The following is a 55458-nucleotide window of genomic DNA, read 5'->3' as shown; positions in this document are numbered from 1 at the left end:
GGCCTCCTGGCCGAGCAGTGACGCCCAGATGCCGAGCTCGCCCTGCCGCTGCAGAGCGACCGCTTCCAGATCGACGCGCCGGACGAGCACGAGGTCGCGGTAGAGGGACCGGACCTCTTCAGGTTTGAGATCGATGTCATAGTCGGGGTGCTCGACCCGCTCACCCTCGGGGGTGAGGAGCTGGACGAGCTCCGGGGGTGCTTGTGCACCACGAGAGGCGTCGAGTGTCACGTGCCACTCCTGTGCGGTCAGGGCCGGAGTCGATGGGGTTGCCACCTTAGGCCAGCCTTTCGAGCGTCGGACCATGTGGTGGTGGTTCGTACGCGTTTGGGGACATGGTGGCAGACGTCACAGCCCTCAGCGCAAGCCCCATCCCCTCCCCGTTCCCGTTGTGTTGCCTGCCACACGCGCCGGTAGGCTGGCTTTCCCAACTCCCGCCGCACCCAGGAGGAACGCAGTGGCGCGCGTCATCGTAGACGTCATGCTGAAGCCCGAGATTCTCGACCCACAGGGCCAGGCCATCGCCCGCGCGCTGCCCAGGCTGGGCTTCTCCGGCGTCGCGGCCGTCCGGCAGGGCAAGCGCTTCGAGGTCGAACTGGACGGTCCGGCCGACGAGGCGGCACTTGCGGACGTCCGAAAGATGGCCGAGACGCTGCTGGCCAACACCGTCATCGAGGACTACGTCGTGCGGGTTGAAGAGTAGAACAGCACATTTGACGCATCGAAATACCCGCGAGCGGCTAAAGTCGGGTTCCGGCATGCCACAATGCCACGGGCTTGCCAACAGTAAATAACAACAACGTGATTTTGCGGTTAGCCCCGATTTCACGGGGAAACCTACTCCAGGTGACATTCCGGAGCCCGGAGGAGTCCGGTGGATATTGAGTTCTCGTTGGCGCTGCCTCGGGATGCGATCGGCATACCGATGGTCAGACGAGTGCTAGGGGATGCGATGCGTTCGCTCAACGTGAGCGAGGCGTGCATCTCCGACATGCTGCTCGCGGTCTCCGAGGCGTGCTCTAACGCGGTACGCCATGGCGGCCCGGCCAACCGCTATGAGGTCACGGCCTCGATCGGCTACGGCCGCTGCGACGTACGCGTCGTCGACAACGGGGTCGGCCTGCCCTCGATGCCCCTGCACTTTCCGCCCCCCGACACCGAGAACGGCCGTGGCCTGCTGATCATGCGCTCGGTCGTGGACGAGATCTCCTTCGGCATCACCCCCGGCCGCGGCACCACGGTCCACCTCCGCAAGACCCTCGCCTGGGAGGAGACGGCGAACCGCCGCTCCCGCGAGCTGGCCGCCGTCTAGCCGACCGCTCCATCTGACCCCTTCGCGGGCCGTTATGGCGGCCCGCCTTCTGGCATGCCGTACCGCTGTTGGGAGGCATCGTCGAGCACCAGATAACCTTGGCGGTGCACACCACGAACGCTGGAGGAACGCAAGACATGAGCGCCCGCGTGGGGGTAGTCACCTTTCCAGGAACTCTCGACGATCAGGACGCCGCCAGAGCGATCAGACTGTCCGGCGCGGAAGCGGTTCCGCTGTGGCACGCCGACCACGACCTCAAGGGTGTGGACGCCGTCTTCCTGCCCGGCGGCTTCTCCTACGGCGACTACCTGCGGTGCGGCGCCATCTCGCGGTTCGCGCCGCTGATGCGGGAGCTCGTCCCGGCCGCCCGTGAGGGGCTGCCGGTGCTCGGCACCTGCAACGGGTTCCAGATCCTGTGCGAGGCGCACCTGCTGCCGGGCGCGCTGACGCGCAACGCCTCGCTGCACTACGTCTGCCGTGACCAGCGGCTCCGGGTCGAGGCGACCGGCACGCCCTGGACGAACTCCTTCGCGGCCGGCCAGGAGATCGTGCTGCCGATCAAGCACGGCGAGGGCCGCTACGTCGCCGACCCCGAGACGATCGCCGCGCTCGAGGCCGACGGCCGCGTGGTCGTGCGCTACCTCGGCAACCCCAACGGCTCCGTCAACGACATCGCCGGCATCCGCAACGAGGCCGGCAACGTGGTCGGAATCATGCCGCACCCCGAACACGCCGTCGAAAACCTCGTCGGCGCGCCGAGCACGGACGGGCTCGGCTTCTTCACCTCCATCCTCAAGAAGCTGGTGAACGCGTGAGCACCGACAGCGTCAAGCGGGCCGTCGAAACGCCTGCCGAGCCGATGCCGTTCGCCGAGCTGGGGATGAAGCAGGAGGAGTACGACCGGGTCAAGGAGATCCTCGGCCGTCGTCCCACGGGCTCCGAGCTGGCCATCTACAGCGTCATGTGGTCCGAGCACTGCTCGTACAAGTCGTCCAAGGTGCATCTGCGGCAGTTCGCCACGAAGGCCCCCAAGTCCGACGCACTGCTCGTCGGCATGGGCGAGAACGCCGGCGTCGTCGACATCGGCGACGGCTGGGCCGCCACCTTCAAGATCGAGTCGCACAACCACCCCTCCTACGTCGAGCCGCACCAGGGCGCCGCCACCGGCGTGGGCGGGATCGTCCGCGACATCATGTCGATGGGCGCCCGCCCGATCGCGGTCATGGACGCGCTGCGCTTCGGCGGCGCCGACCAGAACGACACCCGGCGCGTGCTGCCCGGCGTGGTCGAGGGCATCAGCAGCTACGGCAACTGCCTGGGCCTGCCCAACATCGGCGGCGAGGTCGTCTTCGACCCCTGCTACATCGGCAACCCGCTGGTCAACGCGCTCTGCGTGGGCCTGCTGCGCAAGGACCAGATCAAGCTGGCCACCGCGCCGGGGCCGGGCAACAAGGTGGTGCTGTTCGGCGCCTCGACCGGGCCCGACGGCATCGGCGGCGCGTCGGTGCTCGCCTCGGCGACCTTCGAGGACGAGTCGCACGCCAAGCGGCCCGCCGTACAGGTCGGCGACCCGTTCATGGAGAAGCTGCTCATCGAGTGCTGCCTGGAGCTCTACGCGGCCGACGTGGTCGTGGGCATCCAGGACCTCGGCGCGGCCGGCGTCTCCTGCGCGACCACCGAACTGGCCGCCAAGGGCACCGGCGGCATGCACGTCGACCTCAACCTGGTCCCGCTCCGCGACCCCTCGCTCAGGCCCGAGGAGATCCTGATGAGCGAGTCGCAGGAGCGGATGATGGCCGTCGTCCGGCCGTCGGACATCGCGGCGTTCATGGCGATCTGCGAGAAGTGGGATGTCCCGGCCACCGTGATCGGCGAGGTCACCGACACCGGCCGGCTGGTGATGACCTGGGACGGCGAGACGATCGTCGACATCCCGCCCGGCACCGCGGCCGACGACGGCCCGGTCTACGAGCGGCCCTTCCACGAGCCCGCCGGGCAGGTCGCGCTCAACGCCGACACCCCCGACCGCCTCGACCGGCCCGCCGACCTGCGCGCCACCCTGCTGGAGCTGCTCGGCTCGCCGAACCTGGCGTCGAAGGAGTGGGTGACCTCTCAGTACGACCGCTACGTCCGCTCCAACACCGTGCTCGCCCAGCCCGCCGACGCCGGGATGCTGCGCATCTCCGAGGTCATGGCCGGCGCCGAGCCGACGACCCGGGGCATCGCCCTGGCCACCGACGGCAACGGCCGCTACGCGCGGCTCGACCCCTACGCGGGCGCCCAGCTCGCGCTGGCCGAGGCCTACCGCAACGTCGCCGTCACCGGTGCCCGGCCGCTGGCCGTCACCAACTGCCTCAACTTCGGCTCGCCGGAGGACCCCGAGGTCATGTGGCAGTTCGCCGAGGCCGTACGCGGGCTCGCCGACGCCTGCCGGACCCTCGGCGTGCCGGTGACCGGCGGCAACGTCTCCTTCTACAACCAGACCGGCTCGACCCCGATCCACCCGACACCGGTCGTGGGCGTGCTCGGCGTGATCGACGACGTGGCCAAGCGGGTCGCCACCGGGTTCGTCGCCGAGGGCCTGCGCATCGCGCTGCTCGGTGAGACGAAGGAGGAGTTCGGCGGGTCGGAGTGGGCGCACGTCGCCCACGGCCACCTCGGCGGCCTGCCGCCGGCGGCCGACCTGGCGGCCGAGCAGGCCATGGCCACCGTGCTGGTGGAAGCCGCCGCTCAAGGACTCCTTGAGGGCTCCCACGACCTGTCCGACGGCGGCCTGGCCATCGCGCTGGCCGAGTCCTGCCTGGCGCGGGGCATCGGGGCGACGGTGGCGCTGAGCGGCGAGGCGTTCACCGACCTGTTCAGCGAGTCGTCGGCCCGTGCGCTGGTGATGGTCCGGCCGGAGGCGTTCGACCGGTTCGCCGCGCTCTGCGCCGACCACGAGGTGCCCTGCTACGGCCTCGGCACCACCGGCGGCACGTCGCTGGTGGTGGAGGGGGTGCTGGAGGTGCCGGTCGCGGAGCTGCGCGAGACGCACTCCGGCACGCTGCCGGCGCTGTTCGGCTGAGGTTTCAGCGCGAAGGCCGGTACGGGGTGCTGTCGTACCGGCCTTCGCTTGTCAGAGAGTCTGGTGAGTCAGGACCTCTTGAGGGTCAGGACTTCTTGAGACAGACCACGTAGACGGTGCCGCTCACGCCGCCGTGGTTGCCGCCGGTCAGGTTGTTGTTGGTGTCGTTCTTGGCCGCGGTGACCGACCAGCCAGACCCGCCGCTGGGGGCGCTGCTGGTGACGTTGCCGTTGCCGCTGATGGTGAAGCCGCCGCCGGTCGCCACGTCGCCGCTGTTGCAGGAGACGGAGCCGCTGCCCGAGCTGAAGGCGTTCGAGCGGGTGTAGGTCGTGTAGGTGATGCCCTTGCCGTCTACACCGTCCTTGCCATCCTTACCGTCCTTGCCCGGCAGGCCGTTCTTACCGTCAGCGCCGTCCTTGCCGTCGGCGCCGTCCTTGCCCGGGAGACCGTTCTTGCCGTCGGCGCCGGCCTTGCCCGGAAGGCCGTCCTTGCCGTCCTTGCCATCGACCCCGTCGGTGCCGTTCTTGCCCGGGAGCCCGTCCTTGCCGTCGGTCCCGTTCTTGCCGGGCAGACCGTCCTTGCCGTCCTTGCCGGGCAGACCGTCCTTGCCGTCCTTGCCGTTCTTGCCGGGGAAGCCCTGACGGCCCTGGAGGCCCGTGTCACCCTTCGGGCCCTGCGGGCCGGTGTCGCCCTTGGTGCCCTCCGTGATCGTGGTCGTCGACTGACCGCCGCCGCCGATCACCATCCGGACCTCCGTCTTCCGGCAGGGGGTGGTGGCGTTGACGATGCGGGCGTACCGGGTCTTCTTGTGCACGCACGCGTACACCTCTGAAGCCGACGACGCGGTGGCGACTCCGCCAACGGCGAGGAGCGAGGCGGCGAGCGCTCCAACAGTGGCGAGGGTGAGCGTGCGCACACCGCGAATCTTGATAGCCACGGCTTTCCTTCCGAGGAACCTGTGTTGCTCAGGTTGAGCATGAGGTTCACGTTTCAACCGTTCCAACGGATGACAGGAATCGCATAACAGGTTCATTACAGGACAAATCGGACAGAAAGCGGTGACGCTACTTGACCAGTCATGAAAGTCGGCTGTGGGTAAAAGGACGCATCGGCCGGGCCTGTCTACGATGGATAATCGGGACCGTTCGGGGGCGCACGCATTCCACGGAGGATGACCTTGTCGACCGCCAGTCCCTACCTCCCTCCTGCCACGCAGCCGGTGCGAGGGGTCGTCTGGGCCATCCATCTGGTCCTGCCGCTGCTCGGCCTGTGGCTGCTGCTGGCCCAGAGCCACCTCAACATCATGTGGGAGCACCACTCCAGCCACTTCTGGATGATCATCTCGGTGGCCGGCCTCAACGTGGCGCTCGGCGCGCTGATCAGCGAGGCGTCGCGGAAGCGGCAGGACGCCCGGCTCTTCCTGGTCTCGATGGTGTTCCTGGCCAGCGCCGGCTTCTTCTTCCTGCACGGCCTGGCCACTCCGCAGATCATCCTGCCCACCGGATCCATAGGGTTCGACCTCGGGCAGCAGGTCGGGCTGACGATCGCCTCGGGGTTCGCGTTCGCCTCGGCGTTCCCGCTGGGCGAGCGGGCGGCACTGACCGTCATGAGATCCCAGCACCTCATCCGGGGCGTGCTCCTCGGATTCATGATCCTCTGGGGGCTCGCCTCGCTGATCCCGGGGCTGACGCCGCTCAGCCAGCCACCGCTCAAGGAGCCGGTCAACTGGCTCGTGTGGCTGTCGCTGCCGGGCCTCGGCCTGTACGGCGCGGCCAGCGTGATGATGTTCCAGCCGCACCGGCAGCGGCCGTCGGCCATGCTGGTCAGCCTGATCACCGCCTACGCGCTGCTCGCCGAGGCCATGATCGCCGGGATGTCGCAGCTCAACTGGCACCTGTCCTGGTGGGAGTGGCACATCCTGCTGACGCTGGCCTTCGTCTTCGTCGCCTACAGCGCCTACATCCAGTTCAGGCGCGAGGGGTCCAGCGGCGGCCTGTTCGACTCGGTGGCGCTGTCGGCGACCGTGGCCCGCATCCAGCTGCACTACGACGAGGCCCTGGAAGAGCTGGTCGAGCACGTACGGCGCGGAGAATCGCTGGCGGCCACCCGGTTATCGGACAAGTTCCGGCTCAACGAGGGGCAGGCCGCGGTCCTCGACCGGGCCGGCGAGGCACTGGCCCGCGAGCGTGACCTCTCTGAGCGACTGAGCGCCCTGGTGGCGGTGAGCGCCCAGACCCGCGTACGCCAGTCCGAGAGCGACCTCCTGGCCACCACGCTCGAACGCGTCCGTCAGGCGTACGGCGACGTGCGGATCGGCCTCGTCGCCGACGGCAAGACGCAGATCGGCTCCCGCGCGTACGAGTTCGCCGGAGACGGCCCCATCAGACGCGACAACCTGTTCGCCTTCCCGCTGACGGTCAAGGGCAACCTGGCGGGCGTGCTCGAGGTGCCGGTCGGCCGCACGGCGCAGGACGAGGCGCTGGCCGCCACCCTGGCCGGGCAGATCTCGATCTCGCTGGAGAACGCCCGCCTCTACCAGGAGCTCGACACGCTCTTCCGGCAGTACATGTCGCCTGACGTGGCCAACGCCCTGCTCGCCGACCCCGGCCAGGCGGCGCTCGGCGGCCAGATGAAGGAGCTGACCGCGCTCTTCGCCGACCTCAAGGGCTTCACCACGTTCTCGGAGCGGGTCACGCCCGGCGAGATCGTCGAGATGCTCAACCGCTATCACACGGCCGCGGTGCCCTGCATCCTGACCAACGGCGGCACGATCGTGCAGTTCGTCGGCGACGCGCTGCTGGCCCTGTTCAACGCCCCGGCCACGCAGAACGGCCACGCCAGGGCGGCCTGCCGGGCCGCGCTGGCCATGCAGGAGGCCGCCTCCGAGGTGGCCGAGGAGATCGCCTGGAAGCGGGAGGACGCGGAAGCCTGGCCGACGTTCCGGGTCGGCGTCAACACCGGTCCCGCCCTGGTCGGCAACATCGGCAGCCCGGAGCTGCGCGGCTTCAACGCGATGGGCGACTGCGTGAACGTGGCCGCCAGGCTGCAGTCCCTCGCCGAGCCGGGCACGGTGGTGATCGGCGAGACGACGCGCAGGCAACTGGGAGCCGGCGTCACGGTGAACCCCCTCGGAAAGCTGAGCCTCAAGGGCAAGGAAGAACTCGTGGGTGCCTACGTTCTGACCGCAATGACCTAGAAGGGCGCTGACCGTACCGACATAATCGGCGCATGAACCCAGATCCCGGCGAGTTCCTCTCCATGCTCACAGCCGACGAGGTCGAGGAAATGCGCGCCGCGGGACGCCCGCGCAGGTGGGAGCGTGGGACGACCGTGATGAGCGAGGGCGACACCTCCGACTGGGTGCTCGTCCTGACCGAGGGCCGGGTGAAGGTCTCGTCGCACACGAGCAGCGGCACCGAGGTGGTGCTGGCCGTACGCGGGCCGGGCGGGCTGCTCGGGGAGATGTCGGCCATCGACGGCTCACCGCGGTCGGCCACGGTCACCGCGCTGGAGCCGATCGCGGGCATCGTGGTCCGCGACTTTCCCGCGTTCCTGCAGGCCCATGGGCGCATCGCCGTACTGCTCATGCAGCTGGTGACGGGACGGCTGCGCGACGCGGACCGGAAGCGGATCGAGTACGGGGCGTTCGACACGACGGGCCGGGTGGCGACCAGGCTGATCGAGCTGGCCGAGCGCTACGGCGAGAAGACCAACAGCGGCGTACGCGTCGCGCTGCCGCTCTCCCAGGACGAGCTGGCCGGGTGGACCGGGGCCTCGCGCGAGGCCGTCAGCAAGGCGCTGCGGCTGCTACGGGACCGCGGGCTGATCGAGACCGGGCGGCGGCGCGTGGTGATCCACGATCTTGACGGGTTGCGCAAGCGGGCCAGATAACCCCCCTCCCCCACGACAAATCGGACGTACGTCGTACGTCATAGTGGACCGCATGCCCCTCGCGTACGACGACCGCCTCCGTTACGCCTGGCGCGTGTGCTCGGTCACCAGCCTCGGTCTCGTCCTCATCGGCATCGCGGGCAGCACCCTGAACGTCGCGCTACCCGCCGTGGTCCGGCACTTCCACGCGAGCCCGTTCGAGTCCGGCTGGATCCTGCTGGCGTTCCTGCTGGTCAACACCGCGAGCCTGGTGTTCTTCGGCCGGGTGGCCGACCTGCTGGGGCGGCGGGAGATCTACCTGGCCGGGTTCGCGCTGTTCACCGTCGCCTCGCTGCTGGCCGGGCTGTCGCCGGGCGTGTGGTTCCTGGTCGCGATGCGCGTGCTGCAGGCGGTCGGCTCGGCGATGATCCTGGCCAACGGCACGGTCATCATCACCGACGCGTTCCCGCCCGACCGGCTCAGCCAGGGCATGGGCGTCTACATCGGCACCCTCTCCGTGGCGCAGCTCGCCGGGCCGACGCTGGGCGGGCTCATCGCGGACACGGCCGGCTGGCAGTGGATCTTCTGGGTGAACGTACCGGCCGGCCTGATCGCCTTCGGCTGGGGCGCGGTGATCCTGCGCAAGATGCCCCGGGGCCCCCGCGAACCGGTGGACGCGCTGGGCAACGCCCTGGTGTTCGCCGCGCTCTCGGCCATCCTCATCGCCCTGTCCGAGGCGGGCTCCGCCGGGCTGTCGAGCCCCGCCGTGCTGACCGGGGTGGCGGTGTTCGCGGTGTTGGTGCCGGTGATCGCGCTGGTGGAGCGGCGGGCCGCGCATCCGGTGCTCGACCTGCGGCTGTTCGGGGAGCGGCTGCTGGCCTTCGCCAACCTGGCCTCGTTCTGCAACGCGCTGGCCCGCTCGGCGCTGATCCTGGTCGTGGCGCTGTACTTCCAGGCGGCCAGGGGCGTGGACGCCTTCACGGCCGGGCTGAGCGTGCTACCGGTGCCGGTCGGCATGGCGCTGGCCTCACCGCTGGCGGGCTCGCTGAAGATCTCCCCGTATGCCGTGTCGATCGGCGGCGCGCTGATGAGCGCCGTGGGGCTCGGCACGCTGATGCTGACCGCGGACCCCGCCACGCCGTACTGGATCATCGGGGTCGGCCTCTTCGTGGCCGGGTGCGGGAGCGGCACGTTCCTGACCGGCAACACCACGCAGGTCATGCGGGCGCTGCCGCGCGGCAGCCTGGGGGTGGTCAACGGGTTCCGGGTGATGATCATGAACATGGGGATCGTGATCAGCGTGGGCGTGTCACTGAGCGTCCTGGCCGGCTCGGTGGGGCCCGCCGAACGGGCCCAGGTGTACGCGGGGACGCTGGCCAAGCTGTCGCCGGTGGCGGTGGGGCAGGTGATGCACGGGTTCGAGCGGACGTACGCGATGCTGTTCGCCGTCGCCCTGACGGGCGCCTTATTCGCCGCACTGGCCCGGCCAAAGCAACCGTGACGTATTACAAAACGTGTTACACATGAGCACATGGGAACCCTCAACGTCCGCACCGATGAGGCGATGGAAACCGCACTGCGCGCGCTGGCTGGTGACAGGCGGAGCCGATCGGAAGCTGTCCGTTACGCCATCCTTCACACCTACAAGGAAATGCTGCTGGAGCAGGCGGCAGCTGACGCCGAACGGCTACGTGACGATCCCGATGATCAGGCCGAGATGCTGGCGATCCAGCGTTTCATGGGCGTCGCCGAGTGATATTTCGTGGCGCGCTCTACGAGATCAAGGCCATTCCAGGCGCTCGGGAGCACGAGCAGCAGGGTCGCCGATACGGGGTGATCATTCAGTCGGGCCGCTTCGCGACAAGCGTCATCACGATCGCCCTCACCTCGTCGAGCGCGGGGCCGGCGATCTACCGGCCCGAGATCGAGTTCAACGGCACGAAGTCGCGCGTCCTGGCGGACCAGATCTACTCCGTGCCGCCGTCCAGGTTGGGCGACTTCATGGGCACACTGGACGCGCACGAGGCCGCCGAGGTGGACCGCGCCCTGATGCTGAAACTCGGCCTCATCTGAAAGCCGCGGCCAGCCTAGATTCCACGTCGCGGTAGCGGCTGACCGGGATCAGGTGGACGCCGTCGAAGGCGCCCGAGTCGCGGATGGCCAGGACCTGCTCGCAGGCCGCGTCCACGCCCGCCATGCGGTCGGCCGCCACCGCGTGGATCAGCCGGTCGGGGATGGCGATGTCGGGGATCGCCGCGGCCAGCGTGCGGGCGTGGCGCTCGCTGGCCAGCACCATCACCCCCGCGTAGACCGGCATGTCGACCTGGTTGGCCTCGCGCCAGCGCAGCAGTGCCTCCAGGGAGAAACCGACCTGGAGGAACAGGAAGTCGGCCGCGCGCTTCCAGGCGGGCAGGGGACGCAGCCCGGCCGCCGCGCCGACGCGGAACCCGCCGTCGAAGTTCCTGGCCTCTTCGATCATCGAGCGGACGGTCAGGTCGCTGGTCCGGTTGCCGCTCGCCGGCTTGTCACCGTAGACGAACAGGAACTGGTCGACCCCGTAGGCCGCGGCCGTCAGCAGGTCGCGCTGGAAGCCGAGCAGGTTGCGGTCGCGGGAGTTGAGGCAGGCGATGCTCCGCCCGCCCATCGCCTCGACCTCGTGCGCGACGGCCACGCTGGACACGGTCGCCCGGCCGATGTGGTTGTCAGGGATGAGGAACGAGTGGGCGATCTTGCTCATCGTGCCGATCTGGTGCCGGACGTGCTTCAGGTCCGGCGTGGTGGGCGGCTCGATCTCGCAGACCAGCTCAAAAGTCATGCCGAGCACCCTAACGTCTGGCCGCCAAAGCCTCCACGCCGCTGATGACCAGGTCCACGCCGAACGAGTCGTAGAAGCCGGCCGTCATCCCCTCGACCATCGGGCCCGCCATCTCCACCAGGTTCGGGTATTGGTCCGCCGGCAGAGACTCCAGGCCCAGGCGCTTCACCCGGACGATCTCGGCGATCTCCTCCGAAGTATGGCGGGAGCGGAAGTGGACCGGGGCGTCGGCGATGGAGATGGCGCTCTGCAGCAGGTATTTGGAGATCAGGCAGCACTCTTCCACGGTGAACCCCGCCGCCCGCGCCAGCCCGAGCGCCAGGTCCCAGACCGCCAGGAAGCTGGGCACCGCGCCCTGGTCCACCTGCTCCAGCACGCTCTTCGCGCACGGGTGGGCGCGCAGGACCCTGATCAGGCCCTCGACCAGCTCCCGTAGCCGGTCGGGCCACGGGCGGTCGTCGTCTTCGGTCTTGATCCCGAAGCCCAGGATCAGGTGGTCCGCCATGCCGATGAGCAGCTGGTCCTTGTTCTTGAAGTGCCAGTAGAGGGCCATCGGCGTCACGCCCAGGTCGGCCGCCAGTCGCCTGATCGTCACGGTGTCGAGCCCTTCGGCGTCACCGATCTCCAGGGCCCGCTCGACGATGGCCGCCGCGGTCAGTTTTCCCATCACGGTTGACAACTATACGACGTACAAGTTCACTATACGACGTACAAGTACGACGTATAGGAGACGAACATGGACCGGCGCTGGTGGGCGCTCACCGCGGTGACGCTCGGGACCTTCATGACCTACCTCGACAACAACCTGGCGAATGTCGCGCTGCCGACGATCCAGCGGGAGCTCGGGCTGACGATCTCCGGTCTGGAGTGGATCGTGAGCGGCTACATCCTGGTGTTCGCCGGGCTCATGCTGGTAGGCGGCAGGCTGGCCGACGTGTTCGGCGCCCGGCGGGTGTTCACGACGGGGTTGGTGATCTTCACGCTGTCGTCCCTCGCCGCCGGGCTGGCCACCGACGGCACCATGCTGATCGCCGCCCGCGCCGTGCAGGGTCTCGGCGCGGCCATGCTCACGCCGACGGCGCTCTCGCTGCTGACGCAGATCTTCCCCGACCCGGGCGAGCGCGGGCGGGCCGTGGGCATCTGGAGCGCCTCCGGCGCGCTGTCGATGGCGCTCGGCCCGGTGACCGGCGGCTTCATCAGTGAGCGGCTGCACTGGGGCTGGATCTACCTGATCAACGTGCCGATCGGGCTGGTCACGCTCGGCCTCGCGCTCTGGGCCGTCCGTCCCGCCTTCACCCGGGTACGGCGCGCCCTCGACCTGCCGGGCCTGGCCACCTCGGCGCTCGCGCTGTTCGCCCTCACCTACGGGCTGATCGAGGGTGACGGCGCCGGATGGACCTCGTCGGAGATCCTGGCCGCCTTCGGTGTGGCGCTCGCGGCGGCGCTGGCGTTCCTGCTCATCGAGGCGCGGTCCGCCGAGCCGATGATCGACCTGTCACTGTTCAGGGCGCGGATGTTCAGCGGCGGCCTGATCACCATGGGCATCTGGTCGTTCGGCGTGTTCGGCATCTACTTCTTCAGCGCCCTCTGGCTGCAGAACGTGCTGGCCTTCTCCCCCTCCGAGGCCGGCGCCGCGTTCGTGCCGATGGCCCTGGTCATGGCGGTCACGGCGATCCTGTCGCAGCGGGTCAGCGCGCGGCTGGGCATCGGCCCGACCGTCGCGCTCGGCATGGCGCTGATGGGCGGCGCCCTGTTCATGATCTCCGGGATCGGCGCCGACGGCGGGTACGGCGACGTGGTCCCCTGGTTCCTGCTGTACGGCCTGGGCGGCGGCCTGCTGGTGCCCCTGACCGCCGCGATCCTGTCCGGCATGCCCCAGGGCAGGTCGGGCGTCGCCTCTGGGGTGCTGAACGTGTCGCGCGAGGTGTTCGGGCTGCTCGGCATCACCGTCCTGGGCGCGGTCCTGAGCTCCAGGCAGAGCGCCAGTGACCGGCCGCCGCTGGCCGCCTTCCTCGACGCCTACCAGTTCACGCTGGTGCTGGCGGCCGTGCTCGTGCTGACGGCGATCCCGGTCAGCCTGTACGCCCTGCGCGCCCGCCGTACGAGTGACAGCCAGGCGAACCAGCCGCGAGCCGAGCGGCGGGAGCAGACGACCGCCGCCTAAGCGACCGAGCCGCACCCGCACCCGCTCACGCGACCCCGGCGGTGGCGGGCTCGTCGAACTGGGTGCGGTACAGCTCCTCGTAACGCCCCCCGGCGGCGAGCAGCTCGGCGTGCGTACCCCGCTCGACCACCCGCCCGTCCTCGATCACCAGGATGACGTCGGCGGCGCGGATCGTGGACAGGCGGTGCGCGATCACCACGGCGGTCCTGCCCTGCAGCGCCTCACCCAGCGCCTCCTGCACGGCCGCCTCCGAGGTGGAGTCGAGCGCCGCGGTGGCCTCGTCCAGGATCACCACCCTGGGCCGGGCCAGCAGCAGCCGGGCGATCGTCAGCCGCTGGCGCTCGCCGCCCGACAGCCGGTAACCGCGCTCCCCGACCACGGTGTCGAGACCGTCGGGCAGGGACTCGATGAGCGTGGCCAGCCGGGCCCGGCCGAGCACCTCCCAGAGCTCCGCCTCATCGGCCTCGGGCCGGGCGAGCAGCAGGTTGGCCCTGATCGTCTCGTGGAACAGGTGCCCGTCCTGGGTCACCATGCCGAGCGTGTCGCGGATCGAGTCGGCGGTCAGGTCGCGTACGTCCACGCCGCCGATCCTCACAGTCCCCGAGTCGGCGTCGTACAGCCTCGGCAGGAGCTGGGCGATCGTCGACTTGCCCGCGCCCGAGGAGCCGACGAGGGCGACCATCTGGCCCGGCTCGGCCGTGAAGGAGACGCCGTGCAGCACCTCGACCCCGCCGCGCGTGTCGAGGACGGCGACCTCCTCCAGCGAGGCGAGCGAGACCTTGTCGGCCGCGGGGTAGGCGAAATGCACGTCGTCGAACTCCACGGAGACCGGCCCGTCGGGGACGCTGACCGCGCCCGGCCGTTCCTTGATCAGCGGTTCGAGATCGAGCACCTCGAAGACCCGCTCGAAGCTGACCAGCGCGCTCATCACGTCCACCCTGGCGCTGGCCAGGGCGGTCAGCGGCGTGTACAGGCGGGTGAGCAGCAGGGCCAGGGCCACGACCGAGCCGGGGTCGAGCTGGTCGCGCAGGGCGTAGAAGCCGCCGAGGCCGTACACGAGGGCCAGGGCCAGCGCGGACACCAAGGTGAGCGCGGTGACGAAGACCGACTGGGTCATGGCCGTGCGCACGCCGATGTCACGCACCCGCCTCGCCCGGGCGGCGAACTCCGCCGACTCGCGGGCGGGCCGGCCGAACAGCTTCACCAGCGTCGCGCCGGGCGCGGAGAAGCGCTCGGTCATCTGCGTGCCCATGGCCGCGTTGTGGTCGGCCGCCTCACGCCGCAGCCGGGCGATCCTGGTGCCCATCCGGCGCGCGGGCAGGACGAACACCGGCAGCAGCAACAGCGCGAGCAGCGTGATCTGCCAGGAGATCCCGATCATCACGATGAGGGTCAGCACGAGCGTCACGATGTTGCCCGCCACGCTGGACAGGGTGTCGGTGAAGGCGCGCTGCGCGCCGATCACGTCGTTGTTCAACCGGCTGACCAGGGCGCCCGTACGGGTCCTGGTGAAGAAGGCGATCGGCATCCGCTGGACGTGGTCGAAGACCGCCGTACGCAGGTCGAGGATGAGTCCTTCGCCGAGTCCCGCCGACAGCCATCTGGTCACCAGGCCGAGCCCGGCCTCCGCCAGGGCGAGAACCGCGATCAACCCCGCCAAACCGGCCACGATGCCGAACGTCTCACCCTTGACGATCGCGTCGACGACCCGGCCCGCGAGGACGGGCGAGACCACCGCCAGGGCCGCCATCACCACGCTCAGCACCAGGAAGTACGCCACCCGCCGCCGGTGCGGCCGGGCGAAGGCCCCGACGCGACGGAGCGTCGCCCTGGACAGTGGGCGACGCTCCGTCTGGTTGTTCATCGAATACAGCTGATGCCAGGCGGTCATTTCCATGCTCATGCATGGCAGCCTAGGACCTCAACTTAACTTTAGGTCAAGCGCCGATCTTCTGGCCCTTCTCGTGCCAGACGACCGCGACCGACGGACGCGGCTGGTCACCGTCGGGCCAGTGGCTGGCCGGCTTGTCGGGGGTGGCGCCGTCCAGCTCACCCGGATGCTGCACCGCGACGAACACGCTGCGCTGGTCCTCGGTGACCATCGGGCCGCAGGTCTCCGCGCCGAGCGGGACCGTGAGGAACTGCCGCAGGTGACCGCGCTCCTTACCCCGCACGGGCATCACGAACATACCGTCGTTGCTGCCGAGCTGGTTGCCGTCGGTGGCGATCCAGAGGTTGCCGTCCCGGTCGAAGGCCACGTTGTCCGGGCAGGAGATCGGCGAGACCTTCGTCTTGTCGTAACCGGCGAAGTAGGTCGCGGCGTCGTTCGGGTCGCCGCAGACCAGCGGGATCGACCAGGCGAACGTCTTCTCCCCCGCGTCGTCGCGCCGCTCCACGATCTCCAGCACGTGGCCGTGCTTGTTGGACGGGCGCGGGTTGGCCTCGTCGACCTGCGCCGCGGTGCGGTTGGTGTTGTTGGTCAGCGCCACGTACACGCCACCGGTGACGGGGTTGCGCTCCATGTCCTCGGGGCGGTCCATCTTGGTCGCCCCCACCTTGTCGGCGGCGACGCGGGTGTAGACCAGCACCTCGGTGGCGGTCATGCCGTCCACGTACGACTTGCTGCCCGAGACCAGCGGGATCCACTGGCCGGAGCCGTCGAAGGCGCCGTCGGAGGGCAGCTTGCCCGACCCGTCGATCTCGGCGGCGGGGCTGTCGCCGGTGAACTTGGCGACATAGAGCGTGCCCTCGTCGAGCAGGTCCCTGTTGTGCCGGTCGTTACCGGGGATGAAACGGTTCTTCGACACGAACTTGTAGATGTACTCGAAGCGGGAGTCGTCGCCCATGTACACGACCACGCGCCCGTCGCGGGCCAGCGTGGTGTTGGCGGCCTCGTGCTTCAGGCGGCCCAGCGCGGTCCGCTTGACAGGCGTCGAGTCGGGGTCGAACGGGTCGATCTCCACGACCCAGCCGAACCTGTTGGCCTCGTTCGGGTGCTTGGCCAGGTCGAAGCGCTCCTCGACGCGGTCGAAGCGACGGCTGCTCGACGGGGTGCCGGTGGTGATCGTGTAGCGGGAGATGTACGGCAACTGCGCCGCCGGGACCTTGTCGCCGTTGACGAAGTACTGGTCGATGTTCTCCTCGGCCGTCAGCACGGTGCCCCACGGCGTGGATCCGCCGGAGCAGTTGTTCAGCATGCCGACGGGGGTACGGCCCTTCGGGTCGGCCGCGGTCTTGAGCAGGTCGCTGCCCGCGGCCGGGCCGCTGAAGCGCATCGGCGTCTGGGCGGTGACGCGCCGGTTGTACCGCCTGCGGCCGGAGGTGACCAGCTTCCACTGGCCGGTGCCGCGGACGCGCTCGATCTCGACGACCGAGCCGCCATGGGCGGCCAGCGCGATCTTGATCTGGTCCTCGGTGGCGGCGGCACCGGTGGTGTAGCCGCGGAACATCAGGTTCTCGTTGGTGTACTCGTGGTTCACCCATAGCAGCCCGCGGTTGGCGCCCATCGGGAAGAGCGTGACGAAGTCGCAGTTGTACCCGAACTGCTTGGCCTGCGCCTCGGGGCTCTGCTTGTCGAAGTCGAACGCGGGCGCGTCGGCCGTCACGGGGTCGCCCCAGCGCGCGACGACGGCCGAGGTGTAGCCGTCGGCGACGGTCAGCGCGTCCTCCTTGTTGGGGGGCACGGGGGTGAAGCGGATGCCGCCCGAGGAGTGGCCCATGAGCTCGGCCTCCGGGGGCTCCGTCGGGTCGGCCAGAGCCGGTACGGCCCCGGCGACGCCGACCCCGACGACCCCGGCGGCCAGGGCGCCCAGGGCGCCGGCGCGGAGCATGCCCCGGCGGGACATCGCTTCGGCGACCACGTCGCCGAAGTAGGTGTTGTCACTGGTGTTGGCCACGTCGTGCGCACAAGCGTTGCCGCAGCGGAACCGGCAGGTCATCGCCGATCGTCCAGATGTATGCGCGGGAAGCAGCGGTAGCAACCGGTTCGCCACAGTTCCTCCAAAAATGAGCTGTCTTACGGCGGGGACGCTACGACCGCCATCGAAACCGCAGGTGAACGAGGACCTCCGACACGATGAACGCTTTCCACGACACAATGGTCAAGTGCCTTCGCGGAAATTGGACCCGGAAAAAATGCGGGCCGCACTGGACGCCCAACTCGTGGCGCTGGACGAACCGCCCTTCGACGGACCGTCCTCGGCGCTGGCCGACGCGCTGGTCTCCGCCGTGCTCGCCGCCTACGAACGGGATCTCCGGCCCGAGCGCGACGCCGCCCGGCAGGCCGTACGCCACCTGCTCGACCGGCTGGCGACCGCCGCGCCCGGCCGGACGGTGGAGGTGCGGGTGCCGCCGTACGCGGCCGTACAGGCCATCGCCGGGCCGCGCCACACGCGCGGCACTCCCCCCAACGTCGTGGAGACGGACGGCCGCACCTGGATCGAGCTCGCGCTGGGCCGCCTCACCTGGGCCGAGGCCATGGCGAAGGGCGCCGTCTCAGCGAGCGGCGCCCGTGCCGACCTGTCCGGCCATCTCCCGCTCTCCTAGCGAGTACTAGCGGGTACTAGCGAGTACGCCTCATCCAGGGGAACTTGCTCTCGAAGCACTGGTCGGCGAGCTGGCCGGGAAGGTGGCCGCACTCCTGGACCACGCTCCAGAACCAGATGGCCACGACGGCGAAGAGGATCAGGGCCAGGACGCTGACCGCGATGCCCGCGATGGCGCGGCCCTTGCCCACGCCCTTGCTGAGCGCGACGCAGCCGAAGACGATCGACAGGATCGCGGTGAGCAGGCCGGTGAAGCAGACGAAGACGAGGAACGGGCTGGCGACCCCCAGCACCAGCGAGGCCGTGGCCAGGCCGCTGCCAGGCGGGGCGGGCTGGCCGGCCTGGTACGGCTGGTACGGACCCCCTTGCTGGTACGGGCCCCTTGGCGGGTAGGCGCCCCCTGGCGGCGGGCCGTAGCCGGGGCCACCTCCGCCGGGCGGGCCGCCGTACGGGCTGGAGGGCGAGGTGCCGGGCACGGCCGGGATGGGTTCGGTTCGAGGGGGCGGGCCCGGCGGCTGGCCTTCCCCGTAGGACGGGGTCTGCGGCCCGGTTTCCCCGTACGACGGAGGCTGCGGCACGAACGACGGCCGCTCCTCCGGCGGTGACGGCGGCGGCTCACCCTGCGGCGAGGTCGGAGGCGCGGGCGGCGGCTCATGGCGCGGCGGCACGCCCGGTGGCGACGGCGGCTCATAGCGTGGTGGCTCGCCCTCGGGCGTCGTCGGCGGCTCGTAACGCGACGGCGGCGTGGGTCCCGGCGCGCCGTTCTGGGGCTCCGCTCCTTCGTCGTCCCACCCCGGGTAGGGCGGCCGCGCGCCCGGCGCCGGAAACACCTGGGTCTCCTCCGCCTCCTCACCCTCTTGAACCTCGGCCGGCTCAGGGGTCTCGGGCGCCGTGGGCAGGTCGGGGTGGAACGGCTTGCCCGGCTCGCGGCGGGGCCGCGGCTGCTCCTCCGGAGGCTCGTCCTTCGAAGGGTCGCCGTCGTTCGGGCGAGGCTGGTTCGGATCCCCAGGTGTGGTCACGTCTGCGTCTCCCGACGGGTCTGTATGCCGGATACTTCACCTTTTCGCGGCTGACATCCCCGAAACCGCACGACACGGTAAGAGCCCGCTCATCCTTGGGTCACCATGCGCCCAAATGGCAGGCGACGGGCAAGATGAGGACATGCTGGAAGAGACCCTGACCTACGCGTTGATCATGGTCATGAAGACGAAGCGCAACCAGATGGCCGCGGCCCTGGTCCCGCTCGGCCTGCACAGCGGCCAGGAACTGCTGCTCAACCAGCTGTGGCAGGAGGACGGCCTCACCCAGAGCGAGCTCATCCGGCGGCTGGGCGTCGAGCCGCCGACCGTCACCAAGACCGTCCAGCGCCTGGAGCGGGCCGGCTTCCTGCACCGCTCGCCCGACCCCGACCGGCCACGGATGATCCGGGTCTGGCTGACCGACGCGGGCAAGGCCGTCCGCGAGCCCGTGGAGCAGATCTGGACCAGGATGGACGAAGAGCTGCTGAGCGCGTTCGACCCGGACGAGCGGGACATGTTCGGCCGCCTGCTGCGTGCCATGCCCTAACGACCCTTTCACTCCCAGCGAAACCGGCTTGCGGGCAGGCGTTGCCATAGAGTTAGCTGGCTAATTAGTCGGCTAACTAGAGGAGTCCATCATGCACGTGCTCGTCACCGGCGGTTCGTCCGGCATCGGCGCGGCCACGGCCGTCGCCTACGGGGCCACGGGAGCCCGCGTCACCATCACCTACCACTCGGGCGAGGAACGGGCGGCCGAGGTGGTCAAGCGGGTGGAGCAGGCCGGAGGCAAGGCCACGGCCGTCCGCCTCGATCTGGAGGACCACGCGAGCATCACCGCCGCCGTGTCGGAAGCGGGACCCGTGGACGCGCTGGTCGCCAACGCCGTGCGCTGGGGCACGATCATGCCCAACAGCATGGCCTTCGAGGACGTACCCGCGGCGGAGTGGACGGCCGCCCTGCACGCCAACGTGGTCGGCAACGCGATCCTCGCGGGGGCCGTACTGCCCAATATGCGGCGGAACGGTTTCGGGCGGATCGTGTTCGTCTCGTCGGGTGCGGCGGAGGAGGGACTGCCGGGCCCCGGGGCGTACGGCACGGCCAAGATGGCCCTGCACGGCATGGCCCGCGCACTGGCCTGGGAGGCCGGCAAGGACGGCATCCTGGTGAACGTCGCCGCCGCCGGATTCACCCTCACCGAGCGCGAACGGCCCGTCCCGCAGGAGCTCGCGGACGCGCTCGCCGCCCGCACCCCCACCCGGCGACTCTCGACGGCGGACGACCTGGCGGCGCTGATCGTCTTCCTCGGCTCCGCGGCCAACCGCAACCTCACCGGAGAGATCATCCGCGACGGATCCAACGCCGGCCGGTCGGCGCACGCCCTCTGATCTGGCCCCCGGGTGCGAGCAGGGGAGCGGCCGACCTAGACTGAAGCACGTGCTGAAAGGCGACGGCCGGCTCGGCCATGACCTGGACCCCCAAGACCATGCTCCTAAAGACGCCTGCGGCGTCTTCGGTGTCTGGGCGCCAGGCGAGGAAGTCTCCAAACTCACCTACTACGGGCTGTACGCGTTGCAACACCGCGGACAGGAGTCCGCGGGCATCGCGGTCAGCGAGGGCAGCCGCATCCTCGTCTACAAGGACATGGGCCTGGTCTCCCAGGTCTTCGACGAGTCGGTGCTCGGCACCCTCAGGGGCCACCTGGCCATCGGCCACTGCCGCTACTCCACGACCGGCTCCAGTGTGTGGGAGAACGCCCAGCCCACGCTGAGCTCCACCGACGAGGGCGGCCTCGCGCTCGCCCACAACGGCAACCTGATCAACACCCCGGAGCTGGCCCAGCGGCTGGCCCCCGGGGCGACCAGGGCGACCACCGACACCGAAGTGCTCACCACGCTGCTCGCCCAGGACCGCGACCGGTCCATCGAGGACGCGGCGGCCGAGCTGTTGCCGCAGGTGAAGGGCGCCTACTCGCTGGTGTTCATGGACGAGCGGACGCTCTACGCGGCCCGTGACCCGCAGGGCATCCGCCCGCTGGTCCTGGGCCGCCTGGAGCGGGGCTGGGTGGTGGCCTCCGAGACGGCCGCGCTCGACATCGTGGGCGCCACGTTCACCCGCGAGATCGAGCCGGGCGAGATGCTCACCATCGACGAGCGCGGCGTCAGGTCGCGCCGGTTCGCGCTGGCCGAGCCGAAGGGCTGCCTGTTCGAATACGTCTATCTGGCCCGCCCCGACACCACCATCGCCGGGCGCGGCATCCAGGTCACCCGGGTCGAGGTCGGCCGCGTGCTGGCCCGCGAGCACCCCGTCGAGGCCGACCTGGTCATCCCCACGCCCGAGTCGGGCACGCCCGCCGCCGTCGGCTACGCGGAGGAGAGCGGCATCCCCTACGGCCAGGGCCTGGTGAAGAACTCCTACGTCGGCCGCACCTTCATCGAGCCCTCGCAGACCATCCGGCAGCTCGGCATCAGGCTCAAGCTCAACCCGCTGCGCGAGGTCGTCGAGGGCAAGCGGCTGGTCGTCGTCGACGACTCGATCGTGCGCGGCAACACCCAGCGCGCGATCGTCAGGATGCTGCGCGAGGCCGGCGCTAGTGAGGTGCACGTACGCATCTCCTCACCGCCCGTGGCCTGGCCGTGCTTCTACGGCATCGACTTCGCCACCAGGGCCGAGCTCATCGCCGGATCGCTCAGCGTCGAGGAGATCCGGGCCTCGCTCGGCGCCGACTCGCTGGGCTACATCTCGCTGGAGGGCCTGACCAAGGCCACCACGATCCCTGCCGAGCGGCTGTGCCGGGCCTGCTTCGACGGCTCCTATCCCATCCCCATCGACCAGGACAACGTGGGCAAGTTCGTGTTGGAGAGCAAGGCGTGACGACGTACGAGGCCGCCGGGGTCGACATCGAGGCGGGCGAGCGCGCCGTCTCACTGATGAAGGCCAAGGTGGCCCGCTCACGCAGGCCCGAGGTGGTCGACGACGCCAGCGGGTTCGCCGGCCTGTTCGACGCCTCGGCCCTGCTGCGCTACCAGCGCCCGCTGCTGGCCACCTCGACCGACGGCGTGGGCACCAAGGTCATGCTCGCCCAGCAATACGGCAAGCACGACACGATCGGCGTCGACCTCGTCGCCATGGTCCTCGACGACCTGGTGGTGTGCGGCGCGGAGCCGCTGTTCATGACCGACTACATCGCCTGCGGCAAGGTGGTGCCCGAGCGCATCGCCGAGATCGTGGGCGGGGTCGCCGAGGGCTGCCGGCTGGCCGGGGCGGCCCTGCTCGGCGGCGAGACCGCCGAGCACCCGGGGGCCATGGGCCCCGACGAATACGACCTGGCGGGCGCGGGCACCGGCGTCGTGGAGGCGTCGGCGATGCTCGGCGCCGACCGCGTGCGGGCCGGCGACGTGGTCCTCGGCCTGGCGTCGTCGGGAGTGCACTCCAACGGCTATTCGCTGGTACGCCACGTGCTGCGCGAGTCGTCGCTGTCGCTCGACGCCGACCTGCCCGAGCTGGCCAGGCCGCTGGGCGCCGAGCTGCTGGAGCCGACCAGGATCTACTCGCTCGACTGCCTGGAACTGGCCCGGAGGGTCGACGTGCACGCCTACGCCCACATCACGGGCGGCGGCATCGAGAGCAACCTGTCCCGCTCACTCCCCGACCACCTCGACGCCGTCCTCGACCGCTCCTCGTGGACCCCGCCACCGATCTTCTCGGTACTGGCGGGCTATGGCGGCATCGAACAGAAGGACATGGACAAGACCTTCAACCTGGGCGTCGGCATGGCCGCCATCGTCCCCCAGGAGGCAGCGGACGAGTCCATCCGCCTACTGACCGAACGCCACCAACCCGCCTGGATCATGGGCGAAATCACAGAAGGCACCGGCCAAGCCACCTACCGCTGACACACAGGGTGGGAGACCACGTAGAGCCACGGGCTGGCAGGGTCACGTAGACGCACCGGGTGGCAGGAGTCGCTGACGACACCTGCCAGCCGTTAGCACCCAGGCGGTCGCACCGTCTTGTAACGGCGCCCGGCCCTGTGCGGGCTCAGCGGCCGTATTCCTCGAGGCCCTCAGCCCTGTACGGCGGGTAGGGCCAGCCGTGCTTGCCGTAACCCCAAGAAGTAAAAACCCCCGACGGCAAGAAAGCGCCCCACGGGTGGGTGCCGTGGGGCGGCGCGCTCAACCGGAACAACCGTTACCGGTCGTCGGCGTCTTTGTTGCCGTAGTCGTCGGCGTAATCTGCATAGCGATCCGCCAGCTCATCGCTGAGGTCGTCGGCGGCGTCGTCATTGTCGCTGGAGTCTCCGACCCCGAGTTCATCGCGAAGACGATCAAGATCCGTGCCACCGCTGTTGTACTTCAGCTGGCGAGCAACCTTGACCTGCTTGGCCTTTGCTCGGCCGCGCCCCATTGGCTCGACCCCCTCGTGTGGGGTCGTCCCCGACCCCTCGTCGCTAACGCACCACACACTGACGCCGCCTGACTTTGGGCGTCAGCCTATCGTTCGCCTATTACCGTACCTGTTTTGTGCCCAGCTCGGTACGTCGTATGGGCGCGGGGCGTCAGCGGCCCAGCCAAATGCCCCTAATACGCCCGACTTCCGACATTCTGCGCTCGGCCAGCCTATCTGCTGCGACCGCCGGAGGGACGCCCTCGTCGGCCGCGATCGCGAAGATCTTCAGAGTCGTGTCGTAGATCTGGGTCGCCTTGGCTCTGGCACGCTCCATGTTGAAGCCCTCCAGCTCGTCGGCGACCTGGATCACGCCGCCCGAGTTGACCACGTAGTCGGGCGCGTAGAGGATGCCGCGCTCCGCGAGCTGCTTCTCCACGCCCGGGTGGGCGAGCTGGTTGTTGGCCGCGCCGCAGACGATCTTGGCGCGGAGCCTGGCCGCCGAGTGGTCGTCGAGAGCCCCGCCCAGCGCGCAGGGGGCGAACACGTCGATGTCGGCTCCGGTGAGCGTCACCGCGTCGCCTACGACGTCGACCTCGGGGTGGCGCTGTCGTACGCGCTCGACCGCCTTGGGATCGACGTCACACAGGACCACGTCGGCCCCGTCCTCGCGCAGCAGGTCGACCAGCCGATGGCCGACCTTGCCGACGCCCTCGACGCCGACCCGCTTGCCGCGCAGCGACGGCGAGCCGTAGACGCGCTCGGCCGAGGCGCGCATGCCCTGGTAGACACCGAAGGCGGTGAGGATCGAGGAGTCGCCCGCGCCGCCGTGCGCCAGCGTGCGGCCGATCACGTAGCGTGACTCCCTGGCGATGACGTCCATGTCCTCGCTGTAGGTGCCCACGTCACAGGCGGTGATGTAGCGCCCGCCGAGCGACTCGACGAAGCGACCGTAGGCGCGCAGCAGCGCCTCGCTCTTGTCCCGGCGCGGGTCGCCGATGATGACGGCCTTGCCGCCGCCATGGTCGAGACCGGCCAGCGCGTTCTTGTAGGCCATGCCCTTGGCCAGGTTGAGCACGTCGGCCAGAGCCGCCTGCTCGCCCGCGTACGGATAGAACCTGGTGCCTCCCAGGGCCGGCCCGAGTGCGGTGTTGTGGATGGCGATGATGGCCCGCAGGCCGCTCTGCTCGTCGGCGCAGAACACGACCTGCTCATGGACGTCCTTGTGGGACGAGCCGAAGACATCGGTCACGGTAGTGACTCCCTGTCCCGTGTCCGTCGCCCCGTTGCGACGGATCTCGTCTATCAGCGTAGTAGCGCGACGATGCGAGCAGGTTGTCTTCATGACACGATGCCTCCGTGCTGCCCTATGCCGCTTACCTCCGGGTCTACGAGCCGCTGACCGCGTTCGCCGAGTCCGAGCGCAAGGTCTGGGCCGAGTACGCCGAATCGCGTGATCGTCCCCGCCGGGCCACCGCGCTCAACGCCGAGCACGCCGAGGCCGTCAGGCGCCTGCTCGGTATGCCGCCCCACCCGGCACCCGCGCAGGAGAGCCCCAACGCCTATCTGCGGCGCGTTGAGGACCGTCTCTATGTGTGTCCGTGGCAGACCCGGCTTCGCTCGTGGCTGGCCTTCTCAAGGCTGCGTGGCAGTACTCCTGCGAAGCTCATGGACCGGTTCGTGCCCAAAGCGATCGCCGAGCAGACCGCCGACGACTTCGACCGGTACAAGCGCACCGGTGACTCCGCCGCGCTCCGCACCCACATCCGCACGACCGCGTGGCACGTGCCACCGGCGTGGTTCGTGCCCTTCGACGGCAACGAGCGCTGGCTGGTGCTCGGCTCCGCGACGCCGGGACAGGACGTGACCACCACGACGGGACGCAACCTCATCTACGTCACCTCCATGGCCCAGGCCAGGAGGCGCTCCGCGCGGGCGCTGCAGGTGCTGCGCAGGCACCTGGGCGACGTGGCGGCCAACCTGGACGTGGAGGACGTGGCCAGGTGGCTGGAGGAGTTCCACCCGCACTCGCTGGTCGAGCTCGACTACGGCGGCCTGGTGCGGCTCATGAACGATGACGCTCTGCAAGCGGATCAGTCCGTCGCGGAGCTCTCAGCGGCCCTCACGGGGCTGGACACGGGTCAAGAAGAGCTTGCCTACGCCATGTATCAGAGGGTGATCCTGCGCTGGAAGTCAATGCAACTTCTGGAATCTGCCAACTGAACCCCAATACAACCGTCTGACCTGCATAAGTAGGTCATGACTCGCGGCTGCTCTCTTCTGCGAACTGAGTAGTTTGCCGTTTTCACTGCGATACCACGAAACGTGTCGCTAGAATCACCGAGCGTGACATCGCCATGTGAGCGGGCAGTTGGGTCAAAGAAGGGCTCGCAAATCGCTCTGCGTGGCGGTATGGTCACTTCGGGTGATGCCGCATATGGCTCAGAAAAGCCGCACGCTCTGGGCTATAGGGGGACATCCGTGACACGCGCAAAGGGAGTCACAGGATCGCTGAGCCGGTCCACACGGAGGAGAGGCCGCACAAATGTCAGCTCGTACACCCGAGGCCGAGCCGCTGCTCACGCCCGCTGAGGTCGCGACCATGTTCAGGGTCGACCCCAAGACCGTTACCCGGTGGGCGAAGGCAGGCAAGTTGACGTCGATTCGTACCCTCGGCGGTCACCGGCGTTACCGGGAGACCGAGGTCCGCGCACTGCTGGCGGGGATTCCGCAGCAGCGCTCGGAGTAGTGCCGAGGTCGTCACGAACCTCAGGGGGGTTGAATGGTGGGCCGTGCTGGACAGCCCGGTCCACCCAGGTGACGACGTCATGTCGTAAATGGGGAGCTGGCGCCGCCCGCCCGGCGCCATCCTTCCCGAAGGGGACCTAGGCCAGTTGTTCCTTGGTCAGCAGATCCAGCAGCCGGTTGACCTCCGGGTCATAGCCGGCGGCTACTCCGAGTAGTGAGACCATGTGGTCCACGAGCATCTTCTCCAGCGTCGGACGCTCGATGTCGCGGTGTTCCAGCCAGTCGAGGCCGGCGGTCTCCACCGACGCGATCCACGATCTCAGCGTCGTACGCAGCACCGGGCTCGGCCGCTCCACCCGCATCTGCCGCTGGATGAGCCGGAAGAGACGTTGCCGCACACCGTCGACGATCTCCCCGACCTCCCCCGCCCGGTTGGCGGGGCCGCCGCGCAGCAGCGCCGCGAACCCGGCCGCGTGCTCCTCGACGAAGTCGAAGTAGCGCCCGAGCCCCGAGGCCAGCTCATCGAGAGGTCTGCCGCCGCCCTGCGGGCGCAGCCGCGACTCCAGCTGGTCGGCCGCGCTCTTCAGCGCCGCCACGTAGAGCTCCTGCTTGCCGCCGAAGTAGTGGTAGACCAATGCCCGCGAAGCGCCGGCGGCCGAGGCCACGTCGTCGATCGAGACGTCCTCCGCGTCGCGTGTGCTGAAGAGTTCGAGGGCCGCGGCCATCAGCTCCTCGCGACGGCGATCCACGCTGAGCCGGCGCCGAGCCGGTCGGGCCGCTTCGGCTGACTTCCCGGGTGTCACAACAGCACAGTATCCGACGCCGTGCCTAATAGCGGACATGTAGCCAAGTGGTCAATATCAGCCTTCCCTAACATGAGGCCGTACCCTGCGGCGAACTCGATCGTTTGGTCAGACAGGTGCCCAACTTCGCATCGCGGGGGAGACACATGTCAGGACCACCCGTCAACACTTCAACTATTTCCGAGCTCAGGGAGGTAGACGCGGTACCTCGGCCACGACCGACAATCCGCAACGTCGCCGAGCGAGCCGGCGTCTCGAAATCGCTGGTCTCGCTCGTACTACGCGGATCCCCGCACGTGAGCGAGCACCGGCGGCAAGCCGTGCTGCAGGCGGCCCGCGAGCTCGGCTACCGGCCCAACGCGGTCGCGCGGAGCCTCGTCGAAGGCCGTACTCACCTCGTCGGCGCGCTCGTCGCCGACCTGCACAACCCGTTCTACGCCGAGTTCCTCGACGGACTGCAGGAGAGCCTGCACGGCGACGGACTGCGCATGCTGATCGGCAACAGCCAATGGGACCCCGCCTTCGAGGACGAGGCCGTGGAGGCCTTCCTGGAGCTCAGGGTCGACGGGCTGGTGTTACTCGGCATCGCGCCGACCAGCGAGACGCTGATCGAGGCGACCTCCTACACGCCGACGGTCGTCGTAGGGGAACGTGACATTGAGCTCGACGGCGTCGACATCGTGGTCGACGACGACCAGCTCGGCGCCCGGCTGGCCATCGACCACCTGGTCGATCACGGCCACAAACGGATCGCGCACATCGAGGGTCCGCGCTCCTCACGCTGCGAGGGCTATCTCGTGGCGATGCGCAGGCACTCGCTGGCGCCCTACATCATGGTCGAGGCCGCGGAGTCGACCGAGGAGAGCGGCCGGCAGGCGGCCCTCGCCCTGCTCAGCCGCGAACCCAGGCCCACGGCGATCTTCGCCGCCAACGACGTGGTTGCGCTCGGTGTCCTCTCGGCCGCGGCGGAACTGGGCCTGAAGGTGCCGGACGACCTGTCGGTGGTGGGTTATGACAACACCCACCTGGCCGCCTCGCACCACATCTCTCTCACCTCCGTCGACCAGCCGCGCCGTACCATGGGCCGGTCCGCGGCGGCACTGCTCAGCGACCGGATCGGAGACCCCGCGAAAGTAGCCCGCCTGCGCCAGGTGACCCCCGAACTCATCGTCCGGCGGAGCACGGGTCCCGTTTAGAGAAAGCCAAAGCTGGGTCAACCCGTGCGGTGGCGGCGCCGCACGGCGGTTTACTCGTCAAGGTCATGCGACACGATCTGATCCGGGGGGACAGCCATGCGTGATCCGGAACTGGTGTCCTGCGCCCAGCGCGCGGCGACCGAGCTCGAACGAGCCTGGGCGCAGTGGCGCGCGGGCCGGGACAGGGGCAGGGGAATCGACGTCGGTGCGGAGTCCGTGGCCAGCTACGTCGCCCACTCCCTCGACCACCCGTGGGGCCGTCCCCGCGTCGTCCTCGGCCTCGACGCCGAGGACGCCCGGGAGCTCGCCGCGCTGCTGGAGCGGCAGGAGGTGGGCGAACACGTCTGGTGAGGAGCCTCGCTCCAACAGGAGCCGGTCTTGACATAAGCGTCAGGTGAGGACGCCGCTTGACGTAAGTTGGAGCGTATGCGTGCTCTTCCAGCGTCACTCCTCGCCGCCTGCGGCCTGATCGCCACCGCGTGCGGCGGCACCGGCAGCGGTGGCGCCGCGGCGGGTCAGGTCGCCCGAGCGGCCGCGACGACGCCCGCCTCGGCCCCGGCGTCGACGCCGGCTCAGGCGAGGTCTCAGGCCCATGCCAAGCCTCAGGCGGTGGCCGGCCCGCTGGAGGGCAAGACCATCGTCATCGACCCTGGGCACAACGGCGGCAACTACCGCAATCCCACGGCCATCAACCGCAAGGTCAACGTGCTGACCAAGTGGAAGCCGTGTGACACGACGGGCACCGAGACGGCGAGCCACTACACCGAGGCCGCCTTCAGCTGGGACGTCGCCAACCGCATGGTCAAGATCTTGCAGGCCCGCGGCGCCAAGGTGAAGCTGACCAGGAGCGACAACAACAGTGTCGGGCCGTGCATCACGCAGCGGGCCGCCATCGGCAACAAGGCCAAGGCCGACGCCGCGATCTCCGTGCACGGCGACGGCGCCCCGGCCGCCGACCACGGCTTCCACGTCATCATGCCGAAGAAGATCAACGGCCCGGTCGACCCCGTCGTGGCCGACTCGAGCAGGCTGGGCGTGGCCGTGCGCGACGCGTTCAAGAAGGGCACCGGCCTGCCCTACTCCACCTACATCGGCAGCAAGGCCCTCGACTACCGCAACGACCTCGGCGGCCTCAACCTGTCGACCGTGCCGAAGATCTTCATCGAGTGCGGCAACATGCGCAACGCGGGCGAGGCGGCCAAGTTCCAGGATCCCGCGTTCAGGCAGCGGATCGCGGTGGCGCTCGCCGACGGATTGCAGCACTATCTCAAAGCATGATTCCTCGCCCCAATCTGCTGAGTGATCTCTCCGCCTCCTACGAGCTGACCTCGGGCGCGGCCGTCTCGGGGCCCGCTGACCTGGTCGAGGCCGTACGACTGGCGCTCCCGGTGCTCGACCTGCGGCCGGGCGACGCGGGAGCCGTCGACCTGCGGCACGACCCCACCCTCGGGCCGGAGGCGTACCGGCTGGTCGTGGGGTCACGCGGAGTGGAGATCACGGCGGGTGACCGGGCGGGGGCCTTCTACGCGGGACAGTCGCTGCACCAGTTGCTGCCGGACGCGTCCTACCGTTCGGCGTTCTCGGCCGAGGCGGCGTGGATCGTTCCCGGCGTACGGATCGAGGACGCTCCCCGCTTCTCCTGGCGTGGGCTGCACCTCGACGTGGCCAGGCACTTCTTCCCCAAGCGGGAGGTGCTGCGCCTGGTCGATCTGATGGCAATGCACAAGCTCAACCGGCTCCACCTGCATCTGGTCGACGACCAGGGCTGGCGGGTGGAGAGCAGGGCCTATCCGAGGCTGCACGAGGTGTCGTCGCACCGCTCGCGTACCGCGACCAACCACTACCGCGAGCCGGAAACCTACGACGAGATCCCGCACGGCGGCCACTACTCGCTCGACGACCTGGCGGAGATCGCCGCCTACGCGCGGGCCCGCGCCGTCACCGTCGTGCCGGAGATCGACGTGCCGGGGCACGCCCAGGCGATCCTGGCCGCCTATCCGGAGTTCGGGTCCTCCGATGAGGACTACCAGGTGCTGGAGCGGTGGGGCATCACTCCGGCCATCCTGTCTCCCATGCCGCCCACGGTGGAGTTCCTGACCACGATCTTCGACGAGTTGATCGGCGCCATCGGCGAGACCCCATACGTGCACATCGGCGGCGACGAAGTGGTCCTCGACCACTGGGCCGCCTCCCCCGAGATCACCGCCTACCGCGACTCACTGGGCCTGTCGTCCATGGGCGAGTTGCAGGCGTGGTTCCTGCGCCGGCTCGCCGACGTGCTCGCCGATCGCGGCGCGCGGGCGGTCGTGTGGGATGAGGCGTTCGTCAGCGGCGAGCTGCGGCACGACACGCTGGTGATGCCGTGGCGCGGGATGAGCGTCGGCCGCCGGGCCGCCGCGGCGGGCCACGAGGTGATCGCGACGCCGGTGTTCCCGCTGTACTTCGACTACGCGGAGTCCGCGTCGGCCGACGAGCCCGTGGCGATCGGCGACGCGATCACGGTCGCCGACGTCGCGGCCTTCTCCCCCGCCCCGGACGACTGGTCCGAGGAGGAGCGGTCGCGGGTCGTCGGGGCGCAGGCCCAGCTCTGGAGCGAGCGCATCCCTGATCCTCGTACGCTCGACTACCGGGCGTGGCCGCGGGCGTGCGCCCTGGCGGAGGTGGCGTGGGCCGGCTCGGCGGGGAGCGACTTCCCGGCCCGTCTGACCGAGCATCTCGGCCGGCTCGACGCGATCGGGGTGGAGTACCGGCCGCTGGACGGGCCCAAGCCGTGGCAGCGGCGCAGGCCCCACCGGCCCGCCGCCGTACGCGTGGCCGACGTCATGACGCGCCTGGACTCGATGACCCACGACGCGGAGTCGACCAGACCCAGCGTGTGAGCCCTTGCGGGGGAACGGCGGCTCACATCTCCAGGATCATGGTCATGAAGGCCAGCAGGTCGGCCCGGCGACGGAACGGATTGCGATAGAGCGCGGGGCCGCCCTGCCTGATCCGCAGCGCCTCGCGCACGATCCGGTGCCAGCGCTCGTGGAAGGCCTCCAGCGCGTATTCGCCGGCGGCCGACTTCGAGGTCACCTCACCCACCGCGAGCGTCTGGCGCAGGCGGGCGATGCCGAGCACGCCCCACGTGGTCTGGTAGTCGCTCAGCGCGGCCACACCCGGCCAGGAGATCCGCCGGGCACTGCGCTGGACCCACCTGGTCCAGTACGTCGCCAGGTTCTCCCTGGTCGTCCGGGCGAGCGTGTCCCAGTCGGTGTGGATGCCGAGCTGGGCCGCCGCCGGTCCTCGTACCGCCACTCCGCTCTGGGCGAGTACGTGCCAGGTGACCAGGTGCCGCTCGGCCCGTCCCGACTCGGTCAGCCGCCATTCGCGCACCGACGGACCGTCGGGTGCCTGCGCCGGGTCCTTGCGCAGGTCGTCCCAGGTCACGTAGAGGCCGTCGAAGTGCGGCTTGGCCCCGCTGGGCCGCAGCTCGGCGTGGATCGTACGAAGGACCGCTGGATCGGGCGACCGGCTGGTCACGGCGACGAAGTCGACGTCGCTCAGCTGCGGCCGGTAGTCGCCCAGCGCGATCGACCCCTGCAGGTACAGCCCCTCGATCAGACCGGGCGCGTGGCGATCGGCCAGTGCGAGGTAGTCCCGGCAAAGACGCGAGGGTATGTCAGGCAGATCATCGAGCATCCGGGAACCCTAGCAACGCCGGGAAACGCGTGCTGTCCCGTTTCCGGGATCGCATTTTTCAGGTCACGCGCTTCACACCGTACGTTCTCACGTAGCGCGCCTCAGGCCGTGCGGCCGATGGCTTCGGAGATCGAGGTGAGGCCGTGGCGGCGGACGCGGCGGGCCAGCTGCCGGTGGATGCGCGCGGCCCAGAACGGCCCGCCGTAGATCCACCCGGTGTAGCCCTGGACCAGGGTGGCCCCGGCGAGCAGGCGTTCCCACACGTCGTCGACGTCCTCCACGCCGCCCACCGAGACCAGCGTGAGCCGGTCGCCGACGCGGGCCCGCAGCCGGCGCAGCACTTCCAGGGAGCGGGCCTTGAGCGGGCGGCCCGACAGCCCGCCGGTCTCGCCACCGTGCCGGATCGTGGTGTTGGTCGCGATGATCCCGTCGAGTCCCAGCTCCAGCGCCAGGTCGGCGACGGCGTCGACGTCCTCGTCCGCGAGGTCGGGTGCGATCTTCACCAGCAACGGGGTACGGCGCGGTGTGCCGTCCGCGACCAGCTTGACCGAGGCGAGCAGCGGGCGCAGCAGCGACACGGCCTGCAGGTCGCGCAGCCCGGGCGTGTTGGGCGAGCTCACGTTGACCACGAGGTAGTCGGCCAGCGACGCCAGCTCCTTGGCACTGGCCACGTAGTCGGCGACGGCCTCGGACTCGGGCACCACCTTGGTCTTGCCGATGTTGACCCCGACCACCACCGGAACCCCACGGGTGCGGCGCAGGCGGCGCGCCGCGGCGGCCGCCCCGGCGTTGTTGAACCCCATCCGGTTGATGACGGCCCGTCCCGGCACCAGCCTGAACAGCCGGGGCCGGGGGTTGCCGGGCTGGGCGTGCGCGGTGATGGTGCCGACCTCGACATGGCTGAAGCCCAGCGCCGCGACGCCCTCGGCGCAGGCGGCGTCCTTGTCGAACCCGGCGGCCAGGCCGAGCGGTCCGGGGAAGTGCACGCCGAACGCGCTGACGCGCAGAACCGGGTCGTGCGGCGCGAGAGCTCGGTGGAGCAGCCGCTTGAGCAGGGGTAGCGCCGAGAGCAGCGCGAGGGCCCTGACAGTCAGATGGTGCACGGCCTCGGCGTCGAAACGTCGCAAGACCTGCGTGAAGACGAGGCGATACATCAGGGGTCAGGGTACCAATCGCGGTGACTCCCTATATTGACTGGCATGGCACAGCTCAAGATCTACGGTCGGCGGGACGTGTGGGCCGGGCGGCAGCGGGAGCTCTCGGACCTCCTGCACTCCTGCCTGATGAGCGCATGGGGGCTGCCGGAGGACAAGCGGTTCCACCGGTTCCTGCTGCTGGACGCCGAGGACTTCGTGTGCCCGCAGCGCGGCCCGAACTACCTGATCATCGAGGTGGTCTGCTTCACCGGCCGCAGCGACGACGCCAAGCGGGCGCTGATCCGGACGATCTATGAAAGATCTCAGCTCGCCGCCGAGGACGTGGAGATCACGATCATCGAGATGCCCAAGGTCAACTGGGGCATTCGCGGGGTTCCGGCGGACGAGCTGGCGCTGCCGTACAAGGTGGAGGTCTAGGTTCGGCCGGGTCCTTGACACAGGGGCGAGGTTCAGGAGTGGAGTTGGGCGGGCGGTATGGTCCGACTCATGAGCACTCACTATGACGTCGTCGTTCTCGGCGCGGGTCCGGGAGGGTACACGGCCGCGGTCCGCGCCGCCCAGCTCGGGCTGCGCGCAGCGGTCATCGAGGAGAAGTACTGGGGTGGCGTCTGCCTGAACGTGGGCTGCATCCCGTCCAAGGCACTGCTGCGCAACGCCGAGCTCGCGCACATTTTCCACAACGAGGCCAAGACCTTCGGCATCAGCGGCGAGGTCACCTTCGACTACGGCGCCGCCTTCCAGCGCAGCCGCAAGGTGGCCGACGGCCGGGTCAAGGGCGTCCACTACCTGATGAAGAAGAACGCCATCACGGAGTACGACGGCCGCGGCACCTTCCTCGACGCCAACACGATCCAGGTGAACGGCGAGACGATCACCTTTGCCAACTGCATCATCGCCACCGGGGCCAGCACCAGGCTGATCCCGGGCACGTCGCTGTCGGAGCGGGTGGTGACGTACGAGGAGCAGATCATGACCGATCAGCTCCCCGGCAGCATCATCATCGCGGGCGCCGGCGCGATCGGCGTGGAGTTCGCGTACGTCCTGCACAACTACGGCGTCAAGGTGACGATCGTGGAGTTCCTCGACCGGATGGTCCCGCTGGAGGACGCGGAGGTCTCGGCCGAGCTGGCCAAGCGCTACAAGCGGCTCGGCATCGAGGTGCTCACCTCCACCCGCGTCGACGGCATCGAGGACACCGGCGCCACGGTCAAGGTGACCGTCACCCGCGACGGCCAGCAGCAGGTGCTGGAGGCCGACAAGGTGCTGCAGGCCATCGGCTTCGCGCCGCGCGTCGACGGCTACGGCCTGGAGAAGACCGGTGTGGCCCTCACCGACCGGGGCGCGATCGCGATCGACGGCCGGTGCCGGACGAACGTGCCGCACATCTTCGCCATCGGCGACGTCACCGCCAAGCTGATGCTGGCGCACGCCGCCGAGTCCATGGGCATCATCGCCGCCGAGACGATCGGCGAGGCGGAGACCATGGAGCTCGACTACGTGATGATCCCGCGCGCCACCTACTGCCAGCCGCAGGTGGCCAGCTTCGGCTACACCGAGGCGCAGGCCCGTGACCTGGGCTATGACGTGAAGGTGGTCAAGTTCCCGTTCACCGCGAACGGCAAGGCGCACGGCCTGGGCGACGCGAACGGCTTCGTCAAGATCATCAGTGATGACAAGTACGGCGAGCTGCTCGGCGCGCACCTGATCGGCCCGGAGGTGACGGAGCTGCTGCCCGAGCTGACGCTGGCCCAGCAGTGGGACCTCACCGTGCACGAGGTCGCGCGCAACGTCCACGCCCACCCGACGCTCGGCGAGGCGGTCAAGGAAGCGATCCACGGCCTCTCGGGACACATGATCAACATGTAGGGACGTACCTGACGAGATCGGTACGGCCGCCGCCGTACCGATCGTGCCTCGGCTTCTCAAGCTTTGGCGATCGCCTCCCGTACGGCGGGAACCACCTCCCTGGCCCAGCGGCTGAGGATGAGGGGGTCCGGCCCGGCGTGGTTGGCCGAGAAGAGCATGAAGCCCGACGCGCCGTGCTCCAGCACAGCCCCGGTCAGTTCCTCCACCCACTGCTCGACGGAGCCGCCGACCCAGCGGCCGTCGCGGTCACGCGTGGCGGGTAGCGGCCGGTCGGTGATGCTTCCAGGGAAGTTGAAGACCGTGCGGATCTCGCCTGGGTCGCGGCCCACGGCCGCCGCCGCTTCGTCGATGACCGGCCGGGACGCCCGGTATCGCTCGCTGAGCCAGTCCGCCGCGTGACCGGGGATCCAGCCGTCGGCCACCCGCCCGGTCGCGGCCAGGGACTTGCGGCCCACTGATCCGGTCCACACGGGCGGCGCGGCCACGGAGGCCGGCTCGATCTGGCTCACCTGGTAGTGGCGGCCCTGGTAGGTGACCGGGGGGCCGCCGCCCGACAGCAGCTTGACCAGGGTGATCGCCTCCTCGAAGGCGTCCACGGCATCGCCCGGTGACAGCTGCGGCACTCCCATGGCGGCGATGCGCTCCCACAGCCCGCCCGCTCCCATGCCGAGCACGACGCGGCCGCCCGACAGCGCCGACAGCGACGTCACGGTCCGCGCCAGCATGGCCGGCGGCCGGGTCGGCAGATTGGTGACGTTGGCGAAGCCCGCGATGTGCTCCGTGCGTCCCAGGATGAAGCCGAGTGAGGCGTAGGCGTCCAGGCGCTCGCCGATGTAGGGGTGGTCCGACAGCGAGAAGAGGTCGAGCCCGTCGCGGTCGGCTTCCTGGGCCATGCGCAGCAGCTCGGTCATCTCCCCGATGCCGCTGTGCGCGCCGAAGCCGAAGACGACTTTCCTGTCCATAGGATGTTCTGCCTTTCCAGTGATCACCATGCGTACGCCTCGGGCGCGGGCTTGGCCCCGTTCGGGGCGGGCGGCGGGAACAGCTCGTCCAGCTTGGCCAGCGTGCTGTCGTCGAGCGTGATGGACAGCGCGCGGAGCGAGCCGTCGAGCTGCTCGACCGTGCGCGGCCCGATGATCGGCCCGGTCACGCCCTCCTGCGCGAGCAGCCAGGCCAGCCCGACATGGGCCGGGTCCTCGCCGAGGTCGGCGCACAGCCGCTCGTACCTCTCCAGGGTGTCCCGGTGCCTGGCGAGTGTCGAGACCGAGCGTCCCGAGCTGCCGCGGGAGGCGCCGCCCTCCTTCTGCTTGCGCAGGACGCCGCCGAGCACGCCGCCGTGCAGCGGCGACCATGGGATCACGCCCAGCCCGTAATGTCGCGCCGCGGGCAGCACCTCCAGCTCGATCCAGCGGGTCATCAGGTTGTAGATCGACTGCTCGCTGACCAGGCCGAGGAAGTGCCGCGACCGCGCGGCCTCCTGGCCCTGTGCGATGTGCCATCCGGCGAAGTTGGAGGAGCCGAAGTAGAGCACCTTGCCCTGCTCGCGGAGGACGCTGAACGCCTCCCAGATCTCCTCCCACGGCGTCTGCCGGTCGATGTGGTGCATCTGGTACAGGTCGATGTAGTCGGTCCGCAGCCGCCGGAGGGATGCCTCGAACGCGCGCCGGATGTTCAGCGCGGACATGAACCTCTCGTTGGGCCAGGTGCCCGTCGGCAGGTAGAGCTTGGTGGCCAGCACGGTCTTGTCGCGCCGGCCGCCGCCGGTGGCGAACCAGCGGCCGATGATCTGTTCGGTGACGCCTTCGCCCTGCGGCACGCCGTAGACGTTGGCCGTATCGAAGAAGTTGATGCCGTGCTCGTGCGCACGATCCATGATCGTGTGACTGTCGTCTTCCGAGGTGTCCTGCCCGAAGTTCATCGTGCCGAGCACGAGCCGGGACACGGACAGGCCGCTGCGGCCCAGGTGGGTGTATTCCATGTCGTCCAGCCCTTCAGGCCGCGCCGAACTGCTCGGTGAAGCGGCCGGTGAACAGGTCGGCGCCCTTGTACGCCGAGACCGTCGTGGCCGGGACGACGGCCGGGCCGTCGGGTGTGGGGAGCTGGCCGGCGCCTCCGCGCGGGCCGAGCGGGAGCAGGATCATGGGGTGGGCCGCGGCCTGGTAGGTGGCCGTGGGCCGCTCGCCGCGCAGTTGCGCGGTGATGTTCTGCGCCACCACCTCGGCGTGCTGCATCGCGTACCCGGCCATCTTCGCCTCGGGGACGTCGGTGATGTCGCCGATGGCGTAGACGTGGTCGTACCCGTGGACGTTGAGGGTCTCGGTGACGGGGACTTGTCCCTGCGGTGTGCGGGTGGTGATCCGGCCGTCGGCGAGGTAGTCGCTGTTGACGCGCACGCCGTGGGCGCGGAACCAGATGTCGGCGGTGATGTCGTCTCCGCCGGTGGTGGTGACGGTGAAGGTCCCGGCCTGGCCGGGCTCGGTCGCCGGCGGCGCCGTCAGGCCGGTGCCCAGCCGCAGCTCGATGTTCTGCTCGTCGAGCTGGCGGTGCAAGTCTTGGCGCATCTCCGGCTGGAAGGCGGGCAGAAGCTGCTCGGCCGGGTCGACGATGGTCACGTGCTTGTGCGGCCAGACCTCCTTGACCTCTCCTGCCAGCTCCAGGCCGACCGGCCCGGCGCCGAGGATCAGCACCCGCTCGGCGCCGGCCAGCTCCTTGTGGGTGAGGCGGAGGTCGTCCATGACCTCCTCGGTGGAGTCGGCATCGGGCTTGGCCGGGTAGGCGTAGCTGGAGCCGGTGGCCAGGACCACATAGTCCGCCTCGACCCGCTGCCCCGAGGCCAGGGTGACGCCGCCGGGGTCCACCGAGGCCGCACGGTCGCGCAGCACCGTGCCGCGCGTCAGCCACTGCTTGTAGGGGAAGAACATGTTGCTCCCCCACTCAGGCTGGGTCAGCGCCCGCAGCGACCCCGCCGTGTTGATGAACGCCTCCCGTGGGTCGACGAGGATGACGTCCGCCTCGGACTCCAGTGCCTTGGCGACCGCCGAGCCCCCGTAACCGCCACCGATGACAGCGACTGTACGACGCATGATTCACGCTCCCACATTCAATAAGAGTTGCAGTTCGTGATACGAACAATAATAGTTCGCTACACGAACTGCAACTCGCCTCGAAGGCGGCGGGGCGGTTTCACCGCTCGGCGAGGGCCCCTTCGTCGGGCTCCCGGAAGACCATCGGGACCTTGTTGTCCAGCACGACGCGGCCGAGCAGGCCGGCGAGCGTGTCACGTTCGGCGGCGTCGAGCCCTCCCGTCAGCTGCTCGATGCGCCGGCAGGTCTCGACATAGAACTCCTTCGCGAGCCTGTCTCCGCGCCGGGTGAGCGCGACCCGCACCGCACGGGAGTCCTGCGGGTCCGGCTTGCGCTCGACCAGGCCGTTGCGCTCGGTGCGGTCCACCAGGCCGGTCAGGCTCGACTTCGCCAGCCCCAGCGTCGCGCCCAGTTCACTCATGCCGTACGGCTGCGGCATCAGCACGCACAGCAACTGCCCCTGCTGCGAGGTGAGGCCGTACTCCCGGGCGGACTCGGCGTACACGGCGTTCACCAGGAACGTGGACCGCACCAGCCCGGCCACAGCCCCGATCTGGCCATCGTCATCTTTAACCACTCGATCAGGGTAACATCGAAACACCAGACAGTTCGTGAGGCGAACTAGGGCTTTCTTCGGCCAGCACGAGAGCGGCGGCGCAGGACAGGCTGCGCACGTGGTTCCAGCGCGGCGAGTACGCCGGCCAGTCCATGTCGCCGGCCTCCAGCGCGTTGGTCCGAGGTCATAGGTGGCGTGCTACCGAAAACCACACCACACGATCAACATGTGACGGAGCACTCGGACAAGGCGCTTATTCGCGGCTAACACCCGACCAGCCACGCTCGACCCATGCGAGTGCTTGTCGTGGAGGACGAGGAAGAGCTGGCCGACGCGGTCGCGCGCGGACTGCGGCTGCACGCGATCGCCGTCGACGTGGCCTACGACGGGCAGGAGGCGCTGAACCTGGCCTCGTACGTCGACTACGACGTCGTCGTCCTCGACCGCGACCTGCCCGAGGTGCACGGCGACGACGTCTGTGGCGAGCTGGCGAGCGCCAGCCGGATCCTCATGCTGACCGCCGCAGGGCAGGTCCGCGACCGGGTCGACGGGCTGTCGCTGGGGGCCGACGACTACCTGGTCAAGCCGTTCGCGTTCGCCGAGCTGGTGGCCAGGATCCGGACGCTCGCCCGCCGGTCGTCCCGGGTCGCGCCGACGCCGCTGGAGCGGGCCGGGATCCGGCTCGATCCCGGCCGCCGTACGGTGACCAGGGACGAGCGGGCGGTCGCGCTGAACCGCAAGGAGTTCGACGTCCTGGAGCAGCTGCTGCTGGCCGGAGGCGACCTCGTCACCTCCGCCGAGCTGCGCCGGCGCGTCTGGGACGAGCACGCCGACACGGGCACCGGTGTGCTGCGCGTCACGATCACGTCGCTGCGCAGGAAACTGGGCGCGCCGCTCGCGGTCCAGAACGTCCCCGGCAAGGGCTACCGGCTGTGACGCGGCCCTGGCCGTGGGAGCGGCTCGGGCTGCGCATGCGGCTGGCCCTGTTGTACGGCGGGCTGTTCTTCGTCGCCGGGTCGATGCTGCTCTGGGTCACCTACCTGCTGACCGCCCAGGCGATGAACACGCAGTTCGTCACCAAGTTCGGCGGCCGTCTGATCACCGGTACGGAGGACCTGCCGCCCGACGCCGGCTCGCCCGTCAAACAGGTGCGGGTCGACGTGGAGCAGGGCGCGGCCACCGTGCTGAGCGACATGCTGCGGTCCTCGATCGTGATCATGATCGTGATCGGGGTCATCGCGTTCGTGCTCGGCTATCTGGTGGCTGATCGGGCGTTGCGGCCGTTGGATCGGGTGACGGAGACGGCGCGGCGGTTGTCGGAGAGTACGTTGCATGAGCGGATCGGGTTGCGGGGTCCGCGGGATGAGGTCAAGCGGTTGGCCGATACGTTCGACGCGATGTTGGATCGGTTGCATCGGGTGTTCGAGGCGCAGCGGCGGTTCATCGGTAATGCCTCGCATGAGTTGCGTACGCCGTTGGCGATCAATCGCACGATTTTGGAGGTGTCGCTGGAGGATCCGGCGGCCTCTCCGGATCTGAAGGCGCTGGCTCGTGCGTTGCTGGGGACCAACGCGCGTTATGAGCGGTTGATCGAGGGGTTGCTGCTGCTGGCCCAGTCGGAGCAGGAGCTCGCCGTCCGCAAGCCCGTGGAACTGCCGCGGATCGTACGAACCGTGCTGGAGCAGATCGAGCTCGCCTCCACGAAGCGGCACATCACCGTGCACCAGGATGTGCGGCAGGCCGTGGCTGTGGGCGACCCGCTGTTCCTGGAGCGTTGTGTGTTCAACCTGCTGGAGAACGCGATCAAGTACAACGTCCGCGACGGGGAGGTGTGGTTGAGTCTGCGGCAGGAGGGTGACGAGGCGGTGGTCGTGGTGGAGAACACCGGGCCGCAGGTCTCGCCGTACGAGGTGGACGACCTGTTCGAGCCGTTCCGCCGGCTGCAGGGCGACCGGGTGCGGTCGGCGCGCGGCGCGGGGCTGGGACTGTCGATCGTCCGGGCCATCGTCGACGCGCACGGCGGCACGGTGACGGCCGTGGGCCGGCCGGAAGGCGGCCTGGCGGTGACCGTACGGCTGGCGGGCGCGGCTCACGTGACCGCCGGCCGCGCACGAGGGCGGTCACTGGAGACCGCACCCTGAGTTGCGCGAATTGTCGAGGTTGTGTAGGGGTGGGCTGCCCGTTCGTTTGAGGAAAGGTCGTCCATGGGACAGGAACCCGACGGTCAGGGGAGCTCGACGGCTTCGGTGCGGAGCTCTCACCTGTGGCGGCTGGAAGCGTCGCCGTCCACCTTGGAGACGATCGCCGACTCCTGGCGGGCGCTGGGGACCAAGGCGTCCTCGGCGGAGGGCAAGGTCCATGACGCGGCACAGGCCGTCTTCAACAAGGACGAGTGGGTCGGCGACTCCGCTGACGCCTTCAACAAGTACCGCAAGAGGCTGACCAGCGACATGGAGCTGTTCAGCGCCCAGGCGGGGAACGTCGGCGGCGTGCTCGACAGCATGGCCTCCGTCCTCCAGACGTACCAGAGCCTGCTCGACGACGAGTGGGACAAGCTCAAGCACGTACCCGTGACCGAGGATCTGAACGGCCTGACCTTCCGCCCGAAGAACGCCGACCAGGCCACCCTGGTCCGTACGGCGATCACCACCGCCACCGAGATACGCGTGCGGCTCGACGACCTGCTCGACGCCAAGCGTCAGGAACTCACCTACTACAAGGAGCAGTTCGACGCGCACGCCAAGCAGTGGAAGCCGCGCACGCTGACCATGCTCAACCTCAACGTGGGTCAGGGCGCGGGCAACGCCTGGCGCGACAAGAACGGCACGGACCCCGAAGACATCCCCGGCATGGCCAAGCTGATCGCCGGCTCGGGCGCCGACGTCGTGACCCTCCAGGAGGTCTTCAAGAAGGACATCGACGCGGGCTTCAAGGCGAACAGCGCCTTCGACCTCAAGCACAGCCTCGAGCGGGAGACCGGCGTCAAGTGGGAGGTCCGGTTCGAGGAGGCGAGCAGGAAGTACCAGGCGAGCGACTCCATCCCGATCCTGGGCGACAGCTGGCACCAGCCGTTCGGCAACGCGGTCCTCGTACGGCAGGGCGACGCCATCGAGAGCGTCGGCGGCGGCGAGAACATCAAGCTCGACGCTCCCGGCAGCACGATCACACTGCCGGGGAACGCGCCCGGCATGGGCAACGTCGAGATCGAGGACGGCGAGGGGCGGTCGGCGGCCAAGACGGAGATCAGATTCAAGCCCCGGTAGGCAAAATCGCGTCACCAGTCGGGGATGATCAGGTCCACCTTCTGCCCGTCGTGGTCGGAGCTGCCCCCGTCGACCAACTGCGGCCGGCCGCCGAACTCGACGCTCGGTGAGCCGATCACGTGGTCGATGCGTGTGCCCGTCGGCGACGTGCCGGCGATGGCGCCGTCGGGGGTGCTCGCGCCCGAGTAGACGGTGTAGCCCTCCTGGGCGAAGCCGGCGATGGACTGCGGTCCCGCCTTCTTCGAATCGGTCTGGCCGTCCTCTGTGATCGCGTTGAGGTCGGCCCCGATCACGGAGGGGCCGTCGATCGAGTCGTGCAGCTTGTCGATCTGCATGGCGCGTACGGTCTCGTCGTTCCCGTGCAGACCGTGGCTGTGGACGTGGGCGCTGTAGACGTCCAGCGACTTGGCCGAGTTGGCGCAGATACGGTCGGCCTCTTCGTGATCTGTGGTCCTGAAGACCTGGATCACCTTGCGCAGGCGCTTCTCGTCTCTGTCGAGCAGGGCGCCGAGCAACTCGGAGGCGTCGGCGGCGGCGGTCAGGGTGTCGGCGTAGTCAGAGCCGCAGCTGACGGCTTTGGAGGTGTTGCCGAAGGCGTTGAACCCCGGCACGGAAGGAACCGGGACGTAGGTGACCGGCGAGAGCGCCTCGCTCAGCTTCTTGCTTCCCTCCGCCACGTCGTCGACCGCCTTGAGCACACCGTCGGCGATCGTGCCGACGCGGTCGTACTTCATCCCCGCTTCATCGCCCATGACGGCTGAGCCTAGGCCATCTGTGAGTGATCAGTCCGGATCCATCCCGAATTCGGCCTGGGCCGCCTGCGCGACCTGCACGGATTTGGGCAGGTAGGCGGCATAGAAGTCCTTGCCGCACTCAAGGTCGTCGAGGGCCATCTTGACCTCCTTGGCCAGATAGCGCCGCGCGTCCGCGTCCGGCAGGTGGGTCGGCTGGTACCACGGCCCGGTGGAGGTGTAGGGGGGAATGTCACGGCCGCCCTCCTTGCGGGCCAGCTCGTGCAGCTCCTTCATGAACGTCAGCTGACCCCAGGTCTCCATGTTGATCGGATTCTTGGCGGCCGCCTGGTAGCCCTTTGCGGCCATGCAGTCGGCCATGGCCGAGGCGAGCTCCACGAGGCGCGGGTCGCCGTCGAGCTCACGCTTCTCTCGTTGCTCCACCAGCTTGTCCACCTGCTCGAACCAGTCCTGTTCTGACTTCACGCTCTTGCCGGTGATCTGCTTGATCGCCTGGGCCTGGCAGGCCTTCAGCGCCTTGCCGTACGCCTTCTGCTGGGCGGGTGAGAGATCCCTTTTGATCATGACGTTGGGGTCCGGCCCGGACCGATCGATCGTCTCCGTTTCCTGGTGATAGACCAGGTTGGAGAACACGTTGAAGCCCCACTTCGACCGGTGGGCCTTCATCGCCGCGTAGTCCCCGCTGGCGGCTTTCTCCTGGTCCGGACTGAGGAAGGTGCCTTCCATCACGAAGGCGGTGTAGCGGAAGCCCTTTCCCTTCATGCAGTCCGCTTTTACCGCCTCGATCCGCGCCTTGTTGTCCTGCTTGGGAGTCGGCGACGGCTGGCTCGCGACCCTGGTGTCGCCGCACCCGGCCAGCAGGGCAAGGGTCGCTGCCGCCAAGGCGAGTAGTGATCTCTTCAGCACGCGGAGGACTATAGTCCGTAAAACGTAGCATGGTCAAAGAGCCTGGCGCGCTTCCTCCACCGAGCGCAGGACGCCATGGGCGCCGGTGGTCCCGGCTGCCCCGGCGTGGGGCCGCCCGGCCGCTGTGGAACTTCGGCCTCGTCGGCGGGGGCGGTCAGCATGAATCCGCTGGTCGCCGGCCGGTCGGCGTGAAAGTTTCACGGTTGGTTGACGGGCATGACGCCACACCTCATGATCATGTTGCCGCCTGGCAGGAGGGGGCGTCGAGTGAATGCCGCTACCCATGGCGAGGTGCACCGATGCCGAGATTCGCATTACGAGCCGCGTCCGCCGTCCTGCTGACGCTGACCGCCCTGAACGTCCCCGCGGCGCACGCCGACGAGGTCACCCCGGTCGCGGTGACCGTCAACGCCCGCGCCGCGCTTGCCATCGTCCCGGAGACCGGCATCGGCACCAACCATGCCATCTGGGACACCAACCTGGGCACCAACGCGACCGCCGACCTGCTCAAGGATGCCGGGGTGAAGCTGCTGCGCTATCCCGGCGGCTCCTATTCGGACATCTACCACTGGGCCACTCACACCGCTCCTGGCGGCTATGTGGCGCCCAACACCGACTTCGACACCTTCATGAATGGCGTGCGCCGCACCGGGGCGCAGGCGATGGTGACCGCCAACTACGGCACCGGCACCGCCGACGAGGCCGCGGCCTGGGTACGTCAGGCCAATATCACCAAGGGCTACGGCGTCAAATACTGGGAGATCGGCAACGAGAACTACGGCAACGGGCACTACGGCTCCGCCTGGGAGGCGGACGATCACGCCGACAAGAGCCCGGCCGAGTACGCCCGCCATGTCGTGACGTACGCGGACGCCATGAAGGCGGTCGACCCCACCATCAAGATCGGCGCGGTGCTGACCACGGCCGCCAACTGGCCCGACGCCATAGTCGCCGACGGCGACGACGGCACCTGGAACAAGACCGTCCTCTCGATCGCCGGACCGAAGATCGACTTCGTGATCCTGCACTGGTACCCCGGCGCCCTCGACAAGGCCGCCCACGTCCCCGACATGATCCAGCTCACCCGCCAGCAGATCGCGAAGTACGCCGGGCCCGGTTCTGAGCGGATCGGCATGGCCATGACCGAGTTCAACACGGGGTCCAGCAGCGTCGGCAGCACCACCCAGCCCAGCGCGCTGGGCGCCGCCGACGCCTACGCGACGCTCCTGGCCAACGGGGTGTTCACGGTCGACTGGTGGAACGTCCACAACGGCATCGGCAACATCACTCAGGTCGAAGGACAGACCGATTACGGTGACTTCGGCCTGTTGTCGAGCGGTACGTGCACCTCCGACGGAAGCGTCTGCGAGCCGCAGCTGAACACTCCCTTCGCGCCTTACTACGCCCTGCAGATGATGAGCAAGTTCGCCCGCCCCGGCGACCAGTTCATCCGGGCCGCGACCGGCCAGGCGAAGCTCACCGCGCACGCCGCCCGCCGCCCCGACGGCGACTTGGCCGTCCTGTTGATCAATACGTCGTCCGACACGTCCTACCCCGTCACCATCGGCTACTCCGGCTTCAGCCCGGCGTCGGGGGCGCCGACCGTACTGACCCACACCAACGGCGCCACGAGCATCACCGGTTCGACCGCGGGCAGCGCGACCAGCCAGACGCTGCCGCCGCTCTCGATGACCACCGTCGTGCTGCACCCCGCCACGCCCCAGACCGGCCGCCCAGGCGCGCCGGGGCAGCCGACCGCCACCGACGTGACGGACCGGGCCGCCACGATCTCCTGGCCCGCCGCCTCCCCCGGCGCCCGCCCGATCGCCAAGTACGAGCTCCACCGGCAGAACGGAGCCATCAGCGAGCAACTCGGCGAGAGCACCGGCACCTCGCTCACGGTGAGCAACCTCACGCCGGGCACCCGCTACACGCTCAACGTGATCGCCCGCGACACTGGCGGCGGCGTCTCGTGGGCCTCCCCGCCGCTGACCTTCACCACCGGCACCCCCGCTTCGAGCTCCTGCACGGTACGGCTGACCGTCCAGACCGACTGGGCCAGCGGCTATGTCGGCGCCATCGAAGTCACCAACAACGGCGCGCCGATGAACGGCTGGACCTTGGCCTTCAGCTGGCCCAGGACATGGCAGAGCCTGGGCAGCGGCTGGAATGCCACCTGGACGCAGAACGGGCCGGACGTCAAGGCCGTCAACGAACCCGGAAACGGCTCGCTACCGACCGGGGCATCGACCACGATCGGCTTCGTCGGCAACTACAGCGGGCCGAACGTTCTGCCTGCTGTCTTCACCCTCAACGGAACCGTCTGCGCTACCCGCTAGGGCGGTGACTCCAGAGTCCCCCAGGTGCTTCGTCCCACGGACCGTCTCGACCCCTGTGACGGTCCGTGGTGGCTAGGGTCCCTTGGAGGGAAACCCCCTCCGGGGGTGGGGAAGATGACGGTCTGTGGTGGCTGGGGTCCTGGACGGTGGTGGGGAAGAAGACGGCCCATAGCGGCTGGGGACCCTCGGAGGAACACCCCCTCCGAGGGGCAGCGTCCGGTCTGCTCTAGAAGACGTGTTCGCTGGCGGCCTCACCGCGGCGCGGCTCGATGCGGTCGACTACCTGCTCGCTCCAGGCCCGCATAACCGCGGCCTGCTCGGGCGTGAGCGAGTCGAGGAAGTAACGGCGGATGTTGCCGGCATGCCCGAGGATGGCGCTCTCCGCGAGCTCGCGGCCCTTGGTGGTCAGCCCGATCCCGGTGCGGCGGCCGCCGGCGCCGCTCTGGGTCGGCTCCACGAGGCCGCGGTTCTCCATGCGGGTCAACTGGTGCGAGACACGGCTCTTCTCCCAGGCGAGCGATTCGGAGAGCTCGCCGACGCGCATCTCGCGGCCGGGCGCCTTCCACAGCGTCACCAGCACGCTGAACTCGGCCTTCGAGATGCCGCAGTCGCGCTGCAGACCACGCTCGAACTCCCGGGCGAGCAGGCGTTGCGCGAGCATCCAGGTGTGCCAGAGCTCCCATTCCTCGGGTTCCAGCGTACGGGTCTCCGCCATGGCGGAAATAATACCGACCGAGCGAGTTGACGCGTCAACTCGGCAGTCCTAGAGTTGACGCGTCAACTCTCTCGAAAGGGGCGTCATGGCACTCCGCATTGGCATCATCCTCGGTAGCACCCGACCCGGACGCCGGGGCGAGCAGATCGCCTCCTGGGTGCTCGACACGGCGCGCGCTCACGGTGGCGCCGACTACGAGCTGATCGATCTCGCGCACCACCGCCTCGGCAACCTCGACGAGGGCGGCAATCCGAACCTCCAGCAGTACGAGCACGCGCACACCCGCGAATGGTCCGCACTGATCGACGGTTTCGATGGCTTCGTGTTCCTTGTCCCGGAGTACAACCACTCCTTCCCCGGCGCGCTCAAGAACGCGCTGGACTACGTGTACCGGGAGTGGAACGACAAGGCCGCCGGCATCGTCAGCTACGGCGGATGGGCCGCCGGGGTCCGAGCCGCCGAGGCCCTCAGGCTCGTGCTCGCCGAGCTCCAGGTGGCCACGGTCCGCGCGCAGCCCGCCGTCCCCCTGCTCCCCTCATTCGCGACCGGCGCTTTCGTCCCCGGCGAGGGTCTCGACGCCGCGCTCCACGGCATGCTCGACCAGGTGCTCGCCTGGGCCGACGCGTTGCGCGGCGTGCGCGAGGCCAGGTCGGACACGGGCGCGGCGGCCTGAGGCCCTGTCGCGCTAGTCAGCGCCCGGGGGTCGTCCCTCATCGGCGGTCGCCGCGCTCTCACGGACAGGGTCCTCCCATGTCGGGGAGAGGTACGGCGAATGCGCCGAGCGGTAGAGCACGACGATCAGGGCCACGACGGTCGCGAACCAGGCGATGGCCGTGATCGGTCCCAGGTCGGCGTAGCCGTACCCGGCCAGCGTGCCGAGCACTCCCAGAACGGCCACGGCCCAGCGCAGCACGTCGAGGAGGGCGGCCCTGGAGGTGTCCCCACAGGAACGGATCCGTCTGATGACGGCCTCGGTGATCAGCCAGACCGCGAGCAGCGCACCGAGCGCGTTGGCGATCTCGATCAGCTGCGTGATCGTCATGGGGGAATCCGCCAGGCTACGACTTGAGTACTCACTGGACGCGATCATGGCGATGAACGAGACGCAGGCCATGGCGACAGCCAAGGACCTGGCCCCGCTGAAGGGGTCGTCGACGGATCGCTGCAGCTTGGACAGCCCGGACGCGCACAATAACCATCCGGCGGGGTCGAACAGCAGGTCGAACCCGTTGAAACGGAGGGCACCGAACGTGCAGACGAAACCGGTGGCGATCCTCGCCGCAGGCGGCATGTCCCACGACCCTCCCGGCTGGCCGTTGCCCACGAATGGGCTACCTGTCAGGGCCAATCTGGACTCACCGCGTCATTGCAGACCTCGGCCGCGAGACCCCTTTGCCAGGCGACCGGGACACTTCCTTTGAGTCCTGGCAGCCCCCATGAGTCGCCCATCACCTCCACTGACCCCGGACCCAGCCAGGTTCGGTAGGTGAAGCGGATCGGCTGGGGCTCGTGAGGCACCGCCGCGCAGTCAGTGATGACGATGCGCCTCTCCATGATTTGCCTGTTACCGCTCTCCACGGCGACCTCGGAACTCTCCCCTTTCGCCTGGTCAGCAGATAGCAGGCGGAGCCCGGGTATTTCCGCCGAGATGCCGGTAAGAACGAACGAGGCCATCCCCTCGTTTTCCAGCTCGATATACACGGGCGTCGACAGGACGCCATTCTGGTCCACCTCCGCGCGAAGGAACAAAGCCTCGAGACTCCACTGCACCCGCGGAGTTATCGACCCGGATCCCCACAGGGCCGCCGCGACAATCACCAGCGTCAGGCCGCCGGCCGCCATAGCCGATAATCGCGAACGCTGAGCACGCCACGTAGCGATGCCAAATTGCCGCCATATATCATCCGAACTCACGATATAGCACCATATATGGTGGCACTTCGTGACGGTACCTCCGATGATCTCCTGGGTAGTCGCCATGGTCACCGTGCTGATGGCAGCCATACCGGTCACATCGGAGCGGCTGACCAGGTTCGCCACGCTGATGGGCCTTTCCGTCACGGCGGCGAACGCCCGCCAGGTCATCGACCATTTCGCGGGCCTGCGCCGATGGCGGCTGATCGCCCTCGTCCCGGCTGTTCCCTTGGCCGGTCTCACCAACGACCCGCTCTATCTAGTGCTGGGCTGGTGCGCTGTTTCCATATTCCGCGATGTACGGCTGCCGGCCCCAACGCTCCATACTCCCGACGACGCGAACACCTATCGGACGGCATGGCTGCTCGGCCTGGGTGGCGCCGTGGTAGCGGGCGGTTATCTGCTGGCGAGCCGGGACATCACTCCGGCGCGACTGGTCCATGCCGTCATCGTGATTATCGTGGCGGCGGCCGTACCCCGTGCCGCTGGAAAACTGAGCGCCCGGCCCGAAGCACCGGATGAGACGGACCGGACCATCCGCGAATGGTCGGCGCGCAGCCTCTATCTGGCGGGAACGGCAATCGTGCTTTCGGCCACGTTGCTCACTCCTGGTCACCCGCTACAGCGTGAACTGCCCGAATACACGCCGCCCTTGTCGTTCCCGGATTATCGGGCCGAGTTCATGACGGTGAGTGAATACAAGAGACCCACCTGTCCGTGGACCGACCAAATGGACGACCCTTGCCGCACGTGGCTGGTGAACAAGCAGCCATTCCCGCAGGCCGCGCCGTACATCATCAGGAAAGGCGGCGCGCCCCAGGCGGCGCCGTTCGTACGCAGTTCCGACAAGAAGGCCGTCGTCTACCTGGACAGAAACGATCGACGCATGGTGTATCAGGACGCCAAGGGCGTTCATTACCTCACCGCCGCCCTCCCGGACACGGCGGTGCCCACGGCGACGTTCGCCGGTCAGAGCAGGTACATCGCCCTGGCCAAGGACGGCGCCCAGATCACCGACACCAAGACCTGGACCACGGTGTCACTCCCCGGCGCCCGGCAGGTCCATGACCTCAACGAGAGCGGGATCGTGGTGACGACGCAATCGCAGGTGCTCGTTCTCGATCCCCGCGGACGGACGCGAATGAGCCTTCCCTTGAAGCCCCAGGACAGCTACCACCTCCGGGCGGACGGCAGCCGCTTCGTGGTCATCGGCGATCAGGGGACGCGGGTCGACACCTTCGCCCCAGAGACCGGCAAGCGGCTGGCCAGCGTCCCTCTCAGGTTCCCCGGCGACGACTTCCTTGACGTCGCCCTCGGCTGGTCGAAGGAGGGTGCCTTCTTGGTCCGCGGCGGCTACAGCGAACGCGTCTATTACTTCGACCTGGCGACGGGCAAACTCTGGCGACGCAAGACCTGAGCCACCAGGCGCTGGTCAGCGGCGGTGGTGGGCGGCGCAGCCGACGCACATCTTGGCGGCCGGCAGGATCATCAGGCGCTCGATGGCGATGCGTTGCCCGCATTTCGCGCAGATCCCGTACGTGCCGTCGTGCAGCCGCTCGACGGCCAGGTCCAGGTCGACGAGGTGCGTCTGGGCCTGGTCGAGCAGGGCCTCTATGTGGGCCCGCTCGAAGGCGGTGGATGTCCCCTCAGGGTCGTGCTCGTCGTCGGCGGCCGACTGCGCCGCCGACTGGACCATCTCGTCCCGATCCTGGCCCAGCACGGCGATGCGGGTTTCGGTCCTTTGACGGTCGGCGTCGAGCAGTTGTCGTATGGTCGCCTGCTCTGAGGGGGAAAGCGCGGCGTCCCGGTGTTGTGTGGTCATCACGGTCCCTCACCTTCACTACCAGGGTACGCGCGGTGCCTGACATCCATACCAAATCGCCTGGCCCTGGAGTGCAGAAACCTCGTCTCCACCGTTGACGATGTTTCCCGTACGGGCCTATCGTTGTCTCCGACAGAGACAAGGTTCGACCGCGCCCGGGACAGCACCTCGGGCGTGGTAGTCATGAGATCCACGAAGGAGGCCGGACAGAGAAGTTGGTGCATCATGACCGAGCGCTACCTCGGCGGTATCGGCATCGCCGAGGCGCTGGGGGTGAGCCGGCACGCGGTGCACAAATGGCGCTCCCGCTATCCGAGCGATTCGACTCATCCGTTTCCCGAGCCCGACGTCGAGATCGACGGGGTTCCCGGCTGGCGGGCTGATCGGCTGGCGGAAATAGTGCAATGGCGCAACGGCCTGCCCGGCCGCGGCGCGGGCGGGGGCCGTCCTTCCGCCGCACGTCAGGAGTACCTCAGGCACGCGGCGGCGCGCGGCCTTGAGCGGGGCGAGGCGCTGCGCGCTCTCCTCGCGTTCACCGAAGAGTTTCCCGAGATGACCGAGCCGGAAGTCTGCGCCTGGCTCATCGAGAAATGGCGCGACTAACACTTTCCGGCGACGCCACAAGACCGGAAGGCGATGACACATGCCCGAGATCGGCGGCAGCACCGCACCAGGATTCGAAGAAGTGCGTACGGCATTCGCCGCCAATCTGGCCGGCGGCCAGGAGGTGGGCGCCGCGGTGGCCGTCTACCTGCACGGCCGGAAAGTCGTCGACCTGTGGGGCGGAATCGCCGATCCAGAGACCGGCCGCCCCTGGGAGCGCGACACCCTGCAGGTCGTCTATTCCACCACCAAGGGCATCACCGCCGCCTGCGCGCACCTGCTGGCCCAGCGCGGCGAACTGGACCTCGACGCACCCGTCGCCGACTACTGGCCGGAGTTCGCGGCGAACGGCAAAGACCGCATCCCCGTCCGCTGGCTGCTCACCCACCAGGCCGGACTGCCCACGATCGACCACCCGATCACCCCGGCGGAAGCCATCGCCTGGGACCCGATGGTGACCGCGCTGGCGGCCCAGCGCCCATCCTGGGAGCCGGGCACCGACCATGGCTACCACGGGCACACCTACGGCTGGCTCGTCGGCGAGGTCGTCCGCCGGGTGAGCGGCCGCAGCCTCGGCACGTTCCTCGCCGAGGAGATCGCCGGACCGCTCGGCCTGGACCTGTGGATCGGGCTGCCGAAAACCGAGCGGCATCGGGTCAGCCGGATCGTCGCCGCCCCGCTCGACCTGGACGCGCTGGCCCGGATCGACCTGGACGCCCTTCCCGAACCCATGCGCGAGGTGATGGCGGCCTATACCGATCCGACGTCCTTGACCGTGCGGTCCACGTTGACCATCATCACGCCTCCACTGGACCACAACGACCCCGACGAGCAGTCCGCCGAGATGCCCTCGACCAACGGCATCTGCACGGCCCGCGCGCTGGCCCGCTTCTACGCCGCGCTGATCGGCGAGGTCGACGGGCAGCGCATCCTCTCCCCCGAGACCTTGGCGGCGGCGACCGCGGAGCAGGTCAGTGGTGTGGACCGCATCCTTCGGGTACCCGTCCGGATCGGCACCGGCTTCGGCCTGCCGACACCCGACGCCTTCTGGTACAGCCCGACCGCCTTCGGGTTTCCCGGTATGGGCGGATCGCTCGGCTTCGCCGACCCGGCGAGCGGCCTCGCGTTCGGCTACGTCATGAACCACATTCAGGAAGGAACACCTGACCGCAGAGCCGCCACCCTCCTCGACGCGGTCCAGTGCGCGATGGAGAGCGCTGACCTGCGCTGATAGTGGCCGTGTAGCGATCGTGTAGGCCCCGCGACGACAGTCGTTCCTGGCCCTTTCCGGGGCAGGAACGAAGGGAGAAGTCATGGTCAAGACGGCCAGGTTCTACGCGCGCTACGTCGTCAGCGCCCTCTCCACCGCCGTGTTCAGCCTCAACGGCTGAGGCTCGGTCCCTCCTGACGGCTCCTGGGAGCGGCTTCGTGCCGCTCCCAGGGACCGTCGTGTTCCATGACCACCGCGCAAAGGATGGGACAGGATGTTCGGGACAGCCGCCCGGCAGTTGGGGTACGCCTGGTCGATGCTGGCGGGCCGCCGGTTCCGGGTGAAGGACGTGACCGCGCTGGTCGAAGACCTCCGCGCGACCTTGGAGGAGTTCGGCTCCCCCGGTGAAGGCGCGGGCGAGATGTTGACCGCGCCCGACCCTGAGATGCAGCGGGACCTCGCCACTCGCCGGCTCCGGCGGACGTTACGGTTGACCGCCCGCGACACCCCCTACTACCGGCGGTGGTTCGAGCAGCACGGCATCGACCCGGGATCCATCACCCTGGAGTCCCTGGCGTCGATCGAGCCGACGACGAAGGCCGCGCTGCGTGACCTGCCGTCCGCGTTCGTCGCGGACGGGGCCAGCCCGGCCGTACTCGCCCAGACCACGGGCACGACCGGTGTGCCGACCATGGTCTGGTTCTCCCGCTACGAGATCGACCTGATGTCGGGCATGTCGGCCTTGGCGCTGATGCTCGCCGGTGGACTCCGCTCCGAGCACGTCTGGGCCAATTGCATCACCTCGCGGTCCATCGCCCAGATCCTCATCGAGCGGGCGGCGACCATGACCGGGGCGGCCTTCGCCCACGTAGGTCTCGTGGACCCCCGCGCCACGCTGGACCGGTTGGCGGTCCCGCTGCACGTTCCGGGCAAGCGGCCACAGGTGACTCACCTCAACACGACGGCCTCGTACCTCGCGGCACTGGTCCAGGAGGCCGAGCGGGGCGGCTGGGACGCCAAGGACTTCGGCCTCGAAGAGATCCACTCCGGTGGCGAGGTCCTCACCGACGCGCTGAAGGAGCGGGCGGAGGCCATGTTCGGGGCTCGCGTCCTGGACAGCTACTCGATGACGGAGATCGCCCCCGTGGGCGGCCAGGTCTGCGGGCAGGGACACCTGCACCTCCCCACCGACCAGGGGCACGTCGAGGTCCTTGACCCCGAGACCTTCCAGCCGGCGGCTCCGGGGGCGCACGGTGTGCTGGTGGTGACGCCGTACACCACGTACCGCGACACGACCCTGCTGCTCCGATATGTCACCGGCGACATCGTCAAAGTGCTGCCCGAGGGCGAGCAGCCTGCCTGCGAACTGGCCGCCGTACCGGCGACTTCGCGGGTCCTCGGCCGGCTGTCACCCTCGTCCGTCACCACGCGCGACGTGCTGGACCTCCTCCAGGCGGAGCGCGAGATCCCGCTCCCGACGCGGTACGTGCTGGAGGAGACTCGGTCAGGACCGGTGTTGCACGCCGTGACCGGCAACGTGAGCCGCGCGCTGGTGTCCCGGCTGGAGGAGCGCGCGGCCGACCTGGGGCTTCCCCTGCGGGGCATTGAGCTCGTCGATGATCCGGCCGCACTGCCCGGCCTCTGCCGGGTCCGCGCGGACCTGCGGGAGCACACGTTCGAGCACTTCACGGCCACCGAGTCCGCCCGGACGGGCAAGTCGGCCCTGCGGGCGGCCGCGGAGGCGGTCGCCGAGATGGGAGTCCGATGAGCACCCTGATGACCGAGGCGGTCCTGCGCGGGCTGGTCCTCTACCTGCTCATCCTGCTGACCATGGGTGTCGCGGCGAGCTACTTCGCCAGGGTGACGATGCCACGCCCGCCGGTCGGCAGGTTCGTCTGGACCGACATCTGGATCATGGTCGTGGCGCTCATCGCCATGCCGTTCGCCTATATGCACATGCCGACCGGGGTCATCGTCACGATCTTCGGTGTGGTCGTCTTCACCGTGTGCCAGCTCGTCCTGTCGCCGGTCCTGGGCGGCCGGAACGCCGCGCTGGCGGCCGCCCTGCTGTGCGCGGCGGACGTGGCCGCGTACTTCGCGCAATGGCCGACGGCGGTGCTCGTCGTCAACGACCTCACGATGATCCTCCTCACGGTCGGGGTCGCCAACATGTGGGCGCAGACGGGGATGCGGGCCGCCCACGTGGCGGGGCTGGCCGCCGCCCTGACCGTCTATGACGCCCTGGCCACGGGGGTGAGCTCTCTGACGGCTGATTTCGTGTCCCGGGTCGAAGGGTTGCCGTTCGCCCCGATACTCGCCACCGGCTACGGGCCGGTGTCGAGCCTGGCCGGTCTCGGCGACTGCCTGATGCTGGCCGTATGGCCGCTGGTGGCGGCCAAGGCGTACGGCAGGACCGCCGGCTGGTGGGCCGCCGTGGTCGAGGGGACGTTGCTGCTGGGCCTGACGCTCGCCGTGCTGTTCACCGAGCTGGAGTTCGTACCGCTGCTCCTGCCGCTGGGGCCGCTGATCGTGGGACAGCACCTGTTCTGGCGGCGCCGCGAGCGGGCTCGCGCGCTGCGCGCCGGACCGGGGCGAGTCGAGCTCGCCCGGGCGCTGGAGGATCTTCCCGCCGACGCACGGTCCTGGGTCGCGCTGCACGAAGGAGCCGTCGTCGCGACAGGGAGCGCGCCGGGTACGGCCCGGCGGGCGGCGCGGCAGGCAGGCGTCACAGCCGTGCCGGTCGTACGGGGAACGGGCGGCTGAGTCACCCGGCGGGCACCTGCCGCGTCCGCAGGGTGGCGAGGAAGGCGCTCACCTCCGCCGCTTCCCCGGAGTCGACGCTGTGGAAGATCGCCAGCGCCTCGTTCCAGACGCTCCGGGCGGCGTCCGGATCGCCGAGATCGGCATGAACGCGGCCGATCTCGCGCAGGACTCGGGCGCGCCAGAGCGGCATCTCCCGTACTCCCAGCACGTCGAGCGCGTGCGTCAGGTGCCGCAGCGCCTCTCGCGGAAGACGGCGCCGGAAGGCGACCTCCCCGAGGGTGTACGCCGTGAGCGTCTCACCGTACGTGTCGCCGAAGCGGGCGAAGCTCCGCCCGCAGTGCGTGAGCGTCCGCACCGCCTCGTCGAACCGGCCCACCGCGCCCAGGGTCTCCCCCAGCCGGCGCTCGGTCAACGTGGTGATGATCGGATAGCCGTGCCGCCGACTGAGCTCAAGGCTCTCCTCATAGCGCCGGATCGCCTCCGTCACCTCGCCCTTGCTGTAGTGGGTGATGCCCAGGGCCCGGAGCAGGATCGCCCGGGGGTACGCGGTGCGGGCGCCGCGCGCCAGCTCCAGCCCACGACGGCAGACCTCGGCGGCCTGGTCGTGGTGGCCGAGCTCAAGGTGGATCGAGGTCAGGTGGATCAACGCGCTGAGCAGGCCGCCGTGATCGCCCAGCTCCTCGAACAGGTCGACCGCGCGCGTGGTGCGGTCCAGAGCCTCCTCGAAGTCCGCGAACACGTGGCGGCAGATGCCGAGGCCGCTGAGCGCGTACGCGGTGGAGTGCCGGTCGCCCAAGCGCTCGAACGGCTCCAGCAAGGACTGGAACTCCCGCAGCGCGTCGCCGAACATCCCGCGCTCCACCATGAGATCCGCCCGCAGCAGCCGGGTGGTCAAGATCGCGGGAGTGAG

General features: G+C 69.1%; 56 protein-coding genes (2 of these 56 cut by a window edge). 33 read left to right on the top strand and 23 right to left on the bottom strand.

The window, feature by feature from the left end:
• A protein-coding gene (pdhA, locus tag ACGFJ2_RS23220; RefSeq protein WP_357939665.1) for a pyruvate dehydrogenase (acetyl-transferring) E1 component subunit alpha crosses the window boundary here: on the bottom strand, positions 1-231 show its 5' portion. 861 nt of this gene lie to the left of the window's left edge; the window shows 231 of its 1092 coding nt (coding positions 1-231); its start codon is at positions 229-231; its stop codon lies off the left edge, out of view.
• 226 nt (positions 232-457) lie between these two features.
• Between pdhA and purS the strand changes: the two genes are divergently transcribed.
• From purS to purL, 4 genes are all read left to right on the top strand, one after another.
• The gene (purS, locus tag ACGFJ2_RS23215) at positions 458-703 is read left to right on the top strand and encodes a phosphoribosylformylglycinamidine synthase subunit PurS (RefSeq protein ID WP_225301645.1); all 246 of its coding nucleotides are present in this window, start codon (positions 458-460) and stop codon (positions 701-703) included.
• A 222-nt stretch (positions 704-925) separates the two neighbouring features.
• On the top strand, positions 926-1312 hold the full coding sequence (locus ACGFJ2_RS23210; protein WP_225301701.1) for an ATP-binding protein: 387 nt from the start codon (positions 926-928) through the stop codon (positions 1310-1312).
• 137 nt (positions 1313-1449) lie between these two features.
• Entirely contained in the window at positions 1450-2127 is a 678-nt protein-coding gene (purQ, locus tag ACGFJ2_RS23205) for a phosphoribosylformylglycinamidine synthase subunit PurQ (RefSeq protein WP_357939663.1), read from the top strand.
• A 44-nt stretch (positions 2128-2171) separates the two neighbouring features.
• Positions 2172-4376, top strand: coding sequence for a phosphoribosylformylglycinamidine synthase subunit PurL (gene purL, locus ACGFJ2_RS23200; RefSeq protein WP_358204329.1), 2205 nt, complete (start codon positions 2172-2174; stop codon positions 4374-4376).
• Positions 4377-4461: 85 nt separating this feature from the next.
• On the opposite strand, the gene ACGFJ2_RS23195 is transcribed toward purL, so the two are convergent.
• Positions 4462-5313, bottom strand: a complete 852-nt coding sequence (locus ACGFJ2_RS23195) for a hypothetical protein (protein ID WP_393471356.1) — start codon at positions 5311-5313, stop codon at positions 4462-4464.
• 240 nt (positions 5314-5553) lie between these two features.
• Between ACGFJ2_RS23195 and ACGFJ2_RS23190 the strand changes: the two genes are divergently transcribed.
• From ACGFJ2_RS23190 to ACGFJ2_RS23170, 5 genes are read left to right on the top strand one after another with little or no spacing between them, the layout of a single operon-like run.
• Positions 5554-7572: an adenylate/guanylate cyclase domain-containing protein gene (locus tag ACGFJ2_RS23190; RefSeq protein ID WP_393471353.1), complete on the top strand. Its 2019-nt coding sequence runs from the start codon at positions 5554-5556 to the stop codon at positions 7570-7572.
• A 32-nt stretch (positions 7573-7604) separates the two neighbouring features.
• The gene (locus ACGFJ2_RS23185; RefSeq protein WP_357939658.1) at positions 7605-8267 is read left to right on the top strand and encodes a Crp/Fnr family transcriptional regulator; all 663 of its coding nucleotides are present in this window, start codon (positions 7605-7607) and stop codon (positions 8265-8267) included.
• Positions 8268-8319: 52 nt separating this feature from the next.
• Positions 8320-9747, top strand: coding sequence for an MFS transporter (locus tag ACGFJ2_RS23180; RefSeq protein ID WP_393471349.1), 1428 nt, complete (start codon positions 8320-8322; stop codon positions 9745-9747).
• A gap of 30 nt (positions 9748-9777) precedes the next feature.
• A complete protein-coding gene (locus tag ACGFJ2_RS23175) occupies positions 9778-10002 on the top strand; it encodes a hypothetical protein (RefSeq protein ID WP_357652174.1) in 225 nt (74 codons plus the stop codon).
• Positions 9999-10319, top strand: coding sequence for a type II toxin-antitoxin system PemK/MazF family toxin (locus tag ACGFJ2_RS23170; RefSeq protein ID WP_393471346.1), 321 nt, complete (start codon positions 9999-10001; stop codon positions 10317-10319). The genes ACGFJ2_RS23175 and ACGFJ2_RS23170 overlap by 4 nt, the downstream gene beginning before the upstream one ends.
• On the opposite strand, the gene ACGFJ2_RS23165 is transcribed toward ACGFJ2_RS23170, so the two are convergent.
• On the bottom strand, positions 10312-11061 hold the full coding sequence (locus ACGFJ2_RS23165) for a methylenetetrahydrofolate reductase (protein WP_357939654.1): 750 nt from the start codon (positions 11059-11061) through the stop codon (positions 10312-10314). The two genes, ACGFJ2_RS23170 and ACGFJ2_RS23165, sit on opposite strands and share 8 nt — an antisense overlap.
• A gap of 10 nt (positions 11062-11071) precedes the next feature.
• Positions 11072-11728 (bottom strand): TetR family transcriptional regulator, encoded by a 657-nt coding sequence (locus ACGFJ2_RS23160; protein WP_358204334.1) that lies wholly within the window; start codon positions 11726-11728, stop codon positions 11072-11074.
• A gap of 69 nt (positions 11729-11797) precedes the next feature.
• Between ACGFJ2_RS23160 and ACGFJ2_RS23155 the strand changes: the two genes are divergently transcribed.
• Complete coding sequence (locus ACGFJ2_RS23155; protein WP_393471344.1) at positions 11798-13225, top strand: MFS transporter; 1428 nt, start codon at positions 11798-11800, stop codon at positions 13223-13225.
• Positions 13226-13250: 25 nt separating this feature from the next.
• Here ACGFJ2_RS23155 and ACGFJ2_RS23150 read toward each other — a convergent pair whose 3' ends face one another.
• Positions 13251-15128 (bottom strand): ABC transporter ATP-binding protein, encoded by a 1878-nt coding sequence (locus ACGFJ2_RS23150; RefSeq protein ID WP_357939650.1) that lies wholly within the window; start codon positions 15126-15128, stop codon positions 13251-13253.
• A 34-nt stretch (positions 15129-15162) separates the two neighbouring features.
• Positions 15163-17163 carry a PhoX family protein gene (locus ACGFJ2_RS23145; protein WP_393471341.1) on the bottom strand — a complete coding sequence of 667 codons (2001 nt, stop codon included), beginning with the start codon at positions 17161-17163 and terminating at the stop codon, positions 15163-15165.
• 196 nt (positions 17164-17359) lie between these two features.
• Between ACGFJ2_RS23145 and ACGFJ2_RS23140 the strand changes: the two genes are divergently transcribed.
• Positions 17360-17770, top strand: coding sequence for a sterol carrier family protein (locus ACGFJ2_RS23140; RefSeq protein ID WP_357939646.1), 411 nt, complete (start codon positions 17360-17362; stop codon positions 17768-17770).
• A 16-nt stretch (positions 17771-17786) separates the two neighbouring features.
• Here ACGFJ2_RS23140 and ACGFJ2_RS23135 read toward each other — a convergent pair whose 3' ends face one another.
• Complete coding sequence (locus ACGFJ2_RS23135; RefSeq protein WP_393471338.1) at positions 17787-18788, bottom strand: DUF4190 domain-containing protein; 1002 nt, start codon at positions 18786-18788, stop codon at positions 17787-17789.
• A 142-nt stretch (positions 18789-18930) separates the two neighbouring features.
• Here ACGFJ2_RS23135 and ACGFJ2_RS23130 point away from each other — a divergent pair, with 142 nt between their 5' ends.
• The 4 genes from ACGFJ2_RS23130 (at position 18931) to purM (ending at position 22681) form a co-directional block, all read left to right on the top strand.
• A complete protein-coding gene (locus ACGFJ2_RS23130) occupies positions 18931-19335 on the top strand; it encodes a MarR family transcriptional regulator (RefSeq protein WP_357939642.1) in 405 nt (134 codons plus the stop codon).
• A 91-nt stretch (positions 19336-19426) separates the two neighbouring features.
• Positions 19427-20173, top strand: a complete 747-nt coding sequence (locus ACGFJ2_RS23125) for an SDR family NAD(P)-dependent oxidoreductase (protein WP_357939640.1) — start codon at positions 19427-19429, stop codon at positions 20171-20173.
• A 49-nt stretch (positions 20174-20222) separates the two neighbouring features.
• Positions 20223-21659, top strand: a complete 1437-nt coding sequence (purF, locus tag ACGFJ2_RS23120) for an amidophosphoribosyltransferase (protein ID WP_357939638.1) — start codon at positions 20223-20225, stop codon at positions 21657-21659.
• A complete protein-coding gene (purM, locus tag ACGFJ2_RS23115) occupies positions 21656-22681 on the top strand; it encodes a phosphoribosylformylglycinamidine cyclo-ligase (protein WP_357939636.1) in 1026 nt (341 codons plus the stop codon). The genes purF and purM overlap by 4 nt, the downstream gene beginning before the upstream one ends.
• Before the next feature lie 295 nt (positions 22682-22976).
• Here purM and ACGFJ2_RS23110 read toward each other — a convergent pair whose 3' ends face one another.
• Together ACGFJ2_RS23110 and ACGFJ2_RS23105 are read right to left on the bottom strand one after the other, a co-directional pair.
• Positions 22977-23192, bottom strand: a complete 216-nt coding sequence (locus tag ACGFJ2_RS23110) for a DUF3073 domain-containing protein (protein ID WP_357939634.1) — start codon at positions 23190-23192, stop codon at positions 22977-22979.
• Positions 23193-23343: 151 nt separating this feature from the next.
• Positions 23344-24423, bottom strand: a complete 1080-nt coding sequence (locus tag ACGFJ2_RS23105) for a Glu/Leu/Phe/Val dehydrogenase dimerization domain-containing protein (RefSeq protein WP_357939632.1) — start codon at positions 24421-24423, stop codon at positions 23344-23346.
• Positions 24424-24530: 107 nt separating this feature from the next.
• Between ACGFJ2_RS23105 and ACGFJ2_RS23100 the strand changes: the two genes are divergently transcribed.
• Positions 24531-25394: a hypothetical protein gene (locus tag ACGFJ2_RS23100; protein WP_357939630.1), complete on the top strand. Its 864-nt coding sequence runs from the start codon at positions 24531-24533 to the stop codon at positions 25392-25394.
• A gap of 322 nt (positions 25395-25716) precedes the next feature.
• Positions 25717-25920, top strand: a complete 204-nt coding sequence (gene bldC / locus ACGFJ2_RS23095) for a developmental transcriptional regulator BldC (protein ID WP_013133571.1) — start codon at positions 25717-25719, stop codon at positions 25918-25920.
• A gap of 136 nt (positions 25921-26056) precedes the next feature.
• On the opposite strand, the gene ACGFJ2_RS23090 is transcribed toward bldC, so the two are convergent.
• Positions 26057-26722 (bottom strand): TetR/AcrR family transcriptional regulator, encoded by a 666-nt coding sequence (locus ACGFJ2_RS23090; protein ID WP_357939628.1) that lies wholly within the window; start codon positions 26720-26722, stop codon positions 26057-26059.
• A 146-nt stretch (positions 26723-26868) separates the two neighbouring features.
• Between ACGFJ2_RS23090 and ACGFJ2_RS23085 the strand changes: the two genes are divergently transcribed.
• From ACGFJ2_RS23085 to ACGFJ2_RS23070, 4 genes are all read left to right on the top strand, one after another.
• Positions 26869-27918 (top strand): LacI family DNA-binding transcriptional regulator, encoded by a 1050-nt coding sequence (locus ACGFJ2_RS23085; protein ID WP_357939626.1) that lies wholly within the window; start codon positions 26869-26871, stop codon positions 27916-27918.
• A 96-nt stretch (positions 27919-28014) separates the two neighbouring features.
• Positions 28015-28269 (top strand): hypothetical protein, encoded by a 255-nt coding sequence (locus tag ACGFJ2_RS23080; protein ID WP_225301664.1) that lies wholly within the window; start codon positions 28015-28017, stop codon positions 28267-28269.
• A 75-nt stretch (positions 28270-28344) separates the two neighbouring features.
• Entirely contained in the window at positions 28345-29196 is an 852-nt protein-coding gene (locus tag ACGFJ2_RS23075) for an N-acetylmuramoyl-L-alanine amidase (protein WP_393471329.1), read from the top strand.
• A complete protein-coding gene (locus ACGFJ2_RS23070) occupies positions 29193-30797 on the top strand; it encodes a beta-N-acetylhexosaminidase (RefSeq protein ID WP_393471327.1) in 1605 nt (534 codons plus the stop codon). The genes ACGFJ2_RS23075 and ACGFJ2_RS23070 overlap by 4 nt, the downstream gene beginning before the upstream one ends.
• 22 nt (positions 30798-30819) lie before the next feature.
• Here the strand turns inward: ACGFJ2_RS23070 and ACGFJ2_RS23065 are convergent, their stop codons facing one another.
• Together ACGFJ2_RS23065 and ACGFJ2_RS23060 are read right to left on the bottom strand one after the other, a co-directional pair.
• Entirely contained in the window at positions 30820-31599 is a 780-nt protein-coding gene (locus ACGFJ2_RS23065; protein ID WP_357939620.1) for an aminoglycoside adenylyltransferase domain-containing protein, read from the bottom strand.
• Between the two features lie 101 nt (positions 31600-31700).
• Positions 31701-32753 carry a quinone-dependent dihydroorotate dehydrogenase gene (locus ACGFJ2_RS23060; protein WP_357939618.1) on the bottom strand — a complete coding sequence of 351 codons (1053 nt, stop codon included), beginning with the start codon at positions 32751-32753 and terminating at the stop codon, positions 31701-31703.
• A gap of 45 nt (positions 32754-32798) precedes the next feature.
• Here ACGFJ2_RS23060 and ACGFJ2_RS23055 point away from each other — a divergent pair, with 45 nt between their 5' ends.
• Together ACGFJ2_RS23055 and lpdA are read left to right on the top strand one after the other, a co-directional pair.
• A complete protein-coding gene (locus ACGFJ2_RS23055; RefSeq protein WP_357939616.1) occupies positions 32799-33173 on the top strand; it encodes a tautomerase family protein in 375 nt (124 codons plus the stop codon).
• A gap of 69 nt (positions 33174-33242) precedes the next feature.
• Positions 33243-34622: a dihydrolipoyl dehydrogenase gene (gene lpdA, locus ACGFJ2_RS23050; protein WP_357939614.1), complete on the top strand. Its 1380-nt coding sequence runs from the start codon at positions 33243-33245 to the stop codon at positions 34620-34622.
• A gap of 56 nt (positions 34623-34678) precedes the next feature.
• On the opposite strand, the gene ACGFJ2_RS23045 is transcribed toward lpdA, so the two are convergent.
• From ACGFJ2_RS23045 to ACGFJ2_RS23030, 4 genes are all read right to left on the bottom strand, one after another.
• The gene (locus ACGFJ2_RS23045; protein WP_364014066.1) at positions 34679-35584 is read right to left on the bottom strand and encodes an LLM class flavin-dependent oxidoreductase; all 906 of its coding nucleotides are present in this window, start codon (positions 35582-35584) and stop codon (positions 34679-34681) included.
• Between the two features lie 23 nt (positions 35585-35607).
• A complete protein-coding gene (locus ACGFJ2_RS23040) occupies positions 35608-36600 on the bottom strand; it encodes an aldo/keto reductase (RefSeq protein WP_393471321.1) in 993 nt (330 codons plus the stop codon).
• A 13-nt stretch (positions 36601-36613) separates the two neighbouring features.
• Positions 36614-37705 carry an FAD-dependent oxidoreductase gene (locus tag ACGFJ2_RS23035; protein WP_364014060.1) on the bottom strand — a complete coding sequence of 364 codons (1092 nt, stop codon included), beginning with the start codon at positions 37703-37705 and terminating at the stop codon, positions 36614-36616.
• A 100-nt stretch (positions 37706-37805) separates the two neighbouring features.
• The gene (locus tag ACGFJ2_RS23030; protein ID WP_393471317.1) at positions 37806-38282 is read right to left on the bottom strand and encodes a MarR family winged helix-turn-helix transcriptional regulator; all 477 of its coding nucleotides are present in this window, start codon (positions 38280-38282) and stop codon (positions 37806-37808) included.
• Between the two features lie 270 nt (positions 38283-38552).
• Between ACGFJ2_RS23030 and ACGFJ2_RS23025 the strand changes: the two genes are divergently transcribed.
• The 3 genes from ACGFJ2_RS23025 (at position 38553) to ACGFJ2_RS23015 (ending at position 41524) form a co-directional block, all read left to right on the top strand.
• A complete protein-coding gene (locus ACGFJ2_RS23025; protein ID WP_357939612.1) occupies positions 38553-39197 on the top strand; it encodes a response regulator transcription factor in 645 nt (214 codons plus the stop codon).
• The gene (locus ACGFJ2_RS23020; RefSeq protein WP_393471314.1) at positions 39194-40402 is read left to right on the top strand and encodes a sensor histidine kinase; all 1209 of its coding nucleotides are present in this window, start codon (positions 39194-39196) and stop codon (positions 40400-40402) included. The genes ACGFJ2_RS23025 and ACGFJ2_RS23020 overlap by 4 nt, the downstream gene beginning before the upstream one ends.
• Positions 40403-40507: 105 nt before the next feature.
• Positions 40508-41524, top strand: coding sequence for a hypothetical protein (locus ACGFJ2_RS23015; protein ID WP_393471311.1), 1017 nt, complete (start codon positions 40508-40510; stop codon positions 41522-41524).
• Between the two features lie 11 nt (positions 41525-41535).
• On the opposite strand, the gene ACGFJ2_RS23010 is transcribed toward ACGFJ2_RS23015, so the two are convergent.
• Positions 41536-42276 carry an endonuclease/exonuclease/phosphatase family protein gene (locus ACGFJ2_RS23010; RefSeq protein WP_358192424.1) on the bottom strand — a complete coding sequence of 247 codons (741 nt, stop codon included), beginning with the start codon at positions 42274-42276 and terminating at the stop codon, positions 41536-41538.
• Positions 42277-42306: 30 nt separating this feature from the next.
• Positions 42307-43182: a hypothetical protein gene (locus tag ACGFJ2_RS23005; protein WP_393471308.1), complete on the bottom strand. Its 876-nt coding sequence runs from the start codon at positions 43180-43182 to the stop codon at positions 42307-42309.
• Between the two features lie 299 nt (positions 43183-43481).
• Here ACGFJ2_RS23005 and ACGFJ2_RS23000 point away from each other — a divergent pair, with 299 nt between their 5' ends.
• Positions 43482-45521, top strand: coding sequence for a cellulose binding domain-containing protein (locus ACGFJ2_RS23000; RefSeq protein WP_393471305.1), 2040 nt, complete (start codon positions 43482-43484; stop codon positions 45519-45521).
• 226 nt (positions 45522-45747) lie between these two features.
• Here ACGFJ2_RS23000 and ACGFJ2_RS22995 read toward each other — a convergent pair whose 3' ends face one another.
• Positions 45748-46236, bottom strand: a complete 489-nt coding sequence (locus tag ACGFJ2_RS22995; RefSeq protein ID WP_393471302.1) for a MarR family winged helix-turn-helix transcriptional regulator — start codon at positions 46234-46236, stop codon at positions 45748-45750.
• 85 nt (positions 46237-46321) lie between these two features.
• Here ACGFJ2_RS22995 and ACGFJ2_RS22990 point away from each other — a divergent pair, with 85 nt between their 5' ends.
• Complete coding sequence (locus tag ACGFJ2_RS22990) at positions 46322-46909, top strand: NADPH-dependent FMN reductase (RefSeq protein WP_393471299.1); 588 nt, start codon at positions 46322-46324, stop codon at positions 46907-46909.
• 12 nt (positions 46910-46921) lie between these two features.
• Here ACGFJ2_RS22990 and ACGFJ2_RS22985 read toward each other — a convergent pair whose 3' ends face one another.
• Positions 46922-47527, bottom strand: a complete 606-nt coding sequence (locus ACGFJ2_RS22985; protein WP_393471296.1) for a hypothetical protein — start codon at positions 47525-47527, stop codon at positions 46922-46924.
• A 47-nt stretch (positions 47528-47574) separates the two neighbouring features.
• Positions 47575-48321, bottom strand: a complete 747-nt coding sequence (locus tag ACGFJ2_RS22980; RefSeq protein WP_393471294.1) for a hypothetical protein — start codon at positions 48319-48321, stop codon at positions 47575-47577.
• A gap of 58 nt (positions 48322-48379) precedes the next feature.
• Between ACGFJ2_RS22980 and ACGFJ2_RS22975 the strand changes: the two genes are divergently transcribed.
• Positions 48380-49567, top strand: a complete 1188-nt coding sequence (locus ACGFJ2_RS22975) for a hypothetical protein (RefSeq protein WP_393471291.1) — start codon at positions 48380-48382, stop codon at positions 49565-49567.
• Between the two features lie 15 nt (positions 49568-49582).
• Here ACGFJ2_RS22975 and ACGFJ2_RS22970 read toward each other — a convergent pair whose 3' ends face one another.
• Positions 49583-49972: a TraR/DksA C4-type zinc finger protein gene (locus ACGFJ2_RS22970; RefSeq protein ID WP_358192497.1), complete on the bottom strand. Its 390-nt coding sequence runs from the start codon at positions 49970-49972 to the stop codon at positions 49583-49585.
• 225 nt (positions 49973-50197) lie between these two features.
• On the opposite strand from ACGFJ2_RS22970, the gene ACGFJ2_RS22965 reads away from it, so the two are divergent.
• From ACGFJ2_RS22965 to ACGFJ2_RS22950, 4 genes are all read left to right on the top strand, one after another.
• Positions 50198-50575 (top strand): hypothetical protein, encoded by a 378-nt coding sequence (locus tag ACGFJ2_RS22965; RefSeq protein ID WP_357939588.1) that lies wholly within the window; start codon positions 50198-50200, stop codon positions 50573-50575.
• A gap of 40 nt (positions 50576-50615) precedes the next feature.
• Entirely contained in the window at positions 50616-51806 is a 1191-nt protein-coding gene (locus ACGFJ2_RS22960) for a serine hydrolase domain-containing protein (protein WP_393471288.1), read from the top strand.
• A gap of 253 nt (positions 51807-52059) precedes the next feature.
• Complete coding sequence (locus ACGFJ2_RS22955) at positions 52060-53553, top strand: phenylacetate--CoA ligase family protein (protein WP_393471285.1); 1494 nt, start codon at positions 52060-52062, stop codon at positions 53551-53553.
• A complete protein-coding gene (locus ACGFJ2_RS22950) occupies positions 53550-54548 on the top strand; it encodes a hypothetical protein (RefSeq protein ID WP_393471282.1) in 999 nt (332 codons plus the stop codon). The genes ACGFJ2_RS22955 and ACGFJ2_RS22950 overlap by 4 nt, the downstream gene beginning before the upstream one ends.
• Before the next feature lies 1 nt (position 54549).
• Here the strand turns inward: ACGFJ2_RS22950 and ACGFJ2_RS22945 are convergent, their stop codons facing one another.
• Positions 54550-55458: the 3' end of a BTAD domain-containing putative transcriptional regulator gene (locus ACGFJ2_RS22945; protein WP_393471279.1), read on the bottom strand. It continues 2160 nt past the right edge of the window; 909 of the gene's 3069 nt are visible here — the last part of the coding sequence; the start codon falls outside the window, past its right edge — the gene reads right to left on this strand; it ends in the stop codon at positions 54550-54552.

The sequence above is a fragment of the Nonomuraea sp. NPDC049028 genome (assembly GCF_043197735.1).
GTDB lineage: Bacteria > Actinomycetota > Actinomycetes > Streptosporangiales > Streptosporangiaceae > Nonomuraea.
This window is presented reverse-complemented; position numbering and strand designations above follow the sequence as displayed.

Coding starts and splice junctions, on each gene's coding strand:
- purQ (WP_357939663.1), top strand. CDS start 1,450: ATGAGCGCCCGCGTGGGGGTAGTCACCTTTCCAGGAACTCTCGACGAT.
- ACGFJ2_RS23110 (WP_357939634.1), bottom strand. CDS start 23,192: ATGGGGCGCGGCCGAGCAAAGGCCAAGCAGGTCAAGGTTGCTCGCCAG.
- ACGFJ2_RS23180 (WP_393471349.1), top strand. CDS start 8,320: ATGCCCCTCGCGTACGACGACCGCCTCCGTTACGCCTGGCGCGTGTGC.
- ACGFJ2_RS22960 (WP_393471288.1), top strand. CDS start 50,616: ATGCCCGAGATCGGCGGCAGCACCGCACCAGGATTCGAAGAAGTGCGT.
- ACGFJ2_RS23130 (WP_357939642.1), top strand. CDS start 18,931: ATGCTGGAAGAGACCCTGACCTACGCGTTGATCATGGTCATGAAGACG.
- ACGFJ2_RS22980 (WP_393471294.1), bottom strand. CDS start 48,321: ATGACCTGGCGGGCGTTCGCCGCCGTGACGGAAAGGCCCATCAGCGTG.
- ACGFJ2_RS23185 (WP_357939658.1), top strand. CDS start 7,605: ATGAACCCAGATCCCGGCGAGTTCCTCTCCATGCTCACAGCCGACGAG.
- ACGFJ2_RS23035 (WP_364014060.1), bottom strand. CDS start 37,705: ATGCGTCGTACAGTCGCTGTCATCGGTGGCGGTTACGGGGGCTCGGCG.
- ACGFJ2_RS23125 (WP_357939640.1), top strand. CDS start 19,427: ATGCACGTGCTCGTCACCGGCGGTTCGTCCGGCATCGGCGCGGCCACG.
- lpdA (WP_357939614.1), top strand. CDS start 33,243: ATGAGCACTCACTATGACGTCGTCGTTCTCGGCGCGGGTCCGGGAGGG.
- bldC (WP_013133571.1), top strand. CDS start 25,717: ATGTCAGCTCGTACACCCGAGGCCGAGCCGCTGCTCACGCCCGCTGAG.
- ACGFJ2_RS23140 (WP_357939646.1), top strand. CDS start 17,360: ATGCGGGCCGCACTGGACGCCCAACTCGTGGCGCTGGACGAACCGCCC.
- ACGFJ2_RS22990 (WP_393471299.1), top strand. CDS start 46,322: ATGGCACTCCGCATTGGCATCATCCTCGGTAGCACCCGACCCGGACGC.
- ACGFJ2_RS23085 (WP_357939626.1), top strand. CDS start 26,869: ATGTCAGGACCACCCGTCAACACTTCAACTATTTCCGAGCTCAGGGAG.
- ACGFJ2_RS23045 (WP_364014066.1), bottom strand. CDS start 35,584: ATGGACAGGAAAGTCGTCTTCGGCTTCGGCGCGCACAGCGGCATCGGG.
- ACGFJ2_RS23065 (WP_357939620.1), bottom strand. CDS start 31,599: ATGCTCGATGATCTGCCTGACATACCCTCGCGTCTTTGCCGGGACTAC.
- ACGFJ2_RS23160 (WP_358204334.1), bottom strand. CDS start 11,728: ATGGGAAAACTGACCGCGGCGGCCATCGTCGAGCGGGCCCTGGAGATC.
- ACGFJ2_RS23155 (WP_393471344.1), top strand. CDS start 11,798: ATGGACCGGCGCTGGTGGGCGCTCACCGCGGTGACGCTCGGGACCTTC.
- ACGFJ2_RS22995 (WP_393471302.1), bottom strand. CDS start 46,236: ATGGCGGAGACCCGTACGCTGGAACCCGAGGAATGGGAGCTCTGGCAC.
- ACGFJ2_RS23080 (WP_225301664.1), top strand. CDS start 28,015: ATGCGTGATCCGGAACTGGTGTCCTGCGCCCAGCGCGCGGCGACCGAG.
- ACGFJ2_RS22955 (WP_393471285.1), top strand. CDS start 52,060: ATGTTCGGGACAGCCGCCCGGCAGTTGGGGTACGCCTGGTCGATGCTG.
- purL (WP_358204329.1), top strand. CDS start 2,172: ATGCCGTTCGCCGAGCTGGGGATGAAGCAGGAGGAGTACGACCGGGTC.
- ACGFJ2_RS23025 (WP_357939612.1), top strand. CDS start 38,553: ATGCGAGTGCTTGTCGTGGAGGACGAGGAAGAGCTGGCCGACGCGGTC.
- ACGFJ2_RS23055 (WP_357939616.1), top strand. CDS start 32,799: ATGGCACAGCTCAAGATCTACGGTCGGCGGGACGTGTGGGCCGGGCGG.
- ACGFJ2_RS23145 (WP_393471341.1), bottom strand. CDS start 17,163: ATGACCTGCCGGTTCCGCTGCGGCAACGCTTGTGCGCACGACGTGGCC.
- ACGFJ2_RS23010 (WP_358192424.1), bottom strand. CDS start 42,276: ATGGGCGATGAAGCGGGGATGAAGTACGACCGCGTCGGCACGATCGCC.
- ACGFJ2_RS23075 (WP_393471329.1), top strand. CDS start 28,345: ATGCGTGCTCTTCCAGCGTCACTCCTCGCCGCCTGCGGCCTGATCGCC.
- ACGFJ2_RS22950 (WP_393471282.1), top strand. CDS start 53,550: ATGAGCACCCTGATGACCGAGGCGGTCCTGCGCGGGCTGGTCCTCTAC.
- ACGFJ2_RS23040 (WP_393471321.1), bottom strand. CDS start 36,600: ATGGAATACACCCACCTGGGCCGCAGCGGCCTGTCCGTGTCCCGGCTC.
- ACGFJ2_RS23175 (WP_357652174.1), top strand. CDS start 9,778: ATGGGAACCCTCAACGTCCGCACCGATGAGGCGATGGAAACCGCACTG.
- ACGFJ2_RS23000 (WP_393471305.1), top strand. CDS start 43,482: ATGCCGAGATTCGCATTACGAGCCGCGTCCGCCGTCCTGCTGACGCTG.
- ACGFJ2_RS23165 (WP_357939654.1), bottom strand. CDS start 11,061: ATGACTTTTGAGCTGGTCTGCGAGATCGAGCCGCCCACCACGCCGGAC.
- ACGFJ2_RS23210 (WP_225301701.1), top strand. CDS start 926: ATGGTCAGACGAGTGCTAGGGGATGCGATGCGTTCGCTCAACGTGAGC.
- ACGFJ2_RS22970 (WP_358192497.1), bottom strand. CDS start 49,972: ATGACCACACAACACCGGGACGCCGCGCTTTCCCCCTCAGAGCAGGCG.
- ACGFJ2_RS23060 (WP_357939618.1), bottom strand. CDS start 32,753: ATGTATCGCCTCGTCTTCACGCAGGTCTTGCGACGTTTCGACGCCGAG.
- ACGFJ2_RS22965 (WP_357939588.1), top strand. CDS start 50,198: ATGACCGAGCGCTACCTCGGCGGTATCGGCATCGCCGAGGCGCTGGGG.
- ACGFJ2_RS23150 (WP_357939650.1), bottom strand. CDS start 15,128: ATGAGCATGGAAATGACCGCCTGGCATCAGCTGTATTCGATGAACAAC.
- ACGFJ2_RS23070 (WP_393471327.1), top strand. CDS start 29,193: ATGATTCCTCGCCCCAATCTGCTGAGTGATCTCTCCGCCTCCTACGAG.
- ACGFJ2_RS22985 (WP_393471296.1), bottom strand. CDS start 47,527: ATGCCGCCTGCGGCGAGGATCGCCACCGGTTTCGTCTGCACGTTCGGT.